37 protein-coding genes and 1 pseudogene are annotated in these 42,418 nt (G+C 70.1%); 22 read left to right on the top strand and 16 right to left on the bottom strand.

Annotated features, from left to right (window positions below):
• Positions 1-191: hypothetical protein (locus ABZ070_RS12340; protein WP_356632739.1), on the bottom strand; the 191-nt coding region annotated here is incomplete at its 3' end.
• 244 nt (positions 192-435) lie between these two features.
• Entirely contained in the window at positions 436-726 is a 291-nt protein-coding gene (locus tag ABZ070_RS12345) for a hypothetical protein (RefSeq protein ID WP_356632741.1), read from the bottom strand.
• Positions 727-979: 253 nt separating this feature from the next.
• Between ABZ070_RS12345 and ABZ070_RS12350 the strand changes: the two genes are divergently transcribed.
• From ABZ070_RS12350 to ABZ070_RS12360, 3 genes are all read left to right on the top strand, one after another.
• Positions 980-1,570 carry a hypothetical protein gene (locus ABZ070_RS12350; protein WP_356632743.1) on the top strand — a complete coding sequence of 197 codons (591 nt, stop codon included), beginning with the start codon at positions 980-982 and terminating at the stop codon, positions 1,568-1,570.
• 474 nt (positions 1,571-2,044) lie between these two features.
• The gene (locus ABZ070_RS12355; protein ID WP_356632745.1) at positions 2,045-5,344 is read left to right on the top strand and encodes a type ISP restriction/modification enzyme; all 3,300 of its coding nucleotides are present in this window, start codon (positions 2,045-2,047) and stop codon (positions 5,342-5,344) included.
• Between the two features lie 457 nt (positions 5,345-5,801).
• Entirely contained in the window at positions 5,802-6,335 is a 534-nt protein-coding gene (locus ABZ070_RS12360; RefSeq protein WP_356632747.1) for a PQQ-binding-like beta-propeller repeat protein, read from the top strand.
• 56 nt (positions 6,336-6,391) lie between these two features.
• Here the strand turns inward: ABZ070_RS12360 and ABZ070_RS12365 are convergent, their stop codons facing one another.
• A complete protein-coding gene (locus tag ABZ070_RS12365) occupies positions 6,392-7,081 on the bottom strand; it encodes a hypothetical protein (RefSeq protein ID WP_356632749.1) in 690 nt (229 codons plus the stop codon).
• A 187-nt stretch (positions 7,082-7,268) separates the two neighbouring features.
• Between ABZ070_RS12365 and ABZ070_RS12370 the strand changes: the two genes are divergently transcribed.
• Both ABZ070_RS12370 and ABZ070_RS12375 read left to right on the top strand, forming a co-directional pair.
• Positions 7,269-7,760: a hypothetical protein gene (locus tag ABZ070_RS12370; protein ID WP_356632751.1), complete on the top strand. Its 492-nt coding sequence runs from the start codon at positions 7,269-7,271 to the stop codon at positions 7,758-7,760.
• Positions 7,761-8,070: 310 nt separating this feature from the next.
• Positions 8,071-8,574 carry a hypothetical protein gene (locus ABZ070_RS12375; protein WP_356632753.1) on the top strand — a complete coding sequence of 168 codons (504 nt, stop codon included), beginning with the start codon at positions 8,071-8,073 and terminating at the stop codon, positions 8,572-8,574.
• Positions 8,575-8,620: 46 nt separating this feature from the next.
• Here ABZ070_RS12375 and ABZ070_RS12380 read toward each other — a convergent pair whose 3' ends face one another.
• From ABZ070_RS12380 to ABZ070_RS12405, 6 genes are all read right to left on the bottom strand, one after another.
• Positions 8,621-9,424 carry an HAD-IIA family hydrolase gene (locus ABZ070_RS12380; protein WP_356632755.1) on the bottom strand — a complete coding sequence of 268 codons (804 nt, stop codon included), beginning with the start codon at positions 9,422-9,424 and terminating at the stop codon, positions 8,621-8,623.
• 116 nt (positions 9,425-9,540) lie between these two features.
• Positions 9,541-10,539 (bottom strand): nuclease-related domain-containing protein, encoded by a 999-nt coding sequence (locus ABZ070_RS12385; RefSeq protein WP_356632757.1) that lies wholly within the window; start codon positions 10,537-10,539, stop codon positions 9,541-9,543.
• Positions 10,540-10,769: 230 nt separating this feature from the next.
• Complete coding sequence (locus ABZ070_RS12390) at positions 10,770-11,159, bottom strand: hypothetical protein (protein ID WP_356632759.1); 390 nt, start codon at positions 11,157-11,159, stop codon at positions 10,770-10,772.
• 560 nt (positions 11,160-11,719) lie between these two features.
• Entirely contained in the window at positions 11,720-12,451 is a 732-nt protein-coding gene (locus tag ABZ070_RS12395) for a hypothetical protein (RefSeq protein ID WP_356632761.1), read from the bottom strand.
• 285 nt (positions 12,452-12,736) lie between these two features.
• Positions 12,737-13,402 (bottom strand): enolase C-terminal domain-like protein, encoded by a 666-nt coding sequence (locus ABZ070_RS12400; protein ID WP_356632763.1) that lies wholly within the window; start codon positions 13,400-13,402, stop codon positions 12,737-12,739.
• Positions 13,372-13,623: a hypothetical protein gene (locus ABZ070_RS12405; RefSeq protein WP_356632807.1), complete on the bottom strand. Its 252-nt coding sequence runs from the start codon at positions 13,621-13,623 to the stop codon at positions 13,372-13,374. The genes ABZ070_RS12400 and ABZ070_RS12405 overlap by 31 nt, the downstream gene beginning before the upstream one ends.
• A gap of 34 nt (positions 13,624-13,657) precedes the next feature.
• On the opposite strand from ABZ070_RS12405, the pseudogene ABZ070_RS12410 reads away from it, so the two are divergent.
• The 3 genes and pseudogenes from ABZ070_RS12410 to ABZ070_RS12420 form a co-directional block, all read left to right on the top strand.
• Positions 13,658-13,843, top strand: a pseudogene (locus ABZ070_RS12410) (serine hydrolase); the annotation flags it as partial.
• Positions 13,844-14,270: 427 nt separating this feature from the next.
• The gene (locus ABZ070_RS12415) at positions 14,271-16,766 is read left to right on the top strand and encodes a SpoIIE family protein phosphatase (protein ID WP_356632765.1); all 2,496 of its coding nucleotides are present in this window, start codon (positions 14,271-14,273) and stop codon (positions 16,764-16,766) included.
• Between the two features lie 234 nt (positions 16,767-17,000).
• Positions 17,001-18,110 (top strand): right-handed parallel beta-helix repeat-containing protein, encoded by a 1,110-nt coding sequence (locus ABZ070_RS12420; RefSeq protein WP_356632767.1) that lies wholly within the window; start codon positions 17,001-17,003, stop codon positions 18,108-18,110.
• Positions 18,111-18,521: 411 nt separating this feature from the next.
• On the opposite strand, the gene ABZ070_RS12425 is transcribed toward ABZ070_RS12420, so the two are convergent.
• Positions 18,522-19,595 (bottom strand): Ku protein, encoded by a 1,074-nt coding sequence (locus tag ABZ070_RS12425; protein WP_356632769.1) that lies wholly within the window; start codon positions 19,593-19,595, stop codon positions 18,522-18,524.
• Positions 19,596-19,636: 41 nt separating this feature from the next.
• Between ABZ070_RS12425 and ligD the strand changes: the two genes are divergently transcribed.
• The 9 genes from ligD (at position 19,637) to ABZ070_RS12470 (ending at position 29,308) form a co-directional block, all read left to right on the top strand.
• On the top strand, positions 19,637-20,524 hold the full coding sequence (gene ligD, locus ABZ070_RS12430) for a non-homologous end-joining DNA ligase (protein WP_356632771.1): 888 nt from the start codon (positions 19,637-19,639) through the stop codon (positions 20,522-20,524).
• Positions 20,521-21,432 (top strand): ATP-dependent DNA ligase, encoded by a 912-nt coding sequence (locus tag ABZ070_RS12435; RefSeq protein ID WP_356632773.1) that lies wholly within the window; start codon positions 20,521-20,523, stop codon positions 21,430-21,432. Before ligD ends, ABZ070_RS12435 begins: the two co-directional genes overlap by 4 nt.
• Before the next feature lie 104 nt (positions 21,433-21,536).
• Positions 21,537-21,968, top strand: a complete 432-nt coding sequence (locus ABZ070_RS12440; protein WP_356632775.1) for a nuclear transport factor 2 family protein — start codon at positions 21,537-21,539, stop codon at positions 21,966-21,968.
• Between the two features lie 262 nt (positions 21,969-22,230).
• Positions 22,231-24,384, top strand: a complete 2,154-nt coding sequence (locus ABZ070_RS12445; protein ID WP_356632777.1) for a PBS lyase — start codon at positions 22,231-22,233, stop codon at positions 24,382-24,384.
• A gap of 30 nt (positions 24,385-24,414) precedes the next feature.
• Positions 24,415-24,723 (top strand): zinc ribbon domain-containing protein, encoded by a 309-nt coding sequence (locus ABZ070_RS12450; protein WP_356632779.1) that lies wholly within the window; start codon positions 24,415-24,417, stop codon positions 24,721-24,723.
• Between the two features lie 229 nt (positions 24,724-24,952).
• Positions 24,953-26,344 carry an FtsW/RodA/SpoVE family cell cycle protein gene (locus ABZ070_RS12455; protein ID WP_356632781.1) on the top strand — a complete coding sequence of 464 codons (1,392 nt, stop codon included), beginning with the start codon at positions 24,953-24,955 and terminating at the stop codon, positions 26,342-26,344.
• Positions 26,341-27,801 (top strand): penicillin-binding transpeptidase domain-containing protein, encoded by a 1,461-nt coding sequence (locus ABZ070_RS12460; protein ID WP_356632783.1) that lies wholly within the window; start codon positions 26,341-26,343, stop codon positions 27,799-27,801. Before ABZ070_RS12455 ends, ABZ070_RS12460 begins: the two co-directional genes overlap by 4 nt.
• A gap of 2 nt (positions 27,802-27,803) precedes the next feature.
• Positions 27,804-28,856 (top strand): amidase, encoded by a 1,053-nt coding sequence (locus tag ABZ070_RS12465; protein WP_356632809.1) that lies wholly within the window; start codon positions 27,804-27,806, stop codon positions 28,854-28,856.
• Entirely contained in the window at positions 28,853-29,308 is a 456-nt protein-coding gene (locus tag ABZ070_RS12470; protein WP_356632785.1) for a DUF3291 domain-containing protein, read from the top strand. Before ABZ070_RS12465 ends, ABZ070_RS12470 begins: the two co-directional genes overlap by 4 nt.
• A gap of 89 nt (positions 29,309-29,397) precedes the next feature.
• Here the strand turns inward: ABZ070_RS12470 and ABZ070_RS12475 are convergent, their stop codons facing one another.
• Positions 29,398-30,513 carry a ferritin-like domain-containing protein gene (locus ABZ070_RS12475; protein ID WP_356632787.1) on the bottom strand — a complete coding sequence of 372 codons (1,116 nt, stop codon included), beginning with the start codon at positions 30,511-30,513 and terminating at the stop codon, positions 29,398-29,400.
• Between the two features lie 165 nt (positions 30,514-30,678).
• On the opposite strand from ABZ070_RS12475, the gene ABZ070_RS12480 reads away from it, so the two are divergent.
• From ABZ070_RS12480 to ABZ070_RS12500, 5 genes are all read left to right on the top strand, one after another.
• On the top strand, positions 30,679-31,614 hold the full coding sequence (locus ABZ070_RS12480) for a diiron oxygenase (protein ID WP_356632789.1): 936 nt from the start codon (positions 30,679-30,681) through the stop codon (positions 31,612-31,614).
• Between the two features lie 43 nt (positions 31,615-31,657).
• Positions 31,658-32,386: a TetR/AcrR family transcriptional regulator gene (locus ABZ070_RS12485; protein ID WP_356632791.1), complete on the top strand. Its 729-nt coding sequence runs from the start codon at positions 31,658-31,660 to the stop codon at positions 32,384-32,386.
• Between the two features lie 10 nt (positions 32,387-32,396).
• Complete coding sequence (locus ABZ070_RS12490) at positions 32,397-32,672, top strand: hypothetical protein (RefSeq protein ID WP_356632793.1); 276 nt, start codon at positions 32,397-32,399, stop codon at positions 32,670-32,672.
• 36 nt (positions 32,673-32,708) lie between these two features.
• On the top strand, positions 32,709-35,438 hold the full coding sequence (locus tag ABZ070_RS12495; protein WP_356632795.1) for a PQQ-binding-like beta-propeller repeat protein: 2,730 nt from the start codon (positions 32,709-32,711) through the stop codon (positions 35,436-35,438).
• A 333-nt stretch (positions 35,439-35,771) separates the two neighbouring features.
• Positions 35,772-36,563 carry a collagen-like protein gene (locus ABZ070_RS12500; RefSeq protein ID WP_356632797.1) on the top strand — a complete coding sequence of 264 codons (792 nt, stop codon included), beginning with the start codon at positions 35,772-35,774 and terminating at the stop codon, positions 36,561-36,563.
• Positions 36,564-36,818: 255 nt separating this feature from the next.
• Here the strand turns inward: ABZ070_RS12500 and ABZ070_RS12505 are convergent, their stop codons facing one another.
• The 5 genes from ABZ070_RS12505 to ABZ070_RS12525 all read right to left on the bottom strand — a co-directional run bounded on the left by ABZ070_RS12505 (position 36,819) and on the right by ABZ070_RS12525 (position 42,287).
• Positions 36,819-38,072 (bottom strand): styrene monooxygenase/indole monooxygenase family protein, encoded by a 1,254-nt coding sequence (locus ABZ070_RS12505; protein WP_356632799.1) that lies wholly within the window; start codon positions 38,070-38,072, stop codon positions 36,819-36,821.
• Between the two features lie 31 nt (positions 38,073-38,103).
• The gene (locus tag ABZ070_RS12510; protein WP_356632811.1) at positions 38,104-38,679 is read right to left on the bottom strand and encodes an ATP/GTP-binding protein; all 576 of its coding nucleotides are present in this window, start codon (positions 38,677-38,679) and stop codon (positions 38,104-38,106) included.
• A 79-nt stretch (positions 38,680-38,758) separates the two neighbouring features.
• The gene (locus ABZ070_RS12515; protein WP_356632801.1) at positions 38,759-39,157 is read right to left on the bottom strand and encodes a DUF742 domain-containing protein; all 399 of its coding nucleotides are present in this window, start codon (positions 39,155-39,157) and stop codon (positions 38,759-38,761) included.
• The gene (locus ABZ070_RS12520; RefSeq protein ID WP_356632803.1) at positions 39,157-39,639 is read right to left on the bottom strand and encodes a roadblock/LC7 domain-containing protein; all 483 of its coding nucleotides are present in this window, start codon (positions 39,637-39,639) and stop codon (positions 39,157-39,159) included. Before ABZ070_RS12520 ends, ABZ070_RS12515 begins: the two co-directional genes overlap by 1 nt.
• The gene (locus tag ABZ070_RS12525) at positions 39,636-42,287 is read right to left on the bottom strand and encodes a nitrate- and nitrite sensing domain-containing protein (RefSeq protein WP_356632805.1); all 2,652 of its coding nucleotides are present in this window, start codon (positions 42,285-42,287) and stop codon (positions 39,636-39,638) included. Before ABZ070_RS12525 ends, ABZ070_RS12520 begins: the two co-directional genes overlap by 4 nt.
• Positions 42,288-42,418: the final 131 nt, after the last annotated feature.

Consider the following 42,418-nt stretch of genomic DNA (forward strand, 5'->3'; position numbering starts at 1 on the left):
TAGAAGGGCTCTAGGGCCGAGAGGGCTACCTTGGCTTCGTGCATAGCGTCTACGAAGCGATCAACACCCCGTTCTCTCAGACGCTGGTTATAGGCATCTACGGTGGCCTGGTCTCCCCCGAGATAGGAGGCAGGTACACCATTCGCAAAGTGCCGACATACCTGAGCGGTGCGCAGGGCGGCGATGGCCAAGTTGAACGCCTCTCGACGAGCGCGCCTCCATGCGAGGTGCGCGGTCAGCCATGGCGCCAGCGACGCGCCTACGAACGCTCCGACCAATCCCAGTGCCGGCGTCAACCATGTGGTCATATCCCTCCAATCACTTGCTCGCCAAGGCCAGCAGCCCAAACCAGGAAGCAGCCGGCATTGCAACCCGGAAAAGATAGAGAGGCACAGCCTGGGTTGCCCGGCCGGTGACTCCCATCGCAGCCATGCTCTATCGGGTCGACAGCTCCTTACGCATGAGATCCCGGTACTCGTGCATGTACGCCAAATCGGCCACCGCTTGCTCCATGGTCACCCCGTCTCGGGCCACAGCCACCTCGGCCGCCGCGGCCTCCGCCCTCAACGCCTCCTGGCGTAGGAAGTCGACCAGTTGCTCGGCGGAGGCGTTCGGATGCAGATCCAGCCAGACTTCGGCCAGCTGATAGGCAAAGGCCTGCGTTGCGGCGTGGTTGCGGGTCATGAAGTCGTGGGAAGCATCGCGACGCGTCATGAAGCCGAGCATGCCTCCCGACCACGTGCCCGCGCAGCAACTTCACCGACCTCAGTCCGCTGCCTGTTGGCCACTTCTCAGCGCGGCCACAGCTTGTCTCTGGGCCTGAGCTTCCCGGTGAGTTGCCTCGGGACGAAGCAGTCGCTCGCTCGAGGCATGGGCCTCGCGATAGGAGCCAACTCGTCCAGAAACCATCCACTGCGAGACTCCCGACGCTGGCATGCTGGCAGGTCCGAGTATCGGACAGCAGCCCAGGGGGGACAGCGTGATCGTGAACCGGCATGTCGGCAGCGAACAGCCCGATGAGCAAGACGAGCTAGAACAGCACCTCGTCGAAAAGCTCAACATCCCGCTTGACTGGCCCGAAGATGGCGGCCTCACTGCCAGCCACGTCGCCAGAATCGCCGCTGCTGCAACCTGCGATACCGCGTACAGCCATGCCGCCAATGGTCACTTGATCGACCTGTTCGCGGCACTCCCGTTGCCGGGAAGCACGGAGGGGAAAGACTTCTGGGAGCGCATCCGAGACGCCGGCGGCAGCGCTGCCTGGAACATCCATCCTGCCAACATGGGCGGTCCCTTCTTCGATCGCATCCATGACGGCAACGAGGGCGGCATCGCCTCCCGCGTCCTGAGCTTCCTGGAGGAGCTGACGCCTGCTCAGCGCACTGACGTGGCAGAGGTCATCGGTTCGGCCCTCGACAATGGCACCATCGGCGTCAGTGGCCGGTACGGGGGCGAGCTCTGGCTACGGGACGCAGAGATGAGCGCATGGCGAGTCGCACTTGCCGGTCGACGGGAGTTCGAAACGGCACAGGAGCGCAGTCGATTCTTCGAAGCGTGGCGCAACGCCTGACCCCAAGCACCCGAATCCGAGACCAACGGGCCAGCAGTCCCCGTGCCACAAACGTGCCAGATCGGGCGGGGACTCACGGCGAACCGCGGCTGCCTGCAGGGCCCAGGGGACGCAGGCGCCGAAGCCAGCAATACGCAGGTCAGGGGCCCAAATCGCCCCACCTCGCTCCTAAATTGAGCGGACCGGGATGCGGGCCGGCCGGGAGGCTTGGGGATCCCGCCTGGTGGAGACGTGAGCCGATCGAGCGATCAGCTCAGCCCGACCTCAATGCAGGGCGCCATCTACTTGCATATAGCCCAGCGCCCACACAACACGCTCTGTCGTTGTATTCACGCACCCGATGGAAGCAAGGGGGGCGCACGCCGCCCGCGTCGCGCTCCACCGCCCATAGCGCGATCTCTTGTCGTAGATCACCCCTCGCCCTATTGTGACGAAGCATCAGCAGTTGTCATATGAAGGCAAGTTGGGAGGAAGATGTCCAACCTGGGGGGATTTGAGGCTGTCGTCCGCGAAGCGGTGGCTTTGTTCGGGGAGGAACTAAAGCCCAAGCTCAAGGGCTCAACCGGCACGGAAGATCAGCTTCGGGGGCCATTCGAACGCCTCATCACAAGTTCAGCTGGCGCGCTGGGGTTGAAGTCAGTCTTGATTGGCGAGGTGCCCCTCGTTGACATCGGCGCCCGTCCGGATTATGCCGTGGATGTCGCCGACGCGCTCGTCGGCCATGTTGAATTAAAGCGGCCCGGCGTCGGTGCGGACCCGGCGACATTCACCGGCCGGAACGCAATCCAGTGGCAGAAACTCAAGCTTCTACCAAACGTGCTGTATACCGACGGAAATGAATGGGGCCTCTATCGCAACGGTCACCGGGTCGGCGAAATTGCAAGGATGAACCTGTCGGTTAAAATCGCCGGAGCTAAACTAGCGGCAGTCGACACTGGAGTAACCCGTGTACTTTTCGACTTTCTGACTTGGAGCCCGCAGCCTCCGCGGAATATTACGCAGTTGGTTCGAGCGGTGGCCGGCCTCTGTCGGCTGCTCTGCTCTGAAGTTAAGGAGGCCTTGCGGCTAGAGAAGACAGGGAAGCGGCTGGAGACTCTCACCGTTCTCAAGGAAGACTGGGGGAAGCTCCTCTTCCCGGAACAGACCGAGGAAGAGTTCGCTGACCAGTACGCACAGACGGTTGTCTTTGCCCTACTGCTCGCACGAGTGGAAGGAATCGTCTTCGAACACGACACCATGCACGGCATTGCCACCAAGCTAGGCAAAAGGCACTCCCTCATGGGCAAGGCTTTGGATGTGTTGACGGACGATTCCCTCACCGGTCTGTCGACAACACTCGACACTCTAATCCGTGTTATTGGCCCGGTCGATTGGGAACGTCTTGATGACGGGTCCGGCGACGCGTATTTGCGGTTGTATGAGGACTTCCTTCAGGTCTACGATCCGAAACTCCGCGAACGCACTGGTTCGTATTACACGCCCAATGGGGTTGTTGCGGCAATGGTCAGGTTCACCGAGGACGTCATCCGTCAGCGTCTCGGAATCGCCAATGGCTTTGCCTCACCGCAGGTTGTGGTCGTCGACCCTGCGATGGGGACTGGCACATTTCTCCTCAACATCCTGGACCGAGCGGCTACATCGATCCAGGAAGACGAGGGGCCGGGCGCCGTGGGACCGCGGCTCCGCGAAATGACGGGGCAGAGGCTCATTGGATTCGAGATGCAGACTGGCCCCTACGCCGTCGCCGAGTTGCGGATGCATGCCAGACTCAAAGATCTAAAGTCGTCTGCCCCAGCGCACGGCCTGCGGTTGTACGTAACGAACACCCTTGACAACCCAAAAGACGAGTTCAATTGGCTCCCTGGCACTTTCAAGGCAATCGCAGAGTCGCGAAAACAAGCTAACAGGGTTAAGCGCGACGAGCGAGTTATGGTCGTCTTGGGCAACCCACCATATGACGCTGTAAAGCGCGGGGCGGGAAAATGGATTGAGCTTGGCGACCCTGAGTCGGGAGTTCCAGCCCCTCTCAGCAAGTTCCGACTTCCAGGCAATGGCAAGTACGAGTCCAAGATGTCGAACTTGTATGTCTACTTCTGGAACTGGGCTACCTGGAAGGTATTCGAATGCCACGATGATTCGCCGTACGGCGTCATCACTTTCATCACCCCGCGCGCGTGGATCAAGGGCGCAGGATTCGCAGGCATGCGCAAGTATCTAAGGTCGGTCGCGGACGAAGGCTGGATCATTGACCTTTCACCCGAGGGCCAACGGCCAGACGGGGCGACCAGGATCTTCCCGGAAGTGGCTCAGGAACTATGCATCGCAGTGTTCGTGCGGTGGAGTCGCCCGAGCGATCAACCGGAATCAGTGAAGCCGCCTGCCATCGTCAGGCACATCTCCCTCTCTGGGCACCGCCTACAGAAGATCCAAGATTTGACGGACCTCGCTCTAGCCGATAGCCGATGGCGAAATTGCGCTTCGGGTGAAACTGCCCCGTTCCTTCCCCCCGGCAGCGATCTCTGGGAAACAAGTCCACGACTCAGCGACCTCATGCCGTGGTCATCCAGGGGCGTGACGCCGGGTCGCGTGTGGGTGTACGCACCCGACCGGGCGACGCTGGAGCGCCGTTGGGGGCTCTTCATTTCGGCTGATGAAGCCGACAAGAAGGAGATGTTCGGAGAGGCCCGCGACCGCCACCTGCAGACTGTGGTGGGGCCACTTCCAGGCATCCAGGACCACGGGCCCGTGCCCCTCGCGCAAGAACACCGGAGCATGCTGGAGCCAGTGCGTGTCGGCTATCGAGCTTTCGACCGGCAGTGGGTAATCCCAGACAACCGCTTGATGGTCGTACCGCGGCCCGACCTGTGGCGCGTACGCGGGGCCTCGCAAGTATTCGTCGTGGAACAAAATGCTCACGCGATCACACACGGTCCCGGCCTCGTCTTCAGTGCCTTCATCCCGGACATGCACTACTTCAACGGGCGTAGCGGGGCAGTGCGGCCCCTATATCGGGATACGGACGGGCGGATTGCAAACGTCACTCCGGAACTGTTGCCAGTCGTTTCCCAGCGACTAGGCGCGCCAGTGAACGCTGAAGACCTCATCGCCTACATTGCAGCCGTAACCTCTCACTCGGCTTACACTGACCTATTCGCGGAGGACTTGGAGGTCCCAGGCGCCCGAATACCGTTTACAGCCGACTCACAGCTCTGGACCCGTGCAGTTGACATTGGGCGGCGGTTGCTGTGGCTGCACACCTTCGGCGATCGCTTTGCCGACGCTAGCGCAGGGAGGTCACCTCAGCGGCCACGTCTGCCAACTGAACGGCGCCCCGTCAGTCTGGTGGCGATCCCAGACACCGCCGCGGAGATGCCAACATCCATGCGGTACGACGAGGCGTCAAAGCAACTCTGGGTAGGCGCCGGCTGCGTAGGGCCCGTAGAGCCGGAGGTGCGCCGGTACTCGGTGTCAGGCATGAACGTCCTGGACAAGTGGTTCGGCTACCGTCGCAAGCAGCCTGCAGGCAAGCGCCTACGCTCGCTCGACCACGAGTACTCGTCCACCTGGCTCCCAGACTGGACTTCTGAGCTGCTTGAATTGCTCAACGTGCTTGGTCTGTTGGTAGAACTCGAGCCTGAGCTACGCCGACTGCTAGACGATGTCTGTGCGGGGCCGCGCATCACAGTAAGCGACCTAACAGCGGCAGGCGTTCTACCTGTACCCGATTACGCCACGCGGTTGCCGCGGGCAGGCGAGGGTGAGGCCATCTTCTAAGCGCCAACCACGGCGCGAGTACGCCGGGAAGCTCATAGTCGGCCGAGGCAGCCTCTGGACTATGTGTGGACGGAGGGGGCGGCAGATTATGTGGTTACGTCTCTGACCAGCACTTCTCTCATGGAGTGAAGCGCCCTCCGGAGCCGTGTGCGCAGGTTCGAATCCTGCCGGGGGCACCTTGCACAAGGTGCCCAAAGACCCCGTCACCAGCGGAAACGCTGAGGCCGGGGTCTTCGCGTATGTGCAGCCATATGCCGCTGGGAGCGACTCCACATGGTGTCGTCCGGAAGCCATCGAGGTCTGCGGTGTGTACGCCGCCGCCGTGCATCTCCCCACTGCCCACGCTCCGCGCCTCCGGGGGCACGGGGCTTCGTACCGGGCGCGAGCCGTCCTCGGCGGCACGACGCTGCACCTCGCCAGTGCCGGCCGAGTACGAAGGCGACGTGGTGGGCTTGATTTGGTCACCAGGAAGGGGACCTGGCGGAGCTGGCTCGGCACGGAGTACGACCAGCCGCGTCCCGTCGTCGCCGACGACCGGCACGTATACGTCTTCGTCGGCATCCTCGAAAAGGACCTATCGACGCCGAACAACGTGGTCGCCGCGCTCGACACCACCTCTGGCAAGGTCGTCTGGCGCGAGCCGCGCGACGCCGGCACGCAGAAGAACGGCATCTCCGCCCAGGTCGTGGGCAACCGCCTCGTCTGCACGGACTTCGGCAAGGGCGTGACCGTACGCGACACAGCGACGGGCAAGCAGGTGTGGACGAAGAGGATCGACCAGTTCGACGACCGGCGTTTCGCCGTGCACGAGGGACTGATGGTCGTGACGACGGGCAGCGGCTGCGCGGGTTCGAGGTGGCCGACGGCACGGAGCGCTGGAGGTACGACGACGGTTCCGGGGCCATCCAGGGGGATACGTGGTCGGGGGCCGCAAGCGCGGCTCTCCGCGATGCACGCACGCCGACCGTCTGTACGCCTCCCAGCCGTCTGAGCCGGTCCCGTCGGGCCCTCGCCGCGGGGTCGCGGACGACGCGGCGCCCACGACTGTCAGCGTGTCCGGGCAGCCTCGTCCGCGCCCTCGGTGTCGTCCTCGTACTGCCAGGATCTCGGCCAACTGCCGGACGGCGGAGGCGGTCCCGTGATGCCCAGGTCGCGCCGCGCGAGGGTGTAGAAGGCGTCGCGGGCCAGGCTCATGCGCCCAACCGCCTTCTCCCATCCGGCCGTGTCGTGCTTCTGACCGCGCGCGTACAACTCGACATTCCATACGGCCTCGTGCCACTGGCGGGCTGCCGCTATGGTCTCGGCGTCGCCGACGAGCAGCACGGACTCCCACTCCGCCGCACGGCGTGCCTCGGCCTCGACGAGCTGTGCGAGGCCTTCCTCCGGGTCCAGCGGGTCCACCGCGTGCTGAAAGCCCCTCGCGGCACCCAACCGCTGCGCGATACTCAGCTGATGTTTCAGCGCGTTGGCGTACGCGGCGTAGGTTTCCAGTCTCTTCTGGTCCCAGCGTTCGGCCTTGGCACGTCGCCAACGGCTTCGCTCCGTGAGGCTGGTGGCCGCGTACGAGCCGGCGGCTCCTACGACGACACCGGCCAGCGCCGGAAGTTGCTCCCACATGCCGGTCCCCCTGCGGCTGTTACGGACGGTCGAGGACACAGTGCCGTACTCGGTGCCCGCAGGGTAGACGGACCGGCTGGTGCGGATATTCCCGGCCGGGCGGGAGTGGCGCGCGGTCATGCCCCGCTCCACTCCCTCGCGAACGGCTACCACCGGCGGGACTCCACCGAGGTGCGAAGCAGCACGGGAATGCCCCCGGCGCTGGTCAACCTCGCCTGTTCCGGGGCGACCACGCGGAACACGAAGGCCCGAGAGGGACGTCTCGGGCGAGGAGACCGGCAACAACCGGCTTCGGTAGCCTCGCCTTATGAGCGGAGATCACGATGCGGAGCCGGTCTTCGTCCGCTCCAAGTGGGGGACGAGTCGTTACGTCTACAACGCGAACAACCCGGTGGGTATGGCGCTGATCGTGGGCTCGCTCCTCTTCGCGGCCGCCAGCATGTACCTGCTCCATGACGAGTCGTCGTGGAGCGAAGGGGAGCTGCACGACGCGGTCCACGCGGCTGTGAAGGAGATCAACGGAGAGTCCCTCCACGTGGGCGGGTACTCGGGTAGCTACGAAGAGATAATCGCCGACGCCATCGAGGAAAGCGGCGAAGGGCCCGAGCACGGCTACGTGACCGTTTCGCCGCAGAGTGACCACTCCGATGACGACAGCAAGCCGCAATTCGATCAGTTCGAGGTCAGTTCCGGCGATGTGAGCGACATCTACTGTCTGAACGTCTCACCGCCCGAGCCCGAGACCTTTACGCCTCTCTCGGTGGTCCTCACGGTGACGGTGGACGCGGGCAGTTGCTGAGTGTGTCGTACTGCCGGTGCGACGAGTTGAGGACACCGCCCCCGCCCGGTCGGCCTGTTGGGGCCGGGTCCGCGTAGACCTGCTCCGCGTGATGTGCCCGTCGGCGGCACCGGCTCCCGGTGTCGCGTCCTCCGCAGGCTCGCTTCCACCAGGAGCCCGCCACTCGCGGAATGCCTTCGTGTCGTCGATCCGCCCCTTCGCGTTCCGGGTCGGCCTCGCAGACGCTGTCGGCAAGGGCCCTGGCGAGTGCGGGTGACGCGAACCCCGCGCCTTCAGCCCACCGGGCCGTGCCGCCGTAGGGTCGGCCGGTATGGAGATGACCGAGGACGAATACCAGGCACTGGCCGAGCTGGATCGGATTCGCTCCGGCAACCCCGTCCTGGACGCCTGGCTCCAGATCCAGCAGCGGGAGTTCCCCGCATGGGCCCAGGATCGCGACGGGGACTGGGACTTCACCCCTGACTCCCACGAGAACATGGAAACCCTGGTCCGTTCCCGATGCACCAGTAGCGACCAGGCGTGGCAGGAACGGGGCAGCGACTTCCTCCAGGCGGCCGCCTGGTACGTCGGCGAGGTCCACAACCGCGTCTGCGGCACGCAGTGGCAGTACCACCCTGACTCCGCCACCGCCGACCCGACCGTGTGGCCGTTCGTCACCGTGCCGTTCGACCGGGTCTTCGGGTTCGAGGACGAGGACGGCATCGAGTCCGACGCCAGACCCCTGTACACGCCGGTCAGCCGCCTGTGCGGAATCCTCGACGCGGACGGCGGGAGCCTCGTCGCCGACCTCGACGTCCACACCCCTCCGCAGTAGCCCTGGCGGCGCCGCGGCGATCGCCTCCGCGGCCGGCGCCGGCCTCTCAACTACGTGCAGGCCTCAACTGATCCAGCAGGCACGGCACATCCGCGAATGAATCCAGCACGTGGTCCGGTGTCCCCGATGCCCCCTCGTGGGCTTCCCGGCGGTACTTGCCCGTCTTGACCAGGACTCCTGTCAGGCCGTTATGTTGGGCGGCGAGCACGTCCGACTCGATGTCGTCGCCCACCATCAGCGTCTCGGATGCCGCAGCGCCCACGCGGGACAGGGCTGTCGCGAAGAACGCGGCGGCGGGCTTGCCGATGACTTCCGCCTCTACGTCCGCCGCTCGTTCCAGGCCGAGCAGGAAGGCGCCCGTGTCGAGGGCGACGCCCGACTGGGTGCGCCAGTAGAGGTTGCGGTGCATGGCCACCAGGCGGGCGCCCTGCTGGAGGTGGGCGAACGCGCGGTTGAGGGTCGCGTAGTCGAACTCCGGGCCCGCGCCGCCGGCGATCACCACGTCCGCCGGTGCGTCGTCGTCCGGGGCGATCAGGGTGACGCCCGCCAGGTCGTCGGCGATGTCGCCGCTGTTGAGCAGCAGACAGCGTGCGCCGGGGAAGTGCTCGGTGAGGTACGCGGCGGTGGCCGCCGGAGCGGTGAGGACGTCTTCGGCGGTGACGGGGAAGCCGGCTTCCGCGAGGACCGTCGCTATCGCATCGCGTGTGCGGGACGTGGTGTTGGTGAGCAGCGCCAGCGGTATGCGGCGCTCACGCAGGTGTCGCATCGCCTCCACTGCCCCGGGCAGAGGCTTCCAGGACACCGTGAGTACCCCGTCGATGTCGATCAGGACAGCGCCGACCTGTTCCATGAACCGACCGTACCGAGGTCGGCCCGATCGGGCAGCTCAGCACGGAGCGGGAGTGAGCCCGATGGGACAGTTACCGCAAGCGGCGAGCCCAGCGTCGCCCTGCGTGCGGTTATCCATTACCGCGCGTGAGCGCACGGGTCCGCTGTCACGTCTCCCCCCCACACCCCCCGCCGCCGCGCGATCTCGTACAGCCGGTCGGCCTCGTACGCGGTGAGCGCGCCCGCCAGCGGTGCCAGGGCCGAAAGTTGGCGTTCCCGGTAGACGCGGACGTCGGTCTGGGTGGCCGCCACGTCGAGGGATGCCGCGTCCACGAGGACGAGGACCGGGTGGACGGGGACCGGGAAGTCGGTGTGGCGCTCCAGGGTTCCCCGGACGAGGTCGGCCTCGGCCCGGCACTCGGTGATGTACGGCAAGGGAGCGCCGTCGTCGATGGTGACAGTGTCGTCGCCGGCGCGTACGGACTGCTGCGGGTGGTACTCGGTACGGATGGTGAAGACGCCGCCCGGGCCGATCAGCAGGTGGTCGATGTCCTCGCCGTACGTGAGCGGGATCGAGTGCAGGACGCGCCAGCCGTGGCGGGTGAGGCGGCCGAGTTCGGCGCCGGTTCTGCGTTCGCCGAGGAGTTCCTTGCGGCGGGCCTCGGACATGGGCCGGCGGCGCTGGACCCGGGAGCTGAGCCGTTCGAGCAACTTCGAGTCCCCCGTTCCGGCCCCGGCCGCCGTGGCGCGGAGGGTCGCACCGGGTCGGCGGGAGGCGAGGTCGGTGTCCGGGGTCAACTCGGGGAGCGCATCGGGCCGGGACGGCGGCGCGGCGGGTTGCGCCGGCGGTTCGGCGGGGGGCGGGGGCGGGGGCGCGACGTCGGCCCGGCTCGCCTCGCTGACGCCCTTCGTCAAGGAGCCAACGTGCACGCGGATCTCGGGCGGCACGGGTGTCAGGAGTTCGGGTGCGCGGCGGGCCAGTACATCCGTCACGTCGTCGCGGTAGCGCGCGTGGACCACGGTGATGCCGCCGGTTCTGCGGTCCGCCCAGCCGATGGGTGTGCCGTCGGGGAGGTTCACGTAGAGGCGGTCGTGCCCGAAGTTCTGCCACGCGGTGACCGTCAGCTCCTCGAGCATGCCCCTGCCTCCCTCGCTGTGTTGTCCGGTGCCGCCGTGCGGCGGCACCGGCCCCCGTGGGTCTCAGACTCACCCCCCGACGCGCCGTACAGAAGGGCGCAGAGCGGGCGCACTGGTCGACGGGTGTCTTCACGGGGCGGGACCTGGGACTATGCCGTGGGTACGTGCCTTGGTGTGGCGGCCCGGGCGCGGTGGGGCGCACGGACGCGGTCGCCCCGCCTCTGCCGCGGTCAATAGATGGTGAGCGCGACTCCGCACAGGCCGAGGCCCGCCTCGGCGGCCTGCCGCCACTGGCGCAGCGGCCCGTCCAGTACGGACTCCTCGTCGGGCAGGTAGTCGAGCCAGTCCCGCTCCTGCACGGCTCTGCGTTCCTCGGGCGTGAAGCTCAGGGCCAGTTCCACCCTGGGGAGCGTCTGCCGCACCTCGGTCGACGTGAGGAGGAAGTTTCCACACCAGCCGGGGAGCAGTGCCGTGCGCCGGGGACCGACGGCGTGCAGGAACGAGGCGATCGCGTAGTCCTTGTTCTGGATCGAAAGAAACATCCGCTCCGGGTCCTCGCCGCGTTCCCAGACGTCGCGGACCAGCCAGAAGTCGTCGTCGGGCGACGACCCGCCGTACATGTCCTGGATGTGCGCGCCGCACGTCAGCCGGTGGAAGTCGTCGACCGCCTCCCGGCGTCGATACGCCGCGGGGGTGTGCGGCCACGCGGCCGTCCGGCAGGTGCCGTCCCCGAACGTGGCGGAACCCGGGAGTCGTATCCAGCTCCCGGGTCCCTGGGGATGCCACCCAATTGCACACGCCAGTGGCCTTTAAGAGTACGGATCAGTCATCAGGCCGTCGTGTTCTTCCTTTGAACTACCGCACCACGAGAGGTGCAGGCGGGATTCGAACCCGCATCCGCCGGCGTTCGTCCGTACCCGGTCGATCTGGCGATCGGTGACGATGCTGAAGCTGGAGCGAGAGTCTGATTTTTATCGCGGCTGCCTCTGCCATGTTGGGCCACCCCGGCCAGGATCTGTGCCGGGGGAAGGACTCGAACCTTCACTGTCACCGCGTCTTCAGGCTGAACCTCAGTTTCAGCTTGCGCTCGTCGCGCGAACCGGTCCTCAATCCCGTCCGCGCCTGTTGCGCACCCCCGCGCTCGCACGCGGGGGCAATCGTGGGGCTGCCGCTGTCGGCGTCAGCCGAAGAGGTAGCCGAACACCGCGTCGCCGACCCGCTGGTCGGTGACCTCGGCGCTGTTGGCCTCCTCGCGGGCGAACTTCACGGCGTGCTGGAGCTTCTCCACTCGCTCGAGCAGCTCGTTCACCCGCTTCGCCGGAAGCGCTCCGGAGAACTTGACCGTCGTCCAGTAACCGATCGGCACGTCCTCGTAGTAGACCTCGACCTGCGCCGGGTGCTTGTCCGTCGCCTCCGCCTTGACGTGGTTGCGCGGGACCTTCTTCGTACGGATGGTGCGTACGGGGTCGGTCTTCCACCAGTCCGTCGACGGGTCCAGCGACCAGGACTCGGCCGCGTCCAGCACGGGGAGCTTCTTCACGAAGGTGTGCAGGTCGGTGAGTTGCTTCTCGAGGAAGAGCAGGTAGCTCACCGGCGCCTCGGCGACGATCGTCCGCCCGTCGACGACGACGTCCGCGCGGGCAGTGCAGTTCGCCCAGTCCTTGGTGGCGACGACGTCGAACAGCCGGGTCAGCGACGCCGACATCTCGCGCAGCGCGTCCTCGGCCTTGATCTGCACCCGCGTGGACTCGGGCGGCAGCTGCTCGCCCTCCTCGTCCTTCGGCTGGTAGGTGCGCGAGATCCCGGCCAGGAGTGCGGGCTTCTGTACCTTGTGGTGGGCCGCGGTGATGTCCTGGAGCGATTTGCTCTTGACGCCCTTTTCCACGGCGATGATCTGATTGAGCTTCGCCACTTGTCCCCCTTCGAACAGCAGTGAACATATCCGAGGGGTCGCCGTCCGGTCCTCTGGTTTTCCGCGAACTGCACATGTGCGGACCCCACTTCGCATGCGTGGGCTCCACTTCGCATGCGTGAGCTCCACTTCGCTCCGTCGACAGCCCGAGAGCCTCGGCGTCGGGCACCGGGCGGGTCGCCGCCCCGGCTGCGTCCGCACGCACAGAGGAACGAGCGCACGCGTAGATGAGCGCACGCACAGAGGAGCGCACGCGTAGTGGAGCCCACGCGATCGGAGGGGGGATCAGCCCGTCAGATCGCCCTTGCAGCGGTTGAGTTCGGCGTAGTGGCGCAGCTTGTCCTCGTCGACGGTGACACCGAGTCCGGGACCCTCGGGAACACGCAGCCGGCCGCGCTCCAGGTGCAGCGGCTCGACGATGTCGTCCGCGTGCAGGTAGTACATGGAGTCGATGGCCCGCGAGAGCACGGGCGTGCTGGCCACGACCCCCGCGAGATGCGCGGCCGTGGCGATGCCCAGTTCGCCGCCGCTGTGCAGGTTCATCCCGAGTCCGAAGGTCTCGCAGTGCGCGGCCAGTGCCTTGGTCGCGGCGATGCCGCCCCATTTGTAGACGTCGCCGTGGACCAGGTCGACGGCCCCGAGCCGCACCGCGGGGGCGAACTCCTCGAAGCGGACCACGCACATGTTCGTGCACAGCGGTATCCGTACCTTCGCCCGGACCTGGCTCATCCCCTCGATGCCCGTGCAGGGGTCCTCCAGGTACTCCAGGTCCAGTTCCTCGAGGGCGATCCCGGCCCGCACCGAGTCCGGGACCGACCAGGCCGCGTTGGGGTCCACCCGCAGATCGGCTCCGGGCAGTGCCTCACGCAGGGCGCGCAGAATCGCCACGTCCCCCTGCACGTCGTTGGTGCCCTTGAGCTTCACCGCGGAGAAGCCGCCGTCGGCCACCACATGGGCGGCGTGCTCGGCGAGCGCCCCGGGCAGGTCCCGGGCTCCGGCGCCGGGGCGTTGGCGCGTGTGATGAGCGCCGTGATCGGCACCTTGTCCTGTACCGCGCCGCCCAGGAGGTCGGTGACCGACTGGCCGGTGGCCTTGCTCATGGCGTCCCAGCAGGCGATGTCCAGGGCGGCGAGGGCGGCGTATCCGAGGTAGCCGTGGAAGAACGGCACCATGTGCTGCTTGCGGTAGAAGGCCTCAAGGGCGAAGGGATCACCCGTAGGCACTCGCCCGGGTCCGGACTCGTACGGCCACACCGGCTTCACCGGCACCAGCCTGTGGATCTCGCCCAGCCGCCGCCGCTACGCCGTACTCCTCACCAACCGAGTGCATCCGACCCGTGCTGACCGCGGCTTCACCGCGGTCCGCACCGCCTTCCACGAACTGGCCTTCTGACCTGCCGCCCGGCGTCGCCGCGTCCTGGTTGATCCGGTACCACGCCGCCGTGTCCGGCGACAGGTCCTGGGGGTGGCGGTACGGCTGCGCCCCGCCGCTCCGGGCCGGAGCGGCGGGGCGGGGCGGGGCGGGGCGGGGCGCATTCATGTCGCTGATCACCCGGCGGCCGACGGGCGGGGCCGTCTCCGGCCGGGCCCGCGCGCGTCAGCTGTTGGGGCGCTTGCCGTGGTTCGCGCCCTTCTTCTTGCGGGCTCGGCGCTTGTTGCCTCGCTTGGACATGGCGTACCTCCGTCGTGCGGGACATTCCGGGAGTTTCCGGGCCCCAGTCAGTCTAGGTTCGGGCTCCGGGGCCCGCACCAGGTGCCGTGGCGGAGGCGGGGGGCTTCCTCGGTTGTGCGAGGACGGGCACGGGTCGATTCTGAAGGTAATGAACCGTGTTGGCCCGGCACCGATGAGTTCGTGGCGCGCGGCGGGCGCATGGAGCGCACAGAACGCTGCGGAAAGTGCCGACTTCCGTGGCCCGCTCGACATCGCCGTGGCGGCCACGGTGGTACTCGACGCCCAGGACACGGTCATCGGGTGGAGTCCGGGGGCCGAGGATCTCCTGGGACATCGCCCTGCCGACATCGTCGGGCGCCCGGTGGGGGTCTTCCTGTCGGGCGGGCCGGTGCCCGAGGCGGGCTCCGGTCACGGCCTCCCGCTCAGCGGCAGCGACATCCGCCTCGCACGGCACCGGGACGGCCACTCGCTGTCCGTGGCCACCGCGGTCTGCGAGCTGTCCGAAGGCGGCAGGGCGGCCCGGGTCCTCGTGGTCGCGGAGCTGGAGAGGCTGCGGCTGTGGGAGTCACGGCTGGCGATGCTGCAGGGGCTCGCCACACAGTCCCCGCTCGGACTGGCCATCTACGACACCGACCTACGGCTGACCTGGGACAATTCCGCGTCGGGCCATGAGATCGGCCGACCGTTCACCCAGTATCGGGGGATGCGGGCCGACGAACTGTATCCGGGCGGCAAGGTCATCACCGAGGGGTTCCCGGAGAGCCTCGACGCGGTCATGCGCAATGTCCTCGAGACCGGCGAGCCCGTGCTCGACCTGCATTTCCTGGCGCAGATGCCCAGCGAGCCCGGGGCTGACCACGTCTGGTCCTGCTCGTACTACCGGCTCCAGGACGCAAAGGGGCATGTGCTCGGGGTGTGCGAGGACGCGTTCGACATCACCGAGCGCTACGTGGCCCAGAAGCGGCTGGCCCTGCTCGTGGAGGCGGGCCGGATGATCGGCACCACGCTGGACGTGACGGCGACGGCGCGGGAGATCGCGGACGTGGTCGTACCGGATTTCGCCTCGTCGGTCGCGGTCGATGTCGTGCAGGCCGTGCTGGAGGGCGAGGAGCCGCGTGCGGCCGCCGGGGCGGGGGCGGCTCTGCTACGGGTGGTCGGCCCGGCGGACGATGCGGTGACGGCGGGCGGGGACGTTGCGGCGGGCGGCCACGGGCCGCCCCGGCTCGTGTACCACCCGCCCGGCTCGCCCCAGCGGCGCAGCCTCTCCTCCGGCGGGCTCGTCGTCGACGAGAACGTGCTCGTCGTGCCCTTGCGGACGGGCGGCGTACCACTGGGGCTCGTGACCTACACCCGGGACCTGCGTCCGTCCTTCTTCGACCACGGCGAGGTCGCGCTCGCCGACGAGCTGACGACACGAGCGGCCGTCTGCGTCGACAACGCCCGCCGCTACACACGCGAGCGGGCCGCGGCCCTCACCCTGCAGCGTCAGCTGCTGCCGCAGCATCTGCCACGGCGGTCCGCGGTCGAGGTCGCGCACCGCTACCTCCCGGCCGGCGTGACCGGCGTGGGCGGGGACTGGTTCGACGTCATTCCGCTGTCCGGCGCACGGGTCGGTCTGGTGGTCGGGGACGTGGTGGGGCACGGGCTGGCGGCGGCGGCCACCATGGGCCAGCTGCGTACGACGGTGGAGGCGCTGGCCAAGCTGGACATGCCCCCCGACGAACTGCTGACACGGCTCGACGACCTGGTGGGCCGGCCTGCGGAGACGGAGGGGCAGCAGGAAGCGGAGCAGGATCTCCCGCCGGCCGACGCCGACGCGCCCGGCGGCCCGCACCCCGACGTCACGACCGGGGCGACCTGCCTGTACGCGGTCTACGACCCGGTCACCCGCCGGTGCACGATGGCCAGGGCCGGTCATCTGCCGCCCCTCGTCGTGACCCCCGACGGCACGCTCTCCTTCCCGGACCTGCCGGCCGGACCGCCGCTGGGCCTCGGAGGGCTGCCGTTCGAGTCCCTGGAGATCGAACTGCCGGCGGGAACCCTGCTCGCGCTGTTCACCGACGGGCTGGTCGAGTCCGGTGACCACGACATCGATCAGGGGCTCGACATCCTGAGGCGGGTCCTGAGCCACCACGAAAGGCCGTTGGAGGAGCTGTGCGAGCGGGCGGTGGCCGAGCTGCTGCCGGGTGGTACGACGGCCGACGACACGGCCCTGCTCCTGATCCGCACCCGTGAACTCGACGCCGACCATGTCGCCGCGTGGGAACTCCCCGCCGAAACCGTCGCGGTGGGCCACGCCAGGGAACTCGCGACGGAGCAGCTGGGCGAATGGGGCCTGGACGAGCTGGGGTTCTCGACCGAGCTCGTGGTCAGCGAGCTGGTCACCAACGCCGTCCGGTACGCCGAAGGGCCGCTGCAGCTGCGCCTCATCCGCGACCGGACGCTGCTGTGCGAGGTCGCGGACGCCGGCCACACCTCACCGCACCTGCGCCACAGCACGGTCGAGGACGAAGGGGGCAGGGGGCTGTTCATCGTCTCGCAGCTCGTCCAGCGGTGGGGGACGCGTTACTCGCACACGGGCAAGACCATCTGGACGGAGCAGGCCTTCCCGGCGGACGGCGACGGGGAGCTCCCGTTCGGCTGACGCCGCCAGGGGCGAGCTTCGGGGCGCTTCGAAAGGGCGGAGTTCGGGGGCGGTGGTCCGTGGACGGGGCCGACAGGGGGAAGCGGGACCACGGTCGGACGTCTGGATGTGCCGTGTCCGCAGAGCCGTGAATACGTTGGCGGCCCGGCCGGGGTGTCCGGCAGACGGGTCTCGAATGCCCGGATCCATGCCTGGATTCCAGGGTGCGAGTACCCATGAGAGAGCGGAACCGGAATGGCAACTCCACTTCTCAGGGCGGCGGTCCGCCTGAGCCTCTGCGTCGTCACCGTGATCGCCTGTCCGCTGGTGGCGACCTCAGCGGCGGCCGACGGGCGACACGATCTTGTCGTCCCCAGGGACTATCCGACGATCCAGGCAGCGGTCGACGCCGCCGACGCCGGTGACCGGATCGCTGTCCGGCCGGGTGTCTACCGCGAACAAGTGGTGATCGACAAGGACCTGTCCATCGTCGGGTCCGGCGACCGGAGGACGACGATCCGGGCCCCGCGGACGCTGACTCCCGGCACTGACCGCGCAAACTCGATCGTGGAAATCAACAACGGCGCGTCCGTCTCACTGTCCCGGCTCGCCGTCAGCGGGCCGGGTTCCGGCACGTGCAAGAACGGCGCGCTCGGCTCCGGCGTCCGGGTGCTCGAAGGCGCTCATCTCGACCTCGGCCACGCCGCCGTCACCCACATCACCGACACCCCCGTCACGCCCTGCCCCCGCAGCGCGGTCGCCGTCCGCATCGGAACACCGACGGCCGGCTCGGGCTCGGCGACCATCCGTCATACCGAGATCACGGGCTACCAGGGCGCGGGCGTGGTGGTCCTGGGCGCGGCCTCCACCGCCACGATCGAGCACAGCACCGTCACGGGGCACCCCAGGGTGTCGACCAACGGCATCGAGTTCGTGGCCCGCTCGCGCGGCCGCGTCTCCTGGAGCACTGTCGGCGACAACGAGTGCCGGGAGCCGGACCCGGGCTGCGGCCCCGACTTCTTCAGCGAGGTCCAGAAGGCGGGCATCCTCGCCGACTCGCCCGGCACCGTCCTGCGCCACAACCGGATCGTCGGCAACCAGGTCGGGATCCACGTATCCGGCGGGGCTGCCGACATCGGCCACAACAAGATCCGGCGGAGCTCGTACGTCGGGATCGCACTCGAGGACGGTTCCTTCACGGTGGACAGGAACCGGATCCGGGGCGGCGTGCACGGTGTGGCGGTCATCGCGTCGGCGGACACCCGTGCGGTGCTCGACGGCGTACGGATCACACGGACGTCGGGCGCACCGGTTCAGACCTTCGAGTGCTGCGGCTTCACGGCCACCGCCACGCAGCAGCGGTAGCTGCCGGCCGCCGCCGACGCCCGTTCCGCACGCCGCTCTGCGGCCGGGCGGACGGCGGCCCGGCGGACGGCGGTCGGGGCGGCCTCGCGGGGCCAGGCCGATTTCGAGAGGCGGCTGCGGACGCTGCTGCACCCGCCGTCCTGGCGCGTGTGACCGAGCGACCGAGCGCCGGATCGGGTTACGTGGCCCGGCTCTTCGACGAGGCGGGCCTCCCGGCCCGCGGAGGCCGCGCAGCGCGGGGGTGGTTCGCCTGCTCCGGCCATGCCGAGCACACCCAGCCTGCCCACACCGTGCCGAGGGCCATGCCGGCGGGGGCGGCGCGCGACGCCTGCCCGGAGTCCGTCATCGGCACCGTGCTGCGGCGGTGGTCGACGTCATCGCGGCACGCCGCCCAATGCGCCGGGACGCCGGTCACGCCGAGGAGCGCTTCTTCGCGGGCGGGGTCGCCTTCTTCCCCGTGGACCTGGCGGCGGACTTGGCGGTGGCCTTGCTCGTGGACTTGGTCGTGGACTTGGTCGTGGACTTGGCGGTGGTCCCGGTCGTCTTCGAAGCCGACTTCTTCGCCGGCGTCTTCTTGGCGGCGGCCTTCTTCGCGGCGGTGGACGTCGACTTCTTCGCCCCTCCCGACGACTTCGGCGAGGCCGGGGCCCGCCGCCCCTTGATCGGCGTCACCTCCGCCTCTCCTGCCCCCTCCGCTCCCCCGCTCCGCGCCTCCTGCGCGGCACGCACACTGCTCTCCAGCGCGGCCATCAGATCGATGACCTTGCCGCCCTCGCCCTCCGGCGCCGCCGTCTCGGGGGCCGCGCCCCCGCCTTCGACCTTCGCGGCGATCATGGCCTCGACCGCCTCGCGGTAGTCGTCGTGCAGGGACTCGAGGTCGACGTCCCCCAGGGTGGCCATCAGCGCCTCCGCCAGGTCGAGTTCGGCGTCCCGCACGGTGACGTCGCCCTGCGGGGCCACCTCCTCCGGTTCCCTGATCTCGTCCGGCCACAGCAGCCCGTGCATGGCGATCACGTCGTCGACGACCCGCAGCATGCCGAGCCGCTCGCGTCCGCGCAGCGCGTACTTGGCGATGGCCACCCGCCGGCTGCGCTTCAACGCCTCACGCAGGAGCGTGTACGGCTTGGCGGCCGGTACGCCGTTGGCGGAGAGGTAGTAGGCCGTGTCCATCTGGAGCGGGTCGATCTCGGAGGCGGGGACGAAGGCGACGATCTCGATCGTCTTCGCGGTCGGCAGCGGGAGGGAGGCGAGGTCCTCTTCCGTAATCGGGATCATCGACCCGTCGGCGTCCTCGTAGGCCTTGCCGATCTCGGCCTGCGTCACCTCCTTCTCCTCCAGTTCGCACACCTTGCGGTAGCGGATGCGGCCGCCGTCCTCGGCGTGGATCTGGCGGAAGGAGACGGAGTGGTTCTCCGTGGCGTTGACGAGCTTGACCGGGATGCTGACCAGCCCGAACGAGATCGCGCCGTTCCAGATGGATCGCACGTTTCATCCCTTTCGCCCGGCATTCATGGGATTCTCATCGTATGACGCCGATCACGGAGGTGGCGGGGCGGCGAGTGGCGCTCAGCAACCTGGAGAAGGTCATCCACCCCGCCACCGGGACCACCAAGGGCGAGATCGTGCACTACTACGCCACCACGGCGGACGCGATCCTCCCCCATCTCCGCAGCCGGCCCGTCTCGTTCCTCCGGTACCCGGACGGCCCCGACGGCCAGCTGTTCTTCACCAAGAACCCGCCTCCCGGAACACCCGACTGGGTGCGTACGGCCCCGGTTCCCCGGTCGGAGGACCCGAAGGCGCGGCAGGTCGTGATCGACGACCTCGCGTCACTCGTCTGGGCGGCCAATCTGGTGGTCGAGTTCCACACCCCGCAGTGGCGGGCCGAGCAGCCGGCCGTCGCCGACCGGATGGTCTTCGACCTCGACCCCGGCGCCCCCGCCTCCGTCCCGGACTGCTGCGAAGTGGCCCTGTGGCTGCGCGAGCGGCTCGAGCGGGACGGGCTCACGGCATACGCCAAGACGTCGGGCTCCAAGGGCCTGCATCTGGTCGTACCGCTGAAGCCCGCACCGTCGGAGCGGGTCTCCGCGTATGCGAAGTCCCTCGCCGTCGAGGGCGAGGCCGCGATGCCGCAGCTCGTCCTGCACCGGATGGCCCGTGCGCTGCGGCCCGGCAAGGTCTTCGTCGACCACAGCCAGAACGCCGCCGCGAAGACCACCGCCACCCCCTACACACTGCGGGCGCGCCAGGAGCCAACCGTATCGGCGCCGGTGACCTGGGAAGAGGTGGAGGAGGGCAGCGCGAACGGGGCCGGCCTGGTGTTCCGGCTCTCCGACATCGCCCCGAGGCTAGAGCGGTACGGGGATCTGCTCGCCCCGGTCGCCGACCACGCCGGCGCGGGAAGCCTGCCGTGACGCTGCCCCGGCCGCCGCTGAAGGTCGCGCTCGCCGAATCGGTGAACGTGCTGCCGCGCGGGGCCGGGCTGGCGTACGAGCCGAAGTTCGACGGCCACCGGGTGGTGATCTTCCGTATCGACGGCGACGTGCTGCTGCAGGCACGTTCGGGGCGGATCGTCACAGCCGCCTTCCCCGATCTCGCGGCGGCGGCCCGGCAGTTGCCGGACGGCACGGTGCTCGACGGCGAGGTGGTGGTGTGGCGGGAGGGCCGCACCGACTTCGCCGCGGTGCAGAAACGGGCGGCCGCCACTCCCGGCCGGGCGCCCGCGCTCGCGCGCGGCCTGCCCGCCTCGTACGCCGCCTTCGACCTGCTGGCCGAGGCGGGCGAGGATCTGCGGCCACTCGCGTACGAGAAGCGGCGGGCGCGGCTGGTGGCGCTGGTCGCGCCGCTCGGGCCGCCGCTGCAGCCCGTCCCGATGACGCTCGACGCCGAGGAGGCGCAGGGCTGGTACGAGAGGCTGCCGGTGATCGGCGTCGAGGGGCTGGTGGTGAAGCGGCTCGACCAGACGTACCGGGGCGGTGTGCGGCTGTGGCGCAAGCTGCGGCACACCGCGACGCACGACGCGGCGGTCGTCGGCTTCACGGGACCGGCGAACCGGCCCACCGCGCTGGTCGTCGTCCTGCCCGACGACGACACGCCGGTGGTGACCAGCCCGATGCAGCCCGGACTGCGGGCGCAGGCCGCGACGATGCTGGACGGGCGGACGGCCGGGGGGACGGGGACGGCTGTCGCGACGGGAATCGGTGAGGTGGCGTACCGGGCGGTGGAGCCGGGGGTGACGGCGGAGGTGGGACTGGGCACGACGCGGCACACGGTGACGACGGTGGTGCGGGTGAGGTCCCCGGACGAACTCGACCGGAAATGATTAATCAAGTTTGACTACCAAGGGGTCGGGGCACTACCTTCCTCGGCGCAGGTGCGTTCCGACGCGCGTGCGTGGTCCCCGTTGATGAGCGGCAAGGAGAAAGTGTGACGTTTCTGCCCGACACCGGATACACCCCGAGCGCCGAGGAACTGGCGAGCATCCAGGAATGGTTCGCCGCCTACGACGCGCACAGCGCCAAACGCGACGTCGGGCGCATGGCGGACCTGGCCGTCTTCCCGCTCAACCTGATCAGCGACGACTCGCAGGGCAACGGCGCCTCCGCACAGTGGGACCGCCGCCAGTTCGTCGAGACCATGGGCCATGTCATGGGCGACGGGAGCGACGACATCACCTTCGAGTCGGTGCGGACTCCGGTGTTCCTCTCCCCCGCGATGGCCGTCGTCTTCACGGACTCGACCATGACCATGGACGGCCGGACCGAGCAGCTGCGCTACGCCGACATCCTGATCAGGCGCGAAGGCAAGTGGGCGTTCCAGACGATGATGCAGGGCGGCTGGGGCGACAACCTCCGGTGAGCAACGGCCTGTTCCACAGGTAGGACACACGGCGGTCGGGACGTCGTACCAGGTGACGTCCCGGCCGCCGGGGTGACTCGCGGACAGGCGGCCCCTCTCCACCCCGGCCATGGAAACACCCCGGCCGACGGCGGCAACAGGCCTGGATTCAACAACCCCGAGACAACCCCGCGGGATACCGGTCAGGATGTCGGATCCTTGGGGCACACTTCCCCCAGACACAAGGGTTGAGACCCAAGGTTTTCTTGGGAGGGGGACAATCGTGTTCGCGGGAATCGACGAGGTCGACTGGGCCTCCCTGGAGCATGCATACGGCCCGGCCGACGATGTGCCGGAGCTGCTGCGCAAACTCGCCTCCACGGATCCCGTCGAGCGTGAGACCGCGCTCGACGGCATGTACGGGACCGTGCACCACCAGGGGGACGTGTACGACTCGACGCTGGCCTGCATCCCGTTCCTGATGGAACTGGCGGCGGACCCCGCCGTGCAGGACCGGGGCGGCATAGTCGAGCTGCTGACCAGCATCGGCGGCATCGATCTGGACGGCGACGACGAACTCGACCCGGAGGACGAGGACTTCGAAGGCGCCGCGAACTACGCCATGGCCGCCTCTGCGGTCACCGCCGGGGCGGATGTGTTCCTCGCCCTGGTCGGCGACCCGGACCGCGGGGCGCGGCTCGCCGCGCCGCTCGCGCTGGCCACGCTGCACAGCGACCCGGTACGGGTACTGCGGCTGCTGCGGGCACGGCTGGACTGCGAGCCGGACGCGGAGGTGCGGCTCGCCTGCGTGGAGGCCACCGGCCGGATCGCGCTGCGGCACCAGGGCCTGCTGCCCGAGGTGGTGGAGTGGCTCACCGGCCTGTCCGGGATGGCGTACGGCGCGGGGCTGCGGCTGGCCGCGCTCGCCCAGCTGGCGCGTTGCGCGCCCACGGCGCTGCCTTCCGACGTCGTGCCGGGGGTGACGGGGCTGCTGCGTGAGCTGCGCACGGAGCCGGTGGCGTCGCTCCAGGCCGCGGATCGGCTGCCGTCGCCGACGCTGCTCGGGCAGCTGCGCCAGGTGCGGGCGGCGGACACCGCGGACCACGGCGCCCCCTGGACGGCGGACCTGCTGCGTACGCTCCACTCCGGCCTGGGCGACCGCGTCGACGACCGGATAGCGCTGCTGGCCGACCAGTTGTGCAGCCCGGACCGGGCGCAGCGGATCGACGCCGTACGGATGAGCAGCGGCCTGCTGCGGACGTGGCGTGGCGCCTACGGGGAGCTGGTGGGGCTGATCGGCGAGCAGCTCGCGGATCCCGAGCCCCGGCTGGCCGCGGCGGCGGCGTACGCACTGAAGGAGCTGTTCGGCCTGGCGGCGCCGGCGGCGGACGCGCTGGCCCAGCGCCTGGACGCCGACCCGGGTGCCTGGGTGCGCGAATGGGAGAACGGGCCGCCGACGCTCGGCCCGGCGGTCGTGGCACTCGCGAGGGCGGGCGACGCACGGGCGGTGCCCGTCCTGTCACAGCTGCTGGAGCGGGTGGAGATCCCACGCGACCTGGGGCACGCGATGGATCAGTTGGGGACGGCGGCCGCGCCGCTGGCCCCGGCGCTGTCCGAACGGCTGGCCGGCATCGAGCTGGACGACCGGCTCTGCGACCGGGCCGGGCCGTTGCTCCACGGGCTGTCCGTGGTGGGCGGAGGCGAAGAGGCGGCCCGGTCGGTGCCGGCCGTGCTGCGCGTGCTGCGGGGCGCGGCGGGCGAGCGGCGCACCTGGGTGGTCGAGTCGGCGGTGCGGACGCTGACCGCGCTCGGTCCCGCTGCGGGCGAGGCGGTGCCGGACCTGTGGGCGCTGCTGCACGAGGCGGGCCACCGTGCGCAGGGCGGCCCGAGGATCGGGTCGGGCGGCGCGAGGCCCGCGTCCTCGTGTTCCGCCGGGGTGGACGCCTCGCTCGTCGCGCGGGTCGCGGGGGCCCTGTGGGCGATCGAGGGCGACGCGGACGCGGTGATGCCGGTGCTGTGCTCGGTGCTCACCGTGCCGGAGCACGGGGCCAGGCGGACGGCGGCCTCGGTGCTCGCGGGCCTCGGGCCGGCCGGAGTCGCGGCCGCGCCTCAGCTGGGCAGGCTGCTGCGGTCGATCGAGCCGTGGACACGGGTGCGGGCGGCGGGCGCCCTGTGGCGGGTGACGGGTGATCCGGAACAGGCGTGGCCGGCGCTGCGAGCGGTTTGGGAGACGCTGCCGCGCACCCGGATACCGGCGGCGGAGTGTCTGGCGGAGCTCACGACGGCGGGCGCGGAGGGAGCGGAGCGGCTCGTCGACCGCGAGCTGCTGTGCGCACGACGCCACAACGCGATCGACAACGGGGCGGACGGTCATGACATCGTGGATGACGAGAGGCTGCTGGCCCTGTGCCGGCAGGCGGTTCACCGCAGACCTTGAGCGGACCAGCAACGGGGAGGACCCGAGATCATGATCATTTTCGGCACCAAGGGGTACATCTACCAGCTGGCGATACTGACGCTGGTGTGCGGCCACTGCGGCAATCCCTCCGCGCACACGCTGAGGAAGCGCGTCACGAAGTTCACGCTGTTCTTCGTGCCGCTGTTCCCGATCTCGACGAAGTACGCGACGCAGTGCACCTTCTGCGGTGCGGAGCAGCAGATCACCTCACAGCAGGCGGAGCAGCTCCAGCTCCAGTCGGCGGGGGGCCAGGGTGCCCATGGCGGGCAGCCCCACGGGCAGGCGCAGCAGCCGGGACAGCACCCGTACCAGCGCTGAGCGCGCGGGAGCAGCGGCCTGGACCGCCGAGCGGGCGGCCGCGGGGACGAGGGCCGGCTCCGCGGCATGGGCGCGACCCCCGCGACGGTCGGCCCGGTCCGGCGCGTCCGATGCGCCGAGTGTGTGTCGTACACGGAGCCGGGCACCGATGTGACAGTCCGTTTGTTCGACGTCGGCGCACTATGACATAAAAGGGACAAACAAACCCGCCCTTGCTACGTTGCGTGGCATGACCGGAACGACGGCGGGCGCTCCCCCGCCCGAGCCGCATGCCGCTCCACACCCCGCCAGGCGGCGGGGCGTCGAGCTGTCGCTCCTCGTCTGCGCCGTCCTCATCTGCGTCTACGGCTACGTCGCCGTGGGACTCGCCAAGAACGACGCCGTGCCGCCGGACGTCGCCGGCTACGGAGCGGGCCTCGGTGTCCTCGCCCTCCTCGCCCATCTCGCCGTACGGCTGCGCGCCCCCTACGCGGACCCGCTGCTGCTGCCCATCGCGGTCCTGCTCAACGGCCTCGGGCTGGTGCTGATCTACCGCCTCGACCTGGAGACGCCGCAGGACCGGGCGGCGCCGGCCCAACTGGTGTGGTCCACGCTCGGCGTCGCGCTGTTCATCGGCGTCGTCCTCCTCCTGCGCGACCACCGCATCCTCCAGGGGTACGCGTACGTCTCGGGCGCCGCCGCGCTCGTCCTGCTGAGCGCGCCGATCTTCTTCCCCCCGGTGAACGGGGCCAGGATCTGGATCAGGCTCGGGCAACTGTCGTTCCAGCCCGGAGAGTTCGCCAAGATCCTGCTGGCCGTCTTCTTCGCCGCCTACCTCGCCGCCAACCGCAACGCCCTCACCCACGCCAGCCGACTGATCCGCAGGCTCCAGCTCCCCACCGGCCGGGTCCTCGGCCCGATCGTCGCGGTCTGGCTGGTCAGCGTCGGTGTGCTGGTGCTGGAGCGGGACCTCGGCACCTCGCTGCTGTTCTTCGGACTCTTCGTCATCATGCTGTACGTGGCGACGGGCCGGATCGGCTGGATCGCGGTCGGCCTGGTGCTGGCGTCGGCGGGCGCGTACGCCGTCGGCTCGCTCGAACCGCACGTCCACAGCCGGGTCGAGGACTGGCTGAACCCGTTCGCGAGCATCGAGGCGGGGCAGGGTCCCGGGCAGCTGGCCCAGTCGCTGTTCGCCTTCGCCTCCGGCGGGATGCTGGGCACCGGACTGGGGCTCGGCCACTCCGTGCTGATCGGCTTCGCCGCCAAGTCCGACTTCATCCTCGCCACGGCCGGCGAGGAACTCGGCCTGGTCGGCCTGAGCGCGATCTTCCTGCTCTACGCCCTGCTGGTCGCCCGGGGCTTCGGCACCGGGCTCGCGCTGCGCGACCCGTTCGGCCGGCTCCTCGCGGTGGGCCTCTCCTCCATCCTCGCGCTCCAGGTCTTCGTCATCGCGGGCGGCGTGACCGGGCTGATCCCGCTGACCGGGATGGCGATGCCGTTCCTCGCGCAGGGCGGCTCCTCCGTGGTCACCAACTGGATCATGGTGGCGCTGCTGGTGCGGGCCAGCCACTCGGCCCGTGCGCCGCATCCCGCGCCCGTCGACGTGGGCACGCTCTCGCCGGCGCCGGCGGTACGGCAGTGACCCGCTGCATCCGGCATGCCGCCGTGTTCTGCCTGCTGCTGCTGCTCGCGCTGCTCGTCAACGCCGCCCGTGTACAGCTCGTCGAGGCCGGCGAACTCGAACGCAACCCCGCCAACCGCCGCCAGGCCATCACCCGTTACGCCGAGCCGCGCGGCGACATCCTGGTCGACGGCAAGCCGGTCACCGGGTCCAGGGACACCGGCGAGCAGCTCCGCCACGAGCGCACCTACCGCAACGGGCCGCTGTACGCGCCGGTGACGGGCTACGCGTCACAGACGTACGGCACCTCGTTCGTCGAGCACTCCGAGGACCCGCTCCTCAGCGGCACCGACCCCCTGCTCACCCGGCTGCCCCTGTGGAACGACATCATCCGCGACCGGCCGCCCGGCGGCGACGTCGTGACCACGATCAGGGCCTCGATGCAGGAGGCCGCCTACCGGGGCCTCGCCGGCAGACGGGGCGCCGTCGCGGCGGTAGAACCGTCGACCGGCAGGATCCTGGCGCTGGTCAGCAGCCCTTCGTACGACCCCGGGCTGCTGTCCGGCACCGGCGGCGGCGTCTCGCGGGTGTGGGCGCGGCTCAACGGCGCGCACACGCAGCCGATGCTCAACCGGGCGATCCGGCAGACGTATCCGCCGGGCTCCGCCTTCAAGATCGTGACGGCCGCCGCCGCGCTGGAGACCGGCGTCGTGGACGACGTCGACGCGCCCACCCGTACCCCCGAGCCGTACCTGCTGCCCGGCACCCGCACACCGCTGCCCAACGCGACCAAGGGCTGCAGGAACGCGTCCCTCGCCTACGCCATCCAGTGGTCCTGCAACACGGTGATGGCGAATCTCGGCACACGGGTCGGGCTCACGGACATGGTCGCCACGGCTCGCGCCTTCGGCTTCAACGACACCGGCCTGCAGATCCCGTCGGCGGTCACGCCGTCGAACTTCGACACCGACATGTCCCGTGACCAGCTCGCCCTGTCCTCGATCGGGCAGTTCAACACGGCGGCCACGCCGCTGCAGATGGCGATGGTCGCCGCGGCCGTCGCCGAAGGCGGCGACGTCCGAACCCCCTACCTGGTGGAGCGGTTGACCCGGTCGAACGGCGACCTGGCCGCGCAGAACGGCCCCCGCGCCTACCGACGGGCCATGAATCCGGCCACCGCGCAGCAGCTCCGTGAGCTGATGGTGCGAGCCGTCGAGAAGGGCACCGGCCGAAACGCCGCGATCAAGGGCGCCACCGTCGGCGGCAAGACCGGCACCGCGCAGCACGGCATCGACAACTCCGGACTGCCGTACGCCTGGTTCATCGCCTGGGCGCAGGCCCGCGACGCCGCCCTGCCCGCGGTCGCGGTCGCCGTGGTCGTCGAGGACGCGTCCGCGGTGCGGGAGGCCATCAGCGGCGGAGGCAGTGCGGCCCCGATCGCGCGGGCCGTCATGGAGGCGGCACTCTGGGGCCCGTGAACATCACTGAGACGCTGGAGGTCATCGGCCGGCTCGACCCGGGCCTGAGCGCCTTCATCGAGGTGTGGGGCGAGGACGCGCTCGCCCGCGAGCGCGCCACGGACCCGGGGCTGCCACTGGCCGGATTTCCGTTCGCCGTGAAGGGACCTTCCGGTATCCGCTCGTACGCGGCGCGCCGCCTGGTCGCGGCGGGCGCGGTGCCGGTCGGCTCCACCTCGGTGCCGGGGCCCGGCACGTACTGGCAGACCTGGGGCCTCGGCGCGCACGGGCCGACGCGCAACCCCTGGCGCGCCGACCGCACCCCGGGCGGGTCGTCCGCGGGCTCGGCGGCGGCGGTCGCGGCGGGAATGGTGGGCCTGGCGACCGGAAGCGACGGCGCGGGCTCGGTACGGATCCCGGCCGCGTGGTGCGGGGTGTTCGGGCTGAAGACGACGAACGGGCTGCTGCCGTCGCCCGACCGTACGGGCCTGGCGGCAGCGGGGGTGCTGACGCCCACCGCGGCGGACGCCCGGCCGTATCTGCGCTGCGTGCTGGACGGGTACGCGCCGGCGCCCCCCGCACTGCCTCTGCGGGCGGTCTGGTCGCCCGACCTCGGCTTCGCCGCGACGGACCCCGAGGTGGCGGGCGTCGCCCGGGCGGCGGTGGCACGGCTGGAGTCCGCCGGCGTCGTACGGATGGCGGCGACAGGCTGTGTGCTCCTCGACCCGCTCGACGCCTGGTCGGCGGTGCGGGGCGGCCGGCCGGCGCAGGGCGCGGCGGTACGGGAGGAGAACGACAGGCGGCTCGACGTGCTGTTCGCCCAGGCGGATCTGCTGCTGACCCCGGCCACTCCCAACCGCCCGCACGGCCACGAGGGACCGGGAACGGATGTCTACTCGACGGCGCTGACCTGGGCGTTCAATCTGAGCGGCCATCCGGCTGCCTGCATCCCGGCCGGCTTCACCGGCGACGGCTGCCCCGTCGGGCTCCAACTGGTGGCGGCGCATGGGGCGGACGTCTCACTGGTCGAAATGGCGGTGGCTGCACAGGAGCGTCTGATTACTGTGCGGCCATGACCACTCACGAGCTCGCCCAGGTGAACATAGGCCGCCTCAAACATCCCTTGGACTCCCCGCAGTTGAAGGACTTCGTGGACAACCTCGTCCCGGTGAACGCCGTCGCGGACGCCGCCGACGGCTTTGTCTGGCGGCTCCAGACGGAGGGCGGTGACGCGACGGACCTGCGGATCTTCGGCGACGAGTGGCTGCTGGTGAACATGTCGGTGTGGCGGGACCCGAATGCCCTGACGGCCTTCATGTACCAGGGCATGCACAGGGAACTGCTGGCGCGGCGCTACGAGTTCTTCGAGCGCCTCCAGGAGGTCATGTCCACGCTGTGGTGGGTCCCCGCCGGCCACCGCCCGACGGTCCGCGAGGCGGAGGAACGCCTGCTGCACATCCGCGAGCACGGCCCGACGGAGCGGGCGTTCACCTTGCGGAAGACCTTCCCGGCGCCCGGGGTCGGCTGATCAGAGGCGCCTGTCTTCCAGCACCTGCCCGTCGGCAGCGCCTCACGTCGTGCTCTTTCTGCGAGCAGCCCGAAGGAGCGACAGGACCATCACGCGTCGACCGGCCCCGCCCCCTTCGCGATCGCGTCCGCCACCTCCGCCACCCGGGCCTGCTCCTCCGCCTCGAAGCGTTCCCGGTCGAGCTGTTCGGCGATCTCCTCGTCCTGCGACATCAGCAGGTCGAGACTGGCGTCGCCCATCTCGAAGACACCCATGTCGAGATAGGCCTTCTGCAGCCGCTCGCCCCACAGCCCGATGTCCTTCACACAGGGCACGATGCGGCTGAACAGCAGTTTGCGGAAGAGGTGGAGGAACTCGGACTGCTCCGAGTACTCCTCCGCCTCCTTGCGCGAGATGCCGAAGTTCTCCAGGACCTCCACGCCGCGCAGCCGGTCGCGCATGAGGTAGCAGCCCTCGATCACGAACTCCTCGCGTTCGCGCAGCTCTGCGTCGGACAGCTGTTTGTAGTAGTCGCGCAGAGCCATCCGGCCGAAGGCCACATGGCGGGCCTCGTCCTGCATGATGTAGGCGAGGATCTGCTTGGGCAGCGGCTTGGTCGTGGTGTCGCGGATCATGCCGAACGCGGCGAGTGCCAGGCCCTCGATGAGTACCTGCATGCCGAGGTAGGGCATGTCCCAGCGGGAGTCGCGCAGGGTGTCCCCGAGCAGCGACTGAAGGTTGTCGTTGATCGGGTAGAGCATGCCGATCTTCTCGTGCAGGAAGCGGCCGTAGATCTCCGCGTGCCGGGCCTCGTCCATGGTCTGGGTGGCGGAGTAGAACTTGGCGTCGAGGTCGGGCACGGATTCGACGATCCGCGCCGCGCAGATCATGGCGCCCTGCTCACCGTGCAGGAACTGGCTGAACTGCCAGGAGGTGTAGTGCTTGCGCAGCTCGCCCCTGTCGCGTTCCGTCATCTTCGCCCAGTGGCGGGTTCCGTACAGGGTCAGCGCGTCGTCCGGCGTGCCCAGCGGGTCGTAGGGGTCGACCTCCAGGTCCCAGTCGATGCGCTTGGCGCCGTCCCACTGCTTGTCCTTGCCCTTCTGGTAGAGGGCGAGGAGGCGTTCGCGGCCTTCTTCGTACTCCCAGCTGAAGCGGGCGGCGCCGGAGGCGGGGACCTGCCAGAGCGGGCTCTCGGGGGCGTTCGTGTAGCGGTCGCGCGTCGACACTGACGGCTCCTTCGCCTCGTAATCCGTGAAGAGCAGCGGCAGTTGGCAGGCTCACATGCTGGTAGACGCAGAGTCAACAACCTGTGCGCGCACTCTTGACGGGCTTACTGACGGGGAGTCTCATAGCGGGACACCGGTACCCCCACTCGCGAGGTGCGCACAGCCATGACAACAGTGACCGAACGCGACGTGCAGCTGCTTCGCGACGCACTCGGCCCGCTCCGGGACCGCGAACAGGTCGCGGAGCGCCTGCTCGAGTCGTCCGCGAAGCACTCCTTCGACCCGGACAAGGAACTCGACTGGGAGGCGCCGATCGAGGAGGGCAAGTGGTTCTGGCCCCCCGAGCTGGTCTCCCTCTACGACACCCCGATGTGGCGCAGGATGTCCGAGGAGCAGCGGATGGACCTGGCCCGCCACGAAGCCGCCTCGCTCGCCTCGCTCGGGATCTGGTTCGAGATCATCCTGATGCAGCTGCTGGTGCGCCACATCTACGACAAGTCGCTGACCAGCAACCATGTGCGCTACGCGCTCACCGAGATCGCCGACGAGTGCCGGCACTCGATGATGTTCGCCAGGATGATCAAGAAGGGCGGGGCGCCCGAGTACCCGGTGCCGCGGATCTACCACAACCTGGCCCGCGTCCTGAAGACCGTCTCCACCACCCCCGGCTCGTTCGCCGCGACCCTCCTCGGCGAGGAGATCCTCGACTGGATGCAGCGCCTCACGTTCCCCGACGAGCGGGTGCAGACGCTGGTGCGCGGCGTGACCCGTATCCATGTGGTGGAGGAGGCGCGTCATGTGCGGTACGCCCGTGAGGAGCTGCGCCGCCAGATGGTGACCGCGCCGCGCTGGGAGCAGGAGTTCACCCGCCTCAGCTGCGGCGAGGCGGCCCGCGTCTTCAGCGTCTGCTTCATCAACCCCAAGGTGTACGAGAACGTCGGCCTCGACCGGCGCGAGGCCGTCGCCCAGGTGAAGGCGAGCGGGCACCGGCGGGAGGTCATGCAGTCCGGCGCGCGCCGGCTGACCGACTTCCTGGACGACATCGGTGTCCTGCGGGGGCCCGGCCGCAGGCTGTGGAAGAGTTCCGGCCTTCTCGCATGATCGTATGAGGGGCGCCGTGCACCCTGCGGTTACGCTGCGGAGCATGACCAGTCCCGCTCCCGCGACCCGCGCGTACCGACGGCTCAGTGTCGAGGAACGCCGCGAGCAGCTGCTCGCGGCCGCCCTCACCCTCTTCGCGCACCGGCCGCCGGAGGAGATCTCGCTCGACGACGTGGCCGAGGCGGCCGGCGTGTCGAGGCCGCTCGTCTACCGCTACTTCCCGGGCGGCAAGCAGCAGCTGTACGAGGCCGCTCTGCGGTCGGCCGCCGACCGGCTGGAACAGTGCTTCGCCGAACCGCAGGTGGGGCCGCCGACCGAGCGCCTCACCCGGGTCCTGGACCGCTACCTCGTCTTCGTCGACGAGCACGACGCCGGGTTCAGCGCTCTGCTGCGCGGCGGAAGCGTCGCGGAAACCTCACGTACGACCGCGATCGTCGACGAGGTGCGGCGGGCGGCGGCCGAGCAGATTCTGGTCCACCTCGGCGTGGACCGGCCGGGGCCCCGCCTCGGGATGATGGTCCGCACCTGGATCGCGGCGGTCGAGGCGGCGTCGCTGATCTGGCTGGACGAGGACAAGCAGCCGGTGGCGGACGAGCTGCGCGAGTGGCTCGTCGACCATCTTGTCGCCCTGCTGGCCGCGACGGCGGCGACCGACGAGGAAACGGCCGCCGTCGTGGCCGACCTGCTCGAGCAGGAGACCCCCGGCGGCCCGGTCGGCACCCTGCTGCGCAGGCTGGCGCCCGTCGCGGGCGGCGCCGCACACCTGCTGTGACACTGGTCCGGTGAGAAGCGAGAACACCCCCTTCGAGGGCGGCCCCCTCGACGGCCGCGTGCTGCCCGTGCTGGTCGGCCCCACCGGCCACCCGCCGAAGTGGTACAAGGTCCCCGTCCCGCACGACGACGGCACCCCGCCCACCGTCCACGCCTACCGACGCGTCCCCTCCGGCTACAGCAAGCGTCTCGGGCTCCAGCGCGGCTGGAAGTACGCGTACGCGCCCGAGGGTGTCGAACGGCGCGAGCTGAAGTGGCCCTGGTCGAAGCCGAACGGCGCGCCATAGGATCACGGAACCGTGTCGCCAGGGGGGATGGTCGCGATGGAGCCGCTGCAGCAGGACGATCCGGAGCGGATCGGGCCGTACCGGACTCTGGCACGCCTGGGTGAATCGGCGAGCTGTGTACGGTTCCTCGCCGCCGGACCGGACGACGAGGACGCCGGGCCGGTCGTCGTCGCCCTGGCACGCCCCGAGCTGTCGAAACTCGCCGCCTTCCGTCGCCGCTTCCACGCGGAGGCAGGCACAGCGGAACTGCTGGCCGGCGGATGGGTGCAGGCGCCGGTCGACTCGCGCACGGACGGGGAGCAGCTGTGGACGGCCGCCCCGTACGTCCCGGCCCTGGCACTGCGCGAGGCGATCGCCCTCGCCGGCCCCCTGCCCGAGCGTGCCGTACGGACGCTGGGCGCGGCACTGGCCGAGACCCTGTCGCGGGTGCACGCGACCGGAACGGTTCTGCAGGGGCTCGCGCCGGACACGGTGCTGCTCACGGCGGACGGCCCGCGCCTGACGGCGTTCGGTGCGCTGGGGGCGGCAGCGGTGGCCGAGGCGGGCCACGGCGGGCAACTGTCCGTCCAGCTCGGCTATCTGACGCCCGAGCAGGTCCTGGGCACGGAGCCGGGAACGGCCTCGGACATCTTCGTCCTGGGGCTCCTGCTGGCGTACGCGGCCACCGGCACGACCCCGCTCGCGGACGCGGCCCGTATCGCCCACGCGGAGCCCGACCTCGCCGGCGTCCCCGAGGCGCTGCGGCCCCTGGTGGCCCAGTGCCTGGCCAAGTCGCCGGAGGACCGCCCCAGGGCGGGCATGGTGGCCGCGGACCTGGCCCTGGAGGGCGCGGCGGCGCTGGCGCGCGACGGCTGGCTGCCCGAGGCGCTGCTGACGTCCCTGACGAAGCAGGCCACGCAGGCGGCGGCACTGCGGGACGCCGGGCGCGCCGAGGTCGGCGACACCACGACCCTGCTCGTCCGCCGCACGCCCCTCCCGGCCGCGGCGCCGCTCGCCCTGCCGGCCCAGGTGACTCCCGGCGTTCAGCCACCCGCCGGCGATCCCGTCGGCGGCGGGCCCGCCCCGGCAGGGCAGGCCACGCCCGCGCCCCTCGCCCTGCCGGGCCAGGTGACTTCCGGGGTTCAGCCTCCCGTCGGCGTCCCGCCTGTGTGGCCGGGTGGTGGTGGCGGAGACCGTACGAGCCACGGCCACTTGGGCGCCCCCGCGCTCGGGGCCACGCCCATCGCCGGCGCGCTCCCCCCGGGCCCGGCCTCCGGCATGCACGCCGGCGCCGGGTTCACCGCCCCACCGGACCCGGCCGCCTCCGGCACCCCCGGGCTCGACGCGCTCCCGCCCGGCCCGGCCTCCGGCATGTACGCGGGCGCCGGGGTCACCGCCCCGCCTGGCCTCGCGGGGCCCGGGGCCCCGGGGGCCGCCTTGCCGGGCGGCTCGCCGGGCCAGGGGACGTCGCGGCGTGGGCTGCTCGTCGCAGGCGTTGCCGCGCTGGCCGGGATCGGTATCGGTGGCGGCATCGGATACGCGCTCGCCGGGTCCGGCAAGAAGCAGGAGACGGGCGCCCCCGCCCCCGGGCCGAAGCCCAGTCGCATGACCGGACTCGCCCCCGACCCGGCGTGGCGGTACGAGCACCCGGCCGACGGCCGCGGCCCCGTCAACGCCGTGGTCTGGCAGGACCGCCTGCTGCTCGTCACCGACAGCACCCGGACCACCGGCGTGGACCTGCGCACCGGCCGTCGTCGCTGGGCCACCGAGGGCGCGGCCTCCGCCCTCACGGCCGTACCCGTCGACGACAGGCTCTGCCTCGTCGTGGGCCCCGGCGAACTCCTGTGGATCGCCGCGGGCGACGGCAGCATCGTGCACCGTGTCCCCCACAAGACCCTGGCCCGCCCCGGCGAGACCCTGACCGTCGGCGGTACGGCCGGGGCGGACGGGAGCACCGTCTGGCTGGTCGGCCATGTCACGAAGTCGGTCGAGAGGACCGTCAAGAAGCGCAAGCAGAAGGTCACCGTGAAAGAGACCTACCTCGTCGCGTTCGACCTGACCACCCGTGAGCAACTGTGGCGGGCACGTGTCCCGGACGGCCGCGCCCCGTACACACCGGGCTATCACCTGGTCGCCGCCCGGCCCGACAGCGTCCTCGTGCGGCAGGAGGGCTCCACCCTCACCCCCGCCCAGCGGAAGACCGCGAAGAACGGGTCCGTGCTGCTCGCCTTCGACCGGCGGACGGGCACGTCGCTCGCGTCCGTGCCCCTCACGGCGGTCGCCGCGAACGCCATCGTCACCGGCGACGGCAGGACGGGCAAGGTCTTCGCCGCCGCGGGCGGCGAGCTGCACGCGTACGACAGCTCCGGCGGCAAGCGGCTGTGGCGCCTGCCCGCCGCGAAGACGATCGGCGAAGCCGGTGTCCATCCGTACGGAACGGCCGCCCTGCACGGGCCCAACCTGTACATCGCCAACCGCTACCAACAGGTGAGCGCTGTCGACACGGCGACAGGACGGCAACTGTGGCGGCGCTGGACCGAGGCACCGACATGGCGCCAGACACCCCGGACCGTGCTCAGCGGCAGCGGCCGTACGGTGCTCGCGGGCGACGCAGCGCAGCTGACGGCGTTCGCGGCACGCGACGGCCGGCGGCTGTGGAAGTTCCAGGAGGCGGGCTCGGTCGACGCCAAGGAGCAGGCCGCGCCGCGCTACACGGTCCTGGCCGGCGGCGACGGCCTGGCCGTGGTCCAGCGGGGGCGGACGTTCTACGCCCTGCCGGTGGACTGACCGCCCGGCATGTACGTCGCGGCTCCGCGGCCATGCCGGGTACGAAGGTCAGCGCGATGCACGAGACGATCCGCCGGCCCGGTGAGCGTCTTGCAGGTGTGCGGCAGACCAGGAACTCCGATGGCTCAGCGTCCACGGAGTGACGGAGTGGACGCCCCGCCGCGAGTCCGACGAGCAGGAGGCAACGGGGTCTCCCGAACCCTTACGAACGTTAATGCGCCAATAGGTTGATCCCTTCGTGGAGCGCTCAAGTTGCGGGTAAGGCGGACCGATGCTGCCGAGGGGGAAATCCCTCCAGCCCATTACTGGTTCGGTTCTCCGAAGGAGCAACAGATGGCCCCTGAGCGCAGACAAGAGTCCCGGCTCGGTCCGCTCCCCAGGAAGGGGAAATGGATCACCGGTGGCACGATGGCATCGCTGGTTCTGGTGACGCTGGGTTTCAGCACCCCTGCCCTGGCGAGTGTCGGGGCTCCGCCGACATCCGCAGTGATCCACGCGGGCCCGGGGCAGGACGACTGCAGGCCGAAGTGGGACGACAAGTGCGAGGACGGAGACGGCGCGGTCGGGCCGACGGGGCCCGCGGGTGCCACTGGGCCGACCGGTCCCGCAGGTCCCACTGGCCCTCAGGGCGATCCGGGCGCCACCGGCCCCACCGGCGCCACCGGACCTGCCGGGACCGAGGTCAACGTCGGCGCGAGCGTCTTCGGCACATCCACCCAGATCCTCCGCGACGGGACCTCAACGCAGATCACCTTCAATGGCGTCGCCCACGACACGGACATGATGTTCGATGCGGCGAACTCCACTTTGGTGGTCAACACTCCCGGGCGCTATCTCCTGAAGGGGCGCATCCTCTGGAACTTCGAGCCTACTGAGTCCGGCTCTCGTCAACTGACCATTACGGTCAACGGCATTGAAGCCGCGCTCGACCTCCAGGACACGGAGGTCACCGGGACCGGTGGTTTTATTTCACAGGAAGTGTCCACGATCATTCAATTGGACGCCGGTGATGTGATCGCGCTCCACGCCGCCCAGGACACCTCGGGCGACGCATTCTTGGTCCCCAACGGCAATCAAGTGCACCGCGTATCCCCGCAGCTCCAAGCGGAGCGGCTCGCTCCGTAAGACAGACAGCGGGTCGGACGGCGGAGCCCTCCGGGACCGCCTGACCTCATTCGGGACGAAGCAGTCGTGGGTGCGGATCCCGGTGCAGGACAGCGCCCCGTTCAGGCGGGGTTGTCCTGCACCGGGCCGTGGAGTCGGGAGCGCACATGAGCACACTGTCGGCCGGGCATCCGCCGACCGGCCACAACGGCTGGCGTCCGGGGCGGGCCGCGGGCCGCCCATGACGACAGCCAACGACCACCAACGACTTCTGGATTACTGGTCGGAAGTCTGCGCGGCGCCCGTCACCGAGGCCAGGTAGGCGGACGTCTTCTCCGGGTCGTAGAAGAAGTTCTCGAAGTCCGCCGGGTTGTTGAAGCCGTTGGCGAACCGGTTCGCGACCGGCGGGAGCTGGCCGGCCGCGCCGATCAGGTTCAGTACGTGCTCCGGCGGGACGCCGAGCATCGCGTTCGTCCACTTGGTGACGTGCTGCGCCGTGTCCCAGTAGCGGTCGAACGTGCCCTGCATCCACTCCTCGTCGAACGGCTTGTCGCCGTGCTCCGTGATCGAGTTGAGGTAGGAAGCGGCGCACTTGGACGCCGAGTTGGAGCCCTGACCGGTGATCGGGTCGTTGGCCACGACGACGTCCGCGACACCGAGGACCAGCCCGCCGCCGGGCAGCCGGCCGATGGGGTTGCGCACGGTGGGAGCGTAACGGCCGGAGAGTGTGCCGCCCGCGTCGGTCAGTTCGACCTTGGTCGCCCGTGCGTACTCCCAGGGCGTGAACTTCTCCATGAGCTCGAGGGTCAGGGAAAGGTGCTCGGCCGGGTCCTTGACGCCCTGGAACGCGTCGAGCGGGCCGCCGGGGACACCTTCCCAGAAGAGGATGTCGGCCCGGCCGGACGTGGTGACGGTCGGCATGACGAAGAGCTCGCCGACGCCCGGGACGAGGTTGCAGCGGACCGCCTCGTGGTCGGGGTGCTCGGGGCGCGGGCCCAGACCGTGGACATAGGCGACGGCGAGCGCGCGCTGCGGCTCGGTGTACGGGGAACGGGACGCGTCCCGGCCGAACATCGAGACCAGCTCGCCCTTGCCGGCGGACACCATGACCAGGTCGTAGGTGCGGGAGAAGTAGTCCAGGTCGGAGACGGCAGCGCCGTGGATGACAAGCTGTCCGCCGCGCTGGGCGAACGTCTCCATCCAGCCGGCCATCTTCAGCCGCTGGTCGACGGACTGCGCGTAACCGTCGAGCCTGCCGACCCAGTCGACGGCGCGGCCCCCGTCGGGAGCGGCGACGGAGACGCCGACGCCCTCGATCTTCGGCGCCTGCGACTCCCAGAAGTTGAGGCCGAGGTCGCGCTCGTGCTGGAGGGCGGTGTGGAACATGCACTGCGTGGACATGACCCGGCCGGACCGGATCTCGTCCGCCGTGCGGTTGGACATCAGGGTGACCTCGTAGCCCTTCGACTGGAGGCCGAGGGCGAGCTGGAGACCGGACTGTCCGGCTCCGACTATGAGTATCTTCCGCATGACGAGGGGTTCTCCGTTGATGTTCGGGAGGCTATTCGGGGGTGGCCTCGAGAGCGTGGGCGACCAGGGCCAGCAGGGACTCGATCACCGTGATCCGGCTACGGGCGTCCATGATCACGACCGGTACGTGCGGCGGCACCGTCAGGGCCTCCCGCACGTCCGCCGTCTCGTACGGGGTCGTTCCCTCGAAGTGGTTGACGGCCACGATGTACGGCAGCCCGCAGCTCTCGAAGTAGTCGAGTGCCGGGAAGCAGTCCGCCAGCCGCCGGGTGTCCGCGAGCACGATCGCGCCGATCGCGCCGCGTACCAGGTCGTCCCACATGAACCAGAAACGCTGCTGACCGGGCGTGCCGAAGACGTAGAGCACCAGATCGTCGTCGAGCGTGATCCGGCCGAAGTCCATGGCCACGGTCGTGGTGACCTTGTCGGGCGTGTCGGTGAGGTCGTCGGTGTCCTCGCTCGCCCGGGTCATCAGCGCCTCTGTCTGCAGTGGCGTGATCTCCGAGACGGAGCCGACGAACGTCGTCTTGCCGACGCCGAAGCCGCCCGCGACCACGATCTTCGTGGCGGTGGGGGCACGGGTGGTGTCCAGTTGCCAGGGCTGCAGCACCTCTTCGGGCTGCGGCGGGGGAGCCGCTTGCCGAGGGACTCCCCGAGGTGCGGCCTGGGACCTGGTGGGAAGCGTGTCAGAGGCGGCGGAGTCCACTCAGCACCCTTTCGAGCAGTGCGCGGTCGGGCTGACCGGTGCCGTGACCGGTTCCGTACACGCGGATCTTTCCCTGGTCCGCCAGGTCGCTGAGCAGCACCCGGACGACACCGAGCGGCATCTTGAGCAGCGCCGAGATCTCGGCGACGGTACGCATACGGCGGCAGAGCTCGACGATCGCCCGCAGTTCGGGCATGACCCGCGAGGCGAGGTTGCCGCCGGGCAGCTCCTTACGCTCGGGCGGCGCCTCGAGCGCGGCGACGAACGTCTCGACGAGCAGTACGTGCCCGAAGCGGGTGCGGCCGCCGGTGAGGGAGTACGGGCGGACCCGGGCGGGACGTTTGCCGTCGCCGCGCACCGGAAGTTTGGGGGCGGACATCACAGGCCACTCTCCATCGATTTGCGCAGTTCGCTGCGGACTTCGGGGGTGAGGACGTGTCCGGCGCGGCCCACGAAGAGGGCCATGTGGTAGGCGACGACGCTCATGTCGCAGTCGGGGGTGGCGTGCACCCCGAGCAGGGAGCCGTCACTGATCGACATGACGAAGACGCTGCCCTCCTCCATGGCGATCATCGTCTGTTTGACACCGCCGCCGTCCATCAGGCCCGCGGCGCCGACGGTGAGGCTGCCGATGCCCGAGACGATGGTGGCGAGGTCCGCGCTGGAGCCCCGGGGGCCTTCGGGGCGGCCGACGACGGCCGGGGCTGCGTTCTGCTCGGGATCGGAGGAGAGCAGCAGCAGTCCGTCGGACGAGACGACGGCGACCGACCGTACTCCTGGTACCTCCTCCACCAGATTGCCCAGCAACCACTGAAGGTTGCGGGCCTCGCTGCTCAGGCCGAACGTGCCGGTCGCAGTCAACTGCGTGCCTCCTCGACTGTGTCCCCCGTTTCTGCTTCGGTGTCCCTCTGGTTCGTCCGTCCCGTGGTCTGCGCGATCTCGGCCTCGGCGTCCAGCCGGCCCTTGGTCGCCCCCTGGTGGAAGCCACCGAGCCGGCGGCGCAGCGCCTCTGCGTCGATGCTGCCGGTGCGCTCGGTGGGGCCGGCGGCGGGCTGGACCGACTTGGGCGTGCGCTTGGGCAGGCCCTTGTCGGTGAGGCGGTGCTGCGCGGCGGGGGCCGTTGGCGTTTCGTGCGATGGCGTCTCGTACGAAGGCGTCTCGGGCGAGGGCGCTTCGGGCGTGGGCTCCGGCGCCGACGGCGTCTCGGCGGGGTGCTCCTCGGCCAGGGCGTCCTCGGCCGGGTGCTCCTCGGCGGGGACGTCCGTGGGCTCCGCCTGCCGCGGCAGGCGCATGGTGAACGTCTCCTGGTCGATCCCGGCCGTGACCGGTTCGCCGTCGGCCGTCCGCTCGTGCGTCTCCTGCTCCTCGGCCGCGGCCAGGATCGCCCGCTCGGCGGCTTCGACGAAGGGGTCGGTCTCAGCGGGGGCGGCAGGCTCGGGATCGCTGTCGCCGTCCTGGAGGTCGTCATGGAGGTCGTCTTGGAGGTCGTCGCGAAGATCGGCGTTGACGTCTTCGTCCCGTACGACGGCGGTTCCGACGTCGCCGACAGCGGCGCCCCCGTCGGCGTCCTGGTCCACCGCGGCGTCCGCCGGAGCGACCGTCTCCCCTCTCGGGGCCGCTTCCGCCGCCGTCCGCCGGGGGCTGCGCGGCAGCGCGTTCGAGTTGGCCTCGGCCACCGAACCCGGGAGGTTCAGCGCGGGCGCGGTCCCCGACACGGGCACCTGCCGCTCTCCCGCGGCCGGCGGCCCGGTCGGCAGCAGCCCCTTCGGTACGACGACGACCGCCGTGATCCCGCCCTGCTTGTGCTCCCGCAGCTGGATCCGCACACCGTGACGCTCCGCCAGCAGCGCGGCCACCCGCAGTCCGAGGCCTTCGCCCTCGCGGCCCGCGGGGGGCTCGCTCTCGTACGTCTCGGGGTCTTCGAGGCGTGCGTTGACCTCCGCGATACGGGCGGCGGTCATGCCGATGCCCGCGTCCTGGATCGAGAGCATCACCTCGCCGCTCTCCAGCAGCCAGCCGGACAGCTCCACCTGGGCGTCCGGCGGCGAGAACGAGGTCGCGTTCTCGAGGAGTTCGGCGACCAGGTGGCTGAGGTCGTCGGCGGCGAAGCCGGCGACCTGGGCGTGCGGGGGCAGGGACTGGATGACCACGCGCTCGTAGCGCTCGATCTCGCTGACCGCGGCGCGCAGCACGTCGACGAGCGGGACGGGACCGACGTGGCCGTGTCCGTGGTCCGTGCCGGCGAGGACCAGGAGGTTCTCGCTGTGCCTGCGCATGACGGTGGCCATGTGGTCGAGCTTGAACAGCGTGGCGAGGCGGTCCGGGTCCTGCTCGCGCTCCTCCAGGTTCTCGATGATGCCGAGCTGGCGCTCGACGAGACCGAGGGTCCGCAGGGAGAGGTTGACGAAGGTGTGGTGGACGGTGTGGCGCAGCCGTTCCAGCTCGGCGGTCGTCTCGGCGGTGCGCTGCTGCAGTTCGGCGCGGGCCGCGGTCAGTTCGGTCTCGAGCGCCTCGCGCGCACCGATGAGGTCGCTGCGGTCGCCGTCCAGGAGTTCGGCGCGCGTGCCGAGGTCGCGGACCTTGCCGTGCAGGGTGTTCAGGGACCGTACGACCTGGGCGAACTCGTCGTTGCGGCCGGTGAAGCGGACCGGCTCCTCCGCCTGGGGTTCGGGCGCGTCGGCGAGACGGGCCGCGCCGATGCGCACGACGGCGAGCGGGCGGGTGAGTGTGCGCGAGACGGCGGCGAGCACGCCGACGGTGACGACCAGGAGGCCGCCGAGCAGGGCGATACGCACTTCGAGGGCGGTGACGTCGTCGTCGCGCAGCTGCTCGAACCGTTCGACCCGGTCGGTGGCGAGGGACGACTCCGCGCCGCGCATCTGCTCGATACGGGCGGTGAGCGCGGCCTCGAGCTTCGCCGGGTCGGTGTTGCGTTCGCCGCTGGACAGCCGTGGCTGGTCGGTGAGACGCCCGAGATAGGTCTCCGCGGTCTTGACCTCGGGTCCCGTGACGGTGGAGCCGAGCCGGTCGCGGTCGGCCTTGCCTGCGGCCTGCTGGAAGTCGGCAAGCGCGGCGAGTTCGCGGACTCGGGACTGCTGCGCGGCGGCGGTGAGGGCGTTGCGGGTGCGGGCGTCGGCGCCCGAGTCCTCGCCGGCGCTCTGCACGGGCAGACCGGTGACCGGGTCGTAGGTGAGCACGCTCTCCGGCTTGGGCACGGCCAGCGCGGCGAGCAGCAGCCCGCGGGTGGCGGAGGCCTGTTCGACGGCGAGGCCGAGGGCGGCGGGCGCCCGGGTGGAGTCGGCGGCGCGGGGCGGGGTCCGGTCGGCGAGTTCGTCGGCCAGGGCGTGCAGCGCGGAGATGACGGCCGTGTAGGCCTGGTGGGCCTCCACCGCGGTGCTGTTGCCGGTGAGGGCGGTGCTGCGGATGGCGGGAACACCGGCGAGCGAGCGGCGCAGCTCGGCGCGCTCAGCGGGCATGTCGGTCCGGATTTCGTCGATCTGCCGGTCCACACGGGCGCTGAGGGTGCCGGAGATCTTGCGGCGGTCCTTCGCGTCGCCCTTCTGGTCGGGGGGGGGGGGGGGGGGGGGGGGGGGGGGGGGGGGGGGGGGGGGGGGGGGGGGGGGTGGGTGGGGGGTGGGGT

It is taken from the genome of Streptomyces sp. NPDC006283 (assembly GCF_040613325.1).
Lineage (GTDB): Bacteria > Actinomycetota > Actinomycetes > Streptomycetales > Streptomycetaceae > Streptomyces.

Bases quoted from the DNA above. Each gene is read 5' to 3' on its own strand.
- ABZ070_RS12345 (WP_356632741.1), bottom strand. From the start codon at position 726: ATGCTCGGCTTCATGACGCGTCGCGATGCTTCCCACGACTTCATGACC.
- ABZ070_RS12355 (WP_356632745.1), top strand. From the start codon at position 2,045: ATGTCCAACCTGGGGGGATTTGAGGCTGTCGTCCGCGAAGCGGTGGCT.
- ABZ070_RS12365 (WP_356632749.1), bottom strand. From the start codon at position 7,081: ATGACCGCGCGCCACTCCCGCCCGGCCGGGAATATCCGCACCAGCCGG.
- ABZ070_RS12370 (WP_356632751.1), top strand. From the start codon at position 7,269: ATGAGCGGAGATCACGATGCGGAGCCGGTCTTCGTCCGCTCCAAGTGG.
- ABZ070_RS12375 (WP_356632753.1), top strand. From the start codon at position 8,071: ATGGAGATGACCGAGGACGAATACCAGGCACTGGCCGAGCTGGATCGG.
- ABZ070_RS12380 (WP_356632755.1), bottom strand. From the start codon at position 9,424: ATGGAACAGGTCGGCGCTGTCCTGATCGACATCGACGGGGTACTCACG.
- ABZ070_RS12385 (WP_356632757.1), bottom strand. From the start codon at position 10,539: ATGCTCGAGGAGCTGACGGTCACCGCGTGGCAGAACTTCGGGCACGAC.
- ABZ070_RS12390 (WP_356632759.1), bottom strand. From the start codon at position 11,159: ATGTACGGCGGGTCGTCGCCCGACGACGACTTCTGGCTGGTCCGCGAC.
- ABZ070_RS12405 (WP_356632807.1), bottom strand. From the start codon at position 13,623: ATGGTGCCGTTCTTCCACGGCTACCTCGGATACGCCGCCCTCGCCGCC.
- ABZ070_RS12415 (WP_356632765.1), top strand. From the start codon at position 14,271: ATGAACCGTGTTGGCCCGGCACCGATGAGTTCGTGGCGCGCGGCGGGC.
- ABZ070_RS12420 (WP_356632767.1), top strand. From the start codon at position 17,001: ATGGCAACTCCACTTCTCAGGGCGGCGGTCCGCCTGAGCCTCTGCGTC.
- ligD (WP_356632771.1), top strand. From the start codon at position 19,637: ATGACGCCGATCACGGAGGTGGCGGGGCGGCGAGTGGCGCTCAGCAAC.
- ABZ070_RS12450 (WP_356632779.1), top strand. From the start codon at position 24,415: ATGATCATTTTCGGCACCAAGGGGTACATCTACCAGCTGGCGATACTG.
- ABZ070_RS12455 (WP_356632781.1), top strand. From the start codon at position 24,953: ATGACCGGAACGACGGCGGGCGCTCCCCCGCCCGAGCCGCATGCCGCT.
- ABZ070_RS12470 (WP_356632785.1), top strand. From the start codon at position 28,853: ATGACCACTCACGAGCTCGCCCAGGTGAACATAGGCCGCCTCAAACAT.
- ABZ070_RS12480 (WP_356632789.1), top strand. From the start codon at position 30,679: ATGACAACAGTGACCGAACGCGACGTGCAGCTGCTTCGCGACGCACTC.
- ABZ070_RS12485 (WP_356632791.1), top strand. From the start codon at position 31,658: ATGACCAGTCCCGCTCCCGCGACCCGCGCGTACCGACGGCTCAGTGTC.
- ABZ070_RS12495 (WP_356632795.1), top strand. From the start codon at position 32,709: ATGGAGCCGCTGCAGCAGGACGATCCGGAGCGGATCGGGCCGTACCGG.
- ABZ070_RS12500 (WP_356632797.1), top strand. From the start codon at position 35,772: ATGGCCCCTGAGCGCAGACAAGAGTCCCGGCTCGGTCCGCTCCCCAGG.
- ABZ070_RS12505 (WP_356632799.1), bottom strand. From the start codon at position 38,072: ATGCGGAAGATACTCATAGTCGGAGCCGGACAGTCCGGTCTCCAGCTC.
- ABZ070_RS12515 (WP_356632801.1), bottom strand. From the start codon at position 39,157: ATGTCCGCCCCCAAACTTCCGGTGCGCGGCGACGGCAAACGTCCCGCC.